The organism is Chelativorans sp. ZYF759, from assembly GCF_012911015.1.
GTDB lineage: Bacteria > Pseudomonadota > Alphaproteobacteria > Rhizobiales > Rhizobiaceae > ZYF759.
Map to the genome: position 1 here is coordinate 1 of NZ_WVVV01000011.1, position 54,201 is coordinate 54,201.

Annotated in this window: 59 protein-coding genes (1 of these 59 only partly in view); 26 read left to right on the forward strand and 33 right to left on the reverse strand. The window is 66.2% G+C overall.

The genetic code is table 11. From position 1 onward, the window contains the following. Positions 1-98 precede the first annotated feature (98 nt). From urtD to urtE, 3 genes are read left to right on the forward strand one after another with little or no spacing between them, the layout of a single operon-like run. Positions 99-845, forward strand: coding sequence for an urea ABC transporter ATP-binding protein UrtD (gene urtD, locus GRZ55_RS16575; RefSeq protein ID WP_169288073.1), 747 nt, complete (start codon positions 99-101; stop codon positions 843-845). 2 nt (positions 846-847) lie between these two features. Further along, positions 848-1,909 carry an alpha/beta fold hydrolase gene (locus GRZ55_RS16580; protein WP_169288074.1) on the forward strand — a complete coding sequence of 354 codons (1,062 nt, stop codon included), beginning with the start codon at positions 848-850 and terminating at the stop codon, positions 1,907-1,909. Then, the gene (gene urtE, locus GRZ55_RS16585; RefSeq protein ID WP_169288075.1) at positions 1,909-2,604 is read left to right on the forward strand and encodes an urea ABC transporter ATP-binding subunit UrtE; all 696 of its coding nucleotides are present in this window, start codon (positions 1,909-1,911) and stop codon (positions 2,602-2,604) included. Before GRZ55_RS16580 ends, urtE begins: the two co-directional genes overlap by 1 nt. A gap of 6 nt (positions 2,605-2,610) precedes the next feature. On the opposite strand, the gene GRZ55_RS16590 is transcribed toward urtE, so the two are convergent. Beyond that, positions 2,611-2,958 (reverse strand): RidA family protein, encoded by a 348-nt coding sequence (locus tag GRZ55_RS16590; RefSeq protein ID WP_169288076.1) that lies wholly within the window; start codon positions 2,956-2,958, stop codon positions 2,611-2,613. An 85-nt stretch (positions 2,959-3,043) separates the two neighbouring features. After that, positions 3,044-4,453, reverse strand: a complete 1,410-nt coding sequence (locus GRZ55_RS16595) for an MFS transporter (RefSeq protein ID WP_169288077.1) — start codon at positions 4,451-4,453, stop codon at positions 3,044-3,046. A 290-nt stretch (positions 4,454-4,743) separates the two neighbouring features. On the opposite strand from GRZ55_RS16595, the gene GRZ55_RS16600 reads away from it, so the two are divergent. Then, on the forward strand, positions 4,744-5,646 hold the full coding sequence (locus GRZ55_RS16600) for an MBL fold metallo-hydrolase (protein WP_246734833.1): 903 nt from the start codon (positions 4,744-4,746) through the stop codon (positions 5,644-5,646). A gap of 12 nt (positions 5,647-5,658) precedes the next feature. On the opposite strand, the gene GRZ55_RS16605 is transcribed toward GRZ55_RS16600, so the two are convergent. Continuing rightward, a complete protein-coding gene (locus tag GRZ55_RS16605; RefSeq protein WP_169288079.1) occupies positions 5,659-5,886 on the reverse strand; it encodes a DUF3329 domain-containing protein in 228 nt (75 codons plus the stop codon). A gap of 67 nt (positions 5,887-5,953) precedes the next feature. Here GRZ55_RS16605 and GRZ55_RS16610 point away from each other — a divergent pair, with 67 nt between their 5' ends. Continuing rightward, on the forward strand, positions 5,954-6,586 hold the full coding sequence (locus GRZ55_RS16610) for a trimeric intracellular cation channel family protein (RefSeq protein WP_169288080.1): 633 nt from the start codon (positions 5,954-5,956) through the stop codon (positions 6,584-6,586). A 3-nt stretch (positions 6,587-6,589) separates the two neighbouring features. Here GRZ55_RS16610 and GRZ55_RS16615 read toward each other — a convergent pair whose 3' ends face one another. Beyond that, a complete protein-coding gene (locus tag GRZ55_RS16615) occupies positions 6,590-7,582 on the reverse strand; it encodes an adenosine kinase (RefSeq protein WP_169288081.1) in 993 nt (330 codons plus the stop codon). Between the two features lie 141 nt (positions 7,583-7,723). Between GRZ55_RS16615 and GRZ55_RS16620 the strand changes: the two genes are divergently transcribed. After that, entirely contained in the window at positions 7,724-8,206 is a 483-nt protein-coding gene (locus GRZ55_RS16620; RefSeq protein WP_169288082.1) for a GNAT family N-acetyltransferase, read from the forward strand. A gap of 36 nt (positions 8,207-8,242) precedes the next feature. On the opposite strand, the gene gyrB is transcribed toward GRZ55_RS16620, so the two are convergent. Next, positions 8,243-10,690 carry a DNA topoisomerase (ATP-hydrolyzing) subunit B gene (gene gyrB / locus GRZ55_RS16625; RefSeq protein WP_169288083.1) on the reverse strand — a complete coding sequence of 816 codons (2,448 nt, stop codon included), beginning with the start codon at positions 10,688-10,690 and terminating at the stop codon, positions 8,243-8,245. 214 nt (positions 10,691-10,904) lie between these two features. On the opposite strand from gyrB, the gene GRZ55_RS16630 reads away from it, so the two are divergent. The 3 genes from GRZ55_RS16630 (at position 10,905) to GRZ55_RS16640 (ending at position 13,456) form a co-directional block, all read left to right on the forward strand. Further along, a complete protein-coding gene (locus GRZ55_RS16630; RefSeq protein WP_169288084.1) occupies positions 10,905-12,278 on the forward strand; it encodes a cytochrome P450 in 1,374 nt (457 codons plus the stop codon). 70 nt (positions 12,279-12,348) lie between these two features. Further along, the gene (locus GRZ55_RS16635; protein ID WP_169288085.1) at positions 12,349-12,726 is read left to right on the forward strand and encodes an MbcA/ParS/Xre antitoxin family protein; all 378 of its coding nucleotides are present in this window, start codon (positions 12,349-12,351) and stop codon (positions 12,724-12,726) included. Beyond that, positions 12,686-13,456, forward strand: a complete 771-nt coding sequence (locus GRZ55_RS16640) for an RES family NAD+ phosphorylase (protein ID WP_169288086.1) — start codon at positions 12,686-12,688, stop codon at positions 13,454-13,456. The genes GRZ55_RS16635 and GRZ55_RS16640 overlap by 41 nt, the downstream gene beginning before the upstream one ends. 9 nt (positions 13,457-13,465) lie before the next feature. Here GRZ55_RS16640 and GRZ55_RS16645 read toward each other — a convergent pair whose 3' ends face one another. The 9 genes from GRZ55_RS16645 to rph form a co-directional block, all read right to left on the reverse strand. After that, on the reverse strand, positions 13,466-14,293 hold the full coding sequence (locus tag GRZ55_RS16645) for a cyclase family protein (RefSeq protein WP_169288087.1): 828 nt from the start codon (positions 14,291-14,293) through the stop codon (positions 13,466-13,468). Between the two features lie 72 nt (positions 14,294-14,365). After that, a complete protein-coding gene (locus GRZ55_RS16650) occupies positions 14,366-14,743 on the reverse strand; it encodes a YraN family protein (protein ID WP_169288088.1) in 378 nt (125 codons plus the stop codon). Continuing rightward, on the reverse strand, positions 14,733-15,626 hold the full coding sequence (rsmI, locus tag GRZ55_RS16655) for a 16S rRNA (cytidine(1402)-2'-O)-methyltransferase (protein ID WP_169288089.1): 894 nt from the start codon (positions 15,624-15,626) through the stop codon (positions 14,733-14,735). Before rsmI ends, GRZ55_RS16650 begins: the two co-directional genes overlap by 11 nt. Beyond that, complete coding sequence (locus GRZ55_RS16660; protein WP_169288090.1) at positions 15,623-16,048, reverse strand: type II toxin-antitoxin system VapC family toxin; 426 nt, start codon at positions 16,046-16,048, stop codon at positions 15,623-15,625. Before GRZ55_RS16660 ends, rsmI begins: the two co-directional genes overlap by 4 nt. Continuing rightward, on the reverse strand, positions 16,045-16,308 hold the full coding sequence (locus GRZ55_RS16665) for a type II toxin-antitoxin system Phd/YefM family antitoxin (RefSeq protein ID WP_169288091.1): 264 nt from the start codon (positions 16,306-16,308) through the stop codon (positions 16,045-16,047). Before GRZ55_RS16665 ends, GRZ55_RS16660 begins: the two co-directional genes overlap by 4 nt. Positions 16,309-16,376: 68 nt before the next feature. After that, a complete protein-coding gene (hemW, locus tag GRZ55_RS16670; RefSeq protein ID WP_169288092.1) occupies positions 16,377-17,534 on the reverse strand; it encodes a radical SAM family heme chaperone HemW in 1,158 nt (385 codons plus the stop codon). Next, positions 17,531-18,166, reverse strand: coding sequence for a non-canonical purine NTP pyrophosphatase (locus GRZ55_RS16675; protein WP_169288093.1), 636 nt, complete (start codon positions 18,164-18,166; stop codon positions 17,531-17,533). Before GRZ55_RS16675 ends, hemW begins: the two co-directional genes overlap by 4 nt. Beyond that, positions 18,166-18,576 carry a VOC family protein gene (locus GRZ55_RS16680; RefSeq protein WP_169288094.1) on the reverse strand — a complete coding sequence of 137 codons (411 nt, stop codon included), beginning with the start codon at positions 18,574-18,576 and terminating at the stop codon, positions 18,166-18,168. The genes GRZ55_RS16675 and GRZ55_RS16680 overlap by 1 nt, the downstream gene beginning before the upstream one ends. Before the next feature lie 6 nt (positions 18,577-18,582). Then, positions 18,583-19,299: a ribonuclease PH gene (gene rph, locus GRZ55_RS16685; protein ID WP_169288095.1), complete on the reverse strand. Its 717-nt coding sequence runs from the start codon at positions 19,297-19,299 to the stop codon at positions 18,583-18,585. A gap of 291 nt (positions 19,300-19,590) precedes the next feature. Between rph and GRZ55_RS16690 the strand changes: the two genes are divergently transcribed. Further along, positions 19,591-19,800: a cold-shock protein gene (locus GRZ55_RS16690; protein WP_169288096.1), complete on the forward strand. Its 210-nt coding sequence runs from the start codon at positions 19,591-19,593 to the stop codon at positions 19,798-19,800. A gap of 115 nt (positions 19,801-19,915) precedes the next feature. After that, complete coding sequence (locus GRZ55_RS16695) at positions 19,916-20,200, forward strand: hypothetical protein (RefSeq protein ID WP_169288097.1); 285 nt, start codon at positions 19,916-19,918, stop codon at positions 20,198-20,200. Between the two features lie 15 nt (positions 20,201-20,215). Here the strand turns inward: GRZ55_RS16695 and GRZ55_RS16700 are convergent, their stop codons facing one another. The 4 genes from GRZ55_RS16700 to GRZ55_RS16715 form a co-directional block, all read right to left on the reverse strand. After that, the gene (locus GRZ55_RS16700) at positions 20,216-20,962 is read right to left on the reverse strand and encodes an amino acid ABC transporter ATP-binding protein (RefSeq protein ID WP_169288098.1); all 747 of its coding nucleotides are present in this window, start codon (positions 20,960-20,962) and stop codon (positions 20,216-20,218) included. Next, positions 20,959-21,834 carry an amino acid ABC transporter permease gene (locus GRZ55_RS16705; RefSeq protein ID WP_169288099.1) on the reverse strand — a complete coding sequence of 292 codons (876 nt, stop codon included), beginning with the start codon at positions 21,832-21,834 and terminating at the stop codon, positions 20,959-20,961. The genes GRZ55_RS16700 and GRZ55_RS16705 overlap by 4 nt, the downstream gene beginning before the upstream one ends. Beyond that, positions 21,831-22,667 (reverse strand): ABC transporter substrate-binding protein, encoded by an 837-nt coding sequence (locus GRZ55_RS16710; protein WP_169288100.1) that lies wholly within the window; start codon positions 22,665-22,667, stop codon positions 21,831-21,833. Before GRZ55_RS16710 ends, GRZ55_RS16705 begins: the two co-directional genes overlap by 4 nt. A gap of 135 nt (positions 22,668-22,802) precedes the next feature. Beyond that, the gene (locus GRZ55_RS16715) at positions 22,803-23,216 is read right to left on the reverse strand and encodes a hypothetical protein (protein WP_169288101.1); all 414 of its coding nucleotides are present in this window, start codon (positions 23,214-23,216) and stop codon (positions 22,803-22,805) included. Positions 23,217-23,344: 128 nt separating this feature from the next. On the opposite strand from GRZ55_RS16715, the gene GRZ55_RS23465 reads away from it, so the two are divergent. Then, positions 23,345-23,692, forward strand: coding sequence for a DUF952 domain-containing protein (locus GRZ55_RS23465; RefSeq protein WP_169288102.1), 348 nt, complete (start codon positions 23,345-23,347; stop codon positions 23,690-23,692). Further along, positions 23,689-24,765, forward strand: a complete 1,077-nt coding sequence (locus tag GRZ55_RS16725) for a quinone-dependent dihydroorotate dehydrogenase (protein ID WP_169288103.1) — start codon at positions 23,689-23,691, stop codon at positions 24,763-24,765. The genes GRZ55_RS23465 and GRZ55_RS16725 overlap by 4 nt, the downstream gene beginning before the upstream one ends. Here GRZ55_RS16725 and GRZ55_RS16730 read toward each other — a convergent pair. Then, positions 24,762-26,027, reverse strand: coding sequence for an MATE family efflux transporter (locus GRZ55_RS16730; protein ID WP_169288191.1), 1,266 nt, complete (start codon positions 26,025-26,027; stop codon positions 24,762-24,764). The genes GRZ55_RS16725 and GRZ55_RS16730 overlap by 4 nt on opposite strands. 215 nt (positions 26,028-26,242) lie before the next feature. On the opposite strand from GRZ55_RS16730, the gene GRZ55_RS16735 reads away from it, so the two are divergent. After that, entirely contained in the window at positions 26,243-27,148 is a 906-nt protein-coding gene (locus tag GRZ55_RS16735) for a histone deacetylase (protein ID WP_169288104.1), read from the forward strand. Here GRZ55_RS16735 and GRZ55_RS16740 read toward each other — a convergent pair. The 3 genes from GRZ55_RS16740 to GRZ55_RS16750 form a co-directional block, all read right to left on the reverse strand. Further along, entirely contained in the window at positions 27,136-27,399 is a 264-nt protein-coding gene (locus GRZ55_RS16740) for a DUF6460 domain-containing protein (protein ID WP_169288105.1), read from the reverse strand. The two genes, GRZ55_RS16735 and GRZ55_RS16740, sit on opposite strands and share 13 nt — an antisense overlap. 56 nt (positions 27,400-27,455) lie before the next feature. Beyond that, positions 27,456-28,382 (reverse strand): sugar kinase, encoded by a 927-nt coding sequence (locus GRZ55_RS16745; RefSeq protein ID WP_169288106.1) that lies wholly within the window; start codon positions 28,380-28,382, stop codon positions 27,456-27,458. An 81-nt stretch (positions 28,383-28,463) separates the two neighbouring features. Beyond that, entirely contained in the window at positions 28,464-31,961 is a 3,498-nt protein-coding gene (locus tag GRZ55_RS16750; protein WP_169288107.1) for a PAS domain-containing hybrid sensor histidine kinase/response regulator, read from the reverse strand. 190 nt (positions 31,962-32,151) lie between these two features. Here GRZ55_RS16750 and mscL point away from each other — a divergent pair, with 190 nt between their 5' ends. The 3 genes from mscL (at position 32,152) to galE (ending at position 35,013) form a co-directional block, all read left to right on the forward strand. Continuing rightward, positions 32,152-32,577 carry a large conductance mechanosensitive channel protein MscL gene (mscL, locus tag GRZ55_RS16755; protein ID WP_169288108.1) on the forward strand — a complete coding sequence of 142 codons (426 nt, stop codon included), beginning with the start codon at positions 32,152-32,154 and terminating at the stop codon, positions 32,575-32,577. Between the two features lie 63 nt (positions 32,578-32,640). Further along, on the forward strand, positions 32,641-33,810 hold the full coding sequence (locus tag GRZ55_RS16760) for a pyridoxal phosphate-dependent aminotransferase (protein ID WP_169288109.1): 1,170 nt from the start codon (positions 32,641-32,643) through the stop codon (positions 33,808-33,810). 183 nt (positions 33,811-33,993) lie between these two features. Next, the gene (gene galE / locus GRZ55_RS16765) at positions 33,994-35,013 is read left to right on the forward strand and encodes a UDP-glucose 4-epimerase GalE (RefSeq protein ID WP_169288110.1); all 1,020 of its coding nucleotides are present in this window, start codon (positions 33,994-33,996) and stop codon (positions 35,011-35,013) included. A gap of 7 nt (positions 35,014-35,020) precedes the next feature. Here galE and GRZ55_RS16770 read toward each other — a convergent pair whose 3' ends face one another. Next, a complete protein-coding gene (locus tag GRZ55_RS16770) occupies positions 35,021-35,548 on the reverse strand; it encodes a MarR family winged helix-turn-helix transcriptional regulator (RefSeq protein WP_246734829.1) in 528 nt (175 codons plus the stop codon). A 92-nt stretch (positions 35,549-35,640) separates the two neighbouring features. On the opposite strand from GRZ55_RS16770, the gene GRZ55_RS16775 reads away from it, so the two are divergent. From GRZ55_RS16775 to GRZ55_RS16785, 3 genes are all read left to right on the forward strand, one after another. Beyond that, positions 35,641-37,416, forward strand: coding sequence for an N-acetylglutaminylglutamine amidotransferase (locus tag GRZ55_RS16775; RefSeq protein WP_169288111.1), 1,776 nt, complete (start codon positions 35,641-35,643; stop codon positions 37,414-37,416). Between the two features lie 97 nt (positions 37,417-37,513). After that, positions 37,514-39,232, forward strand: coding sequence for an N-acetylglutaminylglutamine synthetase (gene ngg / locus GRZ55_RS16780; RefSeq protein WP_246734836.1), 1,719 nt, complete (start codon positions 37,514-37,516; stop codon positions 39,230-39,232). Beyond that, positions 39,229-40,428, forward strand: coding sequence for an osmoprotectant NAGGN system M42 family peptidase (locus GRZ55_RS16785; protein ID WP_169288113.1), 1,200 nt, complete (start codon positions 39,229-39,231; stop codon positions 40,426-40,428). The genes ngg and GRZ55_RS16785 overlap by 4 nt, the downstream gene beginning before the upstream one ends. A gap of 39 nt (positions 40,429-40,467) precedes the next feature. On the opposite strand, the gene GRZ55_RS16790 is transcribed toward GRZ55_RS16785, so the two are convergent. The 4 genes from GRZ55_RS16790 to GRZ55_RS16805 all read right to left on the reverse strand — a co-directional run bounded on the left by GRZ55_RS16790 (position 40,468) and on the right by GRZ55_RS16805 (position 42,944). Next, positions 40,468-40,947, reverse strand: a complete 480-nt coding sequence (locus tag GRZ55_RS16790) for a DoxX family protein (RefSeq protein ID WP_169288114.1) — start codon at positions 40,945-40,947, stop codon at positions 40,468-40,470. Further along, entirely contained in the window at positions 40,944-41,723 is a 780-nt protein-coding gene (locus GRZ55_RS16795) for a DUF2063 domain-containing protein (protein ID WP_169288115.1), read from the reverse strand. The genes GRZ55_RS16790 and GRZ55_RS16795 overlap by 4 nt, the downstream gene beginning before the upstream one ends. Continuing rightward, positions 41,723-42,586, reverse strand: a complete 864-nt coding sequence (locus tag GRZ55_RS16800; RefSeq protein WP_169288116.1) for a DUF692 family multinuclear iron-containing protein — start codon at positions 42,584-42,586, stop codon at positions 41,723-41,725. Before GRZ55_RS16800 ends, GRZ55_RS16795 begins: the two co-directional genes overlap by 1 nt. A 67-nt stretch (positions 42,587-42,653) precedes the next feature. Then, positions 42,654-42,944 (reverse strand): DUF2282 domain-containing protein, encoded by a 291-nt coding sequence (locus GRZ55_RS16805; RefSeq protein ID WP_169288117.1) that lies wholly within the window; start codon positions 42,942-42,944, stop codon positions 42,654-42,656. 191 nt (positions 42,945-43,135) lie between these two features. Here GRZ55_RS16805 and GRZ55_RS16810 point away from each other — a divergent pair, with 191 nt between their 5' ends. The 6 genes from GRZ55_RS16810 to GRZ55_RS16835 all read left to right on the forward strand — a co-directional run bounded on the left by GRZ55_RS16810 (position 43,136) and on the right by GRZ55_RS16835 (position 48,411). Beyond that, a complete protein-coding gene (locus tag GRZ55_RS16810; protein WP_169288118.1) occupies positions 43,136-43,681 on the forward strand; it encodes a sigma-70 family RNA polymerase sigma factor in 546 nt (181 codons plus the stop codon). Further along, complete coding sequence (locus GRZ55_RS16815; protein ID WP_169288119.1) at positions 43,678-44,310, forward strand: NrsF family protein; 633 nt, start codon at positions 43,678-43,680, stop codon at positions 44,308-44,310. The genes GRZ55_RS16810 and GRZ55_RS16815 overlap by 4 nt, the downstream gene beginning before the upstream one ends. A 129-nt stretch (positions 44,311-44,439) precedes the next feature. Then, the gene (locus tag GRZ55_RS16820) at positions 44,440-44,964 is read left to right on the forward strand and encodes a Spy/CpxP family protein refolding chaperone (protein ID WP_169288120.1); all 525 of its coding nucleotides are present in this window, start codon (positions 44,440-44,442) and stop codon (positions 44,962-44,964) included. A gap of 23 nt (positions 44,965-44,987) precedes the next feature. After that, positions 44,988-45,686 carry a response regulator gene (locus GRZ55_RS16825; protein ID WP_169288121.1) on the forward strand — a complete coding sequence of 233 codons (699 nt, stop codon included), beginning with the start codon at positions 44,988-44,990 and terminating at the stop codon, positions 45,684-45,686. A 10-nt stretch (positions 45,687-45,696) separates the two neighbouring features. After that, complete coding sequence (locus tag GRZ55_RS16830; RefSeq protein ID WP_368856635.1) at positions 45,697-46,941, forward strand: sensor histidine kinase; 1,245 nt, start codon at positions 45,697-45,699, stop codon at positions 46,939-46,941. Positions 46,942-47,034: 93 nt separating this feature from the next. Next, positions 47,035-48,411, forward strand: a complete 1,377-nt coding sequence (locus GRZ55_RS16835) for an MFS transporter (protein ID WP_169288123.1) — start codon at positions 47,035-47,037, stop codon at positions 48,409-48,411. 117 nt (positions 48,412-48,528) lie between these two features. Here the strand turns inward: GRZ55_RS16835 and GRZ55_RS16840 are convergent, their stop codons facing one another. The 6 genes from GRZ55_RS16840 to GRZ55_RS16865 all read right to left on the reverse strand — a co-directional run. Continuing rightward, positions 48,529-49,443, reverse strand: coding sequence for an SRPBCC family protein (locus GRZ55_RS16840; RefSeq protein ID WP_169288124.1), 915 nt, complete (start codon positions 49,441-49,443; stop codon positions 48,529-48,531). Between the two features lie 22 nt (positions 49,444-49,465). Then, positions 49,466-50,341: a phosphoenolpyruvate hydrolase family protein gene (locus GRZ55_RS16845; protein WP_169288125.1), complete on the reverse strand. Its 876-nt coding sequence runs from the start codon at positions 50,339-50,341 to the stop codon at positions 49,466-49,468. Beyond that, positions 50,338-51,534: a Tm-1-like ATP-binding domain-containing protein gene (locus tag GRZ55_RS16850; protein WP_169288126.1), complete on the reverse strand. Its 1,197-nt coding sequence runs from the start codon at positions 51,532-51,534 to the stop codon at positions 50,338-50,340. The genes GRZ55_RS16845 and GRZ55_RS16850 overlap by 4 nt, the downstream gene beginning before the upstream one ends. A gap of 17 nt (positions 51,535-51,551) precedes the next feature. Beyond that, positions 51,552-52,262, reverse strand: coding sequence for an ABC transporter ATP-binding protein (locus tag GRZ55_RS16855; RefSeq protein WP_169288127.1), 711 nt, complete (start codon positions 52,260-52,262; stop codon positions 51,552-51,554). Continuing rightward, complete coding sequence (locus GRZ55_RS16860) at positions 52,262-53,050, reverse strand: ABC transporter ATP-binding protein (protein WP_169288128.1); 789 nt, start codon at positions 53,048-53,050, stop codon at positions 52,262-52,264. The genes GRZ55_RS16855 and GRZ55_RS16860 overlap by 1 nt, the downstream gene beginning before the upstream one ends. A gap of 92 nt (positions 53,051-53,142) precedes the next feature. After that, on the reverse strand, positions 53,143-54,201 hold the 3' portion of the coding sequence (locus GRZ55_RS16865; protein ID WP_169288129.1) for an ABC transporter substrate-binding protein. It continues 213 nt past the right edge of the window; 1,059 of the gene's 1,272 nt are visible here — the last part of the coding sequence; its start codon lies beyond the right edge, outside the window; it ends in the stop codon at positions 53,143-53,145.

Genomic DNA, 54,201 nt, shown 5'->3' on the forward strand with positions numbered 1-54,201 from the left:
CCGGCGCCCAGAGCCGCCCGCGAACCGGCCGAGCCGGTCGCAGGCCGCCCCGGCCCGCGCCGCTCCGGCCCCGAACCGCAACCGGCGGAGTAAGAGACATGCCACGCAAGGACACGCTCCTCTATCTCGACGGCGTCTCGGTCTCCTTCGACGGTTTCCGTGCCATCAACAACCTCTCGCTGGTGCTGCTGAAAGGCGAGATGCGCGCCATCATCGGGCCGAACGGCGCCGGCAAGACGACCATGATGGACATCATCACCGGCAAGACGCGGCCCGACACGGGCGAGGTCTATTTCGACGGTACGATCGATCTCACCCAGCATGACGAGGCCGACATCGCCATCATGGGCATCGGGCGCAAGTTCCAGAAGCCGACCGTGTTCGAAAGCCACACGGTCGAAGACAACATCCTGATGTCGCTGAAGGGCCCGCGCACCATCCTGCCGAACCTCTTTTGGAAGGAGACGACGGAGGCGCGGAGACGCATCGACGAGGTGCTGCAGCGCATCCGGCTCGCCCACCGCCGCGCCGACCTCGCCGCCAATCTCAGCCACGGCCAGAAGCAGTGGCTGGAGATCGGCATGCTGCTCGCCCAGGACCCGAAGCTGCTCCTGGTCGACGAACCGGTGGCCGGCATGACCGATGCCGAGACCGAGGAAACGGCGATCCTGCTCAAGGACATCGCACGCACGCACTCCGTCATCGTCGTCGAGCACGACATGCATTTCGTGCGCGAGCTCGGCGTCAAGGTCACCTGCCTGCACGAAGGTTCGGTCCTGTCGGAAGGCTCGCTCGACCATGTCTCGAGCGACCAGCGCGTGATCGAAGTCTATCTGGGGAGATGAGCTTGCGCAGCGTCAAGGCATCCGATCCCGATATCGGCCAGACTGCCTCGGAGAGCGGACTGTACCGGGTTGTGGAGAATGATGTGCCGACAAGACGCAGCGTGCTGCTTGGACTTGGCGCGGCAGGCGGCGCGGTCGCGCTCGGCGCCGGCGGCGTCGCCAGCGCCTACTGGAACGACATCTCGCAGATCCGCCAGACCCTTGCCGCAAAGCCGAGCACGGTCATCGAGACACGCCACGGCGCGCTGGAATATGCGCAAGCCGGCGAGGGGCCGCCGGTCCTCATGATCCACGGCACTGGCGGCGGTTTCGACCAGGGGCTGCTGTTTGCCCACCGGCTGGTGGATGCCGGCTACCGCGTCATCGCGCCGTCGCGCTTCGGCTATCTGCGCTCGGCCTTTCCCGACGATCCTTCTTCCGAGAACCAGGCGGATGCGCTGGTGGACCTGCTCGATCATCTGGGCATCGAGCGGATTGCAATTGCCGGCGGGTCGGCAGGCGCGCTGCCGGCGATGGCCTTCGCCATCCGCCACCCCCACCGCACGTCCGCGCTGATCCCCATCGTGCCGGCGGCTTACGCGCCGGGTCGGCCGCCGGCCCGCCCGTGGAGCGCGACGCAGACATGGGTCGCGGAAAACGTTTTGGCGTCCGACTTCCTGTTCTGGGCCGGCGTCACGGCCATGCGCGACACGATGATCCGCACGCTGCTTGCCACCGATCCGGCGCTGGTCGCCGCCGCCTCGCCCGCCGAACGGGACCGTGTTTCGGAAATCCTGCGCGGCATCCTGCCCGTCAGCGCGCGGGCGCGCGGGCTCCTGAACGACGCAAGGCTGGCCGGTAATCCCGCACCCATGGACCTTGCCGCCATTACGGCGCCGACACTCGCCATCTCGCTCGAGGATGACGCCTTTCTCACCGCCGACGCGGCCCGCCACATCGCCGAGACCGTGCCCGGATCGCGGCTGATCGTCTATCCGGATGGCGGCCATGTCTGGGCCGGGCGCGACGCACAGATGTTTTCCGCCATCGACACTTTCCTGCAAGAGATCGGGTATTCGCGCTGATGCTGACCATCGACAATGTGCGACTTCACTACGGTGCCGCCGAGGCGCTTCGCGGCGTCTCGATGACGGCCGCTTCGGGCAAGATCACCTGCGTGCTGGGGCGCAACGGCGTCGGCAAGACCAGCCTGATGCGGGCCATAGTCGGCCACCACAAGCTTTCATCCGGTTCGATTTCCTTAGAGGGGAAAACGCTCGACCGTAGCGCGCCGTCAGAGCGCGCGCGGTCGGGCATCGCTTTTGTGCCGCAGGGGCGCGAGATCTTTCCGCTGCTCACCGTGCGCGAGAACCTGGAAACCGGCTATGCCGGCCTCAAGCGCGCCGATCGCAACGTGCCCGACCATGTCTTCGAGCTCTTTCCGGTGCTCAAGGACATGCTGGGCAGGCGCGGCGGCGATCTGTCGGGCGGCCAGCAGCAGCAACTCGCCATCGGCCGGGCGCTGGTCATGCGGCCGAAGCTGCTGGTCCTCGACGAGCCGACGGAAGGCATCCAGCCTTCCATCATCAAGGATATCGGCCGCGCCATCCGCTTCCTGCGCGACCAGGCCGGCATCGCCGTGTTGCTTGTCGAACAATATCTCGATTTCTGCCGGGAACTCGCCGACGAGGTGCATATCATGGAGCGCGGCCGCATCGTGCATTCCGGGCCGGCCGAAAGCCTCGACCGGCCGGAAGTCAGGGCGCACCTGACCGTGTGAGGGCGCTCAGCGCGCCGCCGTCACCATGATCTCGACCAGGATCTTCGGATCGGCGAGCTTGGCCTCGACGGTGGCCCGCACCGGCAGGTTGTCCTTGTCGGACCATTCCGACCAGGCCGCGTTGAAGGCGGAAAAGTCGTTGATGTCCTTGAGCCAGACATTGGCGGTCAGAAGCTTCGACTTGTCGGTGCCGGCCTTGGCCAGATAGCTGTCGATCTCGGCCAGGATCTGGCGCGTCTGGCCCCCAACGTCGGCCGAGAGGTCGCTGGCGACATAGCCTGCCGTGTAGGCGGTGGTGTCGGTGACGACCAGCTTGGAGAAATTGGGCCCCTGGTCGAAGCGCTGAATGCTCATCTGTCTTTCCTTCTGACTGTTCCGTTCCCGTTGCCGGGCGCGCGCCACGCTATTGGCTGCGCCGTCGGGTGGCAATGCGGCGACCTCATTTGACCGATGGCGGGTCCTCGGGACGTGGGCGCACCACATGGCCCGAAACGCCCTGGCCGGCCGTCGCCGCAAGCGCGAGGAAAGGCACCACGGAAATGGCTGTGATGAAGCCGACGGTGAAGAACGCCCAGGAAAAGGCCGAAAGCCCCAACGTCTCGCCCGTGAAGACGCCATGCGCCTCGAGCAGAAGGCCCGCCACGGCGACACCGATGGCCACCGAAATCTGCTGCGTGACCGCCGACAGGGCCGTCGTCTGGCTGGCGTCGCGATGATCGATCTCGGCGAAGACAAGCGCATTGGCGGAGGTGAAGAAGAGCGAGCGCATGAGGCCCGAGCCCACCAGCACGACGAGGATCACCGCATAGGGCGTGTCAGGCGCGAAGAAGCCGTGGAACCCGATGAGCAGCGCCGACATCAGCGTGGTGACCACGAGCACGCTGCGGAAGCCGGCAAGGCGCAAGGTACGCTGCGCCAGGAACTTCATCCCGATGGCGCCGAAAGCGCTGACGAAGGTGAGCATGCCCGACTGGAAGGGGGACAGACCGAACCCGATCTGGAACATCAGCGGCAAAAGGAAGGGCACCGCGCCCGAGCCGATGCGAAACAGCGCATTGCCAAGGATCGCGACCTTCAGCACCGGATTGGCCAGCAGCCTGAGATCGAGCAGCGGGGCAGCGGCCCGGCGGGCATGGCGCAGATAGGCGATTGCCGCCACGATGCCGATCAGGAGCGTCGCCCCGCCGACTGCCGGCGGCAGCGCGGGCATCGACACGACGGAGAGGCCGAACACCACGCCCGATGCCGCAAGCGCGGCCAGCACGAAACCCTTGCTATCGATGCGCCCGGGTGGCGGGCTTTCGATCTCGGGCAGCACCCTTCCGGCCAGCCAGATGCCTGCAAGCCCGATCGGCACGTTGATGAGGAAGATCCAGTGCCAGGAGATGAAGGTGGTGATGAAGCCGCCGACGGGCGGGCCGACGAGCGGTCCGATCAGCGCAGGCACGGTCAGCCAGGCCATGGCGCCGACAAGATCGTTCTTGGCTGTTGCCCTGACCAGCACGAGGCGCGCGACCGGCACCATCATCGCCCCGCCCATGCCCTGCACGAAGCGCGACAGCACGAATTCCAGCAGGCTGTTCGACATGGCGCAGAAGATCGAGCCGACCACGAACACGCCCAGCGCGAAGCGGAACACGCGCTTGGCGCCGAAGCGGTCGGCCATCCAGCCCGAGACGGGGATGAAGATGGCCAGCGCCACGAAATAGGTGGTCAGCGCCAGCTTGAGCGTGATCGGGCTCGTGCCGATATCCGCCGCGATCGCCGGTAGCGCGGTCGAGATGACGGTCGCGTCCATGTTCTCCATGAACAGCGCCACCGCCAGGATGAGCGGCATGGTGCGGTTCAAGGGACGTGTCGGTTCGTGTCGGAGAGGCGGAACATTCGGGAGGCTGACATGGGCGCCCAACTAGCATGCTGCTTCAACCGGCTCAATCTGCCACGCGCGGCTAAGCTTCCCTCGCCTTGCGTCACCTTCGCGTGAAGGCCTTGCCGCGGGCGGCGGTCGCGCCAGTTGGGGTTGCACGGGAATTCACACCTCGTCAGAAGGGAGACTTGCAGATGGGCCTCACGACGAGCCGCCGCACGGCGCTGAAACTGGGAGCCGCCTCGCTGGCGGCAATGGGAGTACCGCAGATCATGACACGTGCCGCCCATGCCGAGACAGCCGACGCGGCCGATCTTTACGCGGGCATCCGCACCTTCCGGGTCGGCCAGTTCGAGGTGACTGCCATTCGCGATGGCGGGCGCGCCATGGAAGGCCCGCATCCGATCTTCGGCGAAAACCAGGATGCCGAGGCGGTGGCCGAACTGCTGGAGGAGAACTTCCTGCCGGCGGATCGTTTCGTCAACGGCTTCACCCCGGTTCTTGTCAATACCGGCAGCGAGCGCGTGCTTTTCGATACGGGGCTGGGCGCCGGCGCGCGGCAGGGCGGTCTCGGCCAGTTGCGCGCGCGGCTGGAGGCGGCAGGCCACGCCCCCGACGCGATCGACGTCGTCGTGCTCACCCATTTCCACGGCGATCATATTGGCGGGCTGATGGAAGAAGGCGGGCCGGCCTTCCCGAACGCGCGCTATGTGGCCGGCCAGGCTGAATACGATTTCTGGACCCATGAGGACCGCCTGTCGGGTCCAACGGAGAATTCGGCCCGCGCCGTCCAGGCCAATGTGGTGCCTTTTGCCGACAACATGATGTTCCTGGCCGAGGGCGACGAGGCGGTGGCGGGCATCACCGCCTTGGAGGCTTTCGGCCATTCGCCGGGCCACATGATCTATCACCTCGAATCGGAAGGCGAACGGCTGCTTCTGACGGCCGACACGGCCAACCACTACATCGCCTCGCTGCGCCGCCCCGACTGGCATGTGCGCTTCGACATGGACAAGGAAGCGGCGGCTGCCACGCGTCGCCGCGTCTTCGACATGGTGGCCGCCGAGCGCATCCCCTTCCTCGGCTACCACATGCCTTTTCCCGGCGTCGGCTTCATCGAGACGCTAGACGAGGGCTATCGCTACGTGCCGGCGAGCTACCAGTTCGAACTGTAGCCGCCGGGCAGGCTATCGCTCGCCGCCGCCAGTGTCGTCCGGCCGATCGGCCTCGCCCTGCCGCCCCGGGGCGAGGAAGAAGCTCCAGAACGCATAGCCCGCCATGACGAGGAAGATCACGGCCCAGACATGCTGCTCGTTGATCCACTCGAAGACGCCCCACCCGCCCGCGACCACGACAATGAGCACGCGCACCCAGAGCGGGCGCAGCCAGTCATGGTTCATGTCGAAGAGTTTCATCGCGTCCCTTTCCCTCACTGGCCAACCGACCTCGCCATGCGATAGTGGAAGCCGGGAGGGGCCGCAAATGGAACAGCTCGTATTTCTCGATTATGCCGGCGTGGCCGTGTTCGCCGCGACCGGCGCGCTGGCGGCCTCGCGCAAGCAGCTCGACGCCATCGGATTCGCGTTCATGGCGGGAATCACCGGGATCGGAGGCGGGACACTGCGCGACCTGATCCTCGGCGTGCCGGTCTTCTGGATCGAGAACCACGACTATATCCTGGTCTGTGCCGGCGTCGCGCTGCTGGTCTACTTCACCGCGCATCTGGTCGAGTCCCGCTACAGGCTGCTGCTGTGGCTCGATGCGACGGGGCTCGCCGCCTATTCGGCCTTCGGCGCCTATAAGGGCCTGCTTGTGACCGGCTCGCCCCTGGTCGCGATGGTGACCGGAATCCTGACCGCGACCTTCGGCGGCATCCTGCGCGACGTGCTCTCTGGCGAGCCCTCCGTGCTGCTGCGGCCGGAAATCTACGTGACCGCCGCGCTGGCAGGCGCAGCGGCCTTCACGGCGGCCGATCTCGCCGGCCTGCCGCTTCTGGCCGCCGCGGCTATCGCCTTTGCCAGCGCCTTCGCGGTCAGGGCCGGTGCGCTGCGTTTCGGGTGGCGGCTGCCGCGTTACCGCAGCCGCCCCGGACGCCGGCCCGACGAGATCGACTGAGGTTCAGCCGAGCCCGTGCTGCTGCGCCTTCTCCTTGAGGCTGTGCTGCGGGCGGGGACCGATCTGCTGGATGATCAGCCCGGCCGCCAGGCTGCCGAGCGCGCCGCAATCGGCCAGCGGCCGCCCCTTGGTATAGCCGTGCAGGAAACCCGCGGCATAGAGATCGCCGGCACCCGTCGTGTCGACCAGCTCGCCAATCTCCAGCGGCTCGATCTGGATGGTCTCCTGCCCGCGAACCAGGACGGAGCCCTTCTCGGACCGCGTCACGATGCCGAGGCGGCAATCCTTGCGGAACGCGTCGAGCCCGGCCTCGAAGGAGGCGGTCTGGTAGAGCGACTTCATCTCGCTCTCGTTGGAAAAGACGATGTCGACGGTGCGCGAGCGCATCAGTTCGAGAAATTCCTCGCGGTAGCGGTCGACGCAGAAGGGGTCAGACAGCGTCATCGCCACCTCGCGATCCGCGGCATGGGCCTGATCGGCCGCGATGCGGATCGCCTCCTTGGCGCGCGGGGGATCCCACAGATAGCCCTCGAAATAGGTGACGCGGGCGCCCTTGGTCTTGTCTTCCTCGACATCCTCCGGGCCGAGTTCCACGCAGGCGCCGAGATAGGTGTTCATCGAGCGCTCGCCGTCCGGGGTCACGAAGATCATCGAGCGCGCGGTCGGCGGATCCTGGGTGAGGGGCTTCGTGTCGAAGGCCACGCCCTGGGCGCGGATGTCATGGGCGTAGATGTCGCCGAGACTGTCATTTGCGACCTTGCCGAAGAATGCCGCCTTGCCGCCGAAGCTGGCGACGCCCGCCGCCGTGTTGCCCGCGCTGCCGCCGGAGGTCTCGATGGCCGGCCCCATGCGGTCATAGAGCAGCTTTGCGCGATCGGCGTCGATCAGGTTCATCGCTCCCTTGATGATGTGGTTGTCGACGAGGAAGTCGTCGTCACAGCGGGCGATGATGTCGACGATGGCATTGCCGACGCACAGAACGTCGTAATCGGTCATGGTTTTCTCCAATTGGGCCCGACCGGACGGCCGGGCTTTCTGGGTGCGGGCATGGTTTATCGCCTGGGCCGGGAGATTGAAAGGGTGGGGCGCGAGACGCCGGCCATTGCATGAAGGGGACGGCCAAGGCAGAACACGCTCATGCTTATCCGCCCTGTCCAAGCCGGCGACCACGACGCCATTTGGTCCATTATCGGTCCGACCATCCGGGCCGGGGAGACCTATACGCTCGATCGCGACCTGTCGCGCGATGCGGCGCTCTCCTATTGGCTGGGATCGGACAAGGAGACCTTCGTTGCCGAAGTGGAAGGGCGCATTCTGGGCACCTACTATCTGCGCGCCAATCAGGGCGGCGGCGGCCGGCATGTGTGCAATTGCGGCTACATGACCGCGCCGGAAGCCGCCGGCCGCGGGGTGGCCCGCGCCATGCACGACCACTCGCTGGCGCGCGCGCGCCAGCGCGGTTTCCGCGCCATGCAGTTCAATTTCGTCGTGTCGACGAATGAACGCGCGGTCAGGCTCTGGCAGTCGCTCGGCTTTGAGACCGTGGGCCGGCTGCCGCGCGCCTTCGACCATCCCGTCGAAGGCATGGTCGACGCGCTGGTGATGTATCGGGATCTCTAGACGTGCCGGACGGCGGGGCCGGCCGGCACGTGCGCGTCACACGTCCAGATTGGCCACGCTGAGCGCGTTTTCCTGGATGAACTCGCGCCGCGGTTCCACTTCGTCGCCCATCAGGCGCGAGAACAGGGAATCGGCGTCCGTCGCGTCATTGACCTTGACCTGCAGCAGCGAGCGGGCGTTCGGGTCGAGCGTGGTTTCCCACAATTGCTCTGAATTCATCTCGCCCAGCCCCTTGTAGCGCTGCAGCGAGAGCCCCTTGCGGCCGGTGGCGAAGACCGCATCCAGAAGCGCCATGGGACCCGAGATGTTCTCGCTCTTGTCATTGCGGCGCAGGACGGGCGACTTGTAGTAGATTTCCTGAAGTCGCTCGGTGTAGCGGTCGATGGCGCGGGCGTCGGCCGAACCGATCAGCGCGGCATCGAGCACGACGGTCTCCTTCACGCCCCTGACGGTGCGTTCGAAAACATAGCCGCCGGTGCCGTCATTGGCGGTATTGAGACGCCCTTCCCAACCGCGCTCGGTCTCGTCGGCGATCGTGTCCAGCCGCTCGGCCACATAGGTGGCGGCCGTCATGGCCTTGGCCGTGTCGGCAAGGACGGCGGCATTCATCGCGCCGGCGATGGCCGCCTGCTCGACAACGGCGCGGTCGAAGCGCGTGTGCAGGCCGTTGATGAGCGCCCGAAGCCCCAGCGCATCGTCGATCAGCGCGCGCAGATCGTTGCCCGAGCGCACCTCGCCATTGGAGAGCTCCAGTGATGCTTCTTCCAGGCCCGAACTGATGAGGAAGTTCTCGAAGGCCGGCTCGTCCTTGATGTACTGCACCGACTTGCCGCGCGTGACTTTGTAGAGCGGCGGCTGGGCGATGTAGAGATGCCCATGCTCGATCAGTTCCGGCATCTGGCGGAAGAAGAAGGTGAGCAGCAGCGTTCGGATATGGGCGCCATCGACGTCGGCGTCCGTCATGATGATGATCTTGTGGTAGCGCAGCTTGGCGAGGTTGAACTCGTCCTTGCCGATGCCGGCGCCGAGCGCGGTGATCAGCGTGCCGATCATGTCGGAGCCGAGCATGCGGTCGAAGCGGGCCCGCTCGACATTCAGGATCTTGCCGCGGAGCGGCAGGATGGCCTGGTTCTGGCGCGAGCGCCCCGACTTGGCCGAGCCGCCGGCCGAGTCACCCTCGACAATGAAGATTTCGGACTTGGCCGGATCGCGTTCCTGGCAGTCGGCGAGCTTGCCGGGCAGCGAGGTGATGTCCAGCACGCCCTTGCGCCGTGTCAGCTCGCGCGCGCGCCGCGCCGCTTCGCGGGCGGCCGCTGCTTCCGCTACCTTGGCAACCAGTGTCTTGGCTTCGGCCGGATGTTCTTCCAGCCAGGTGGCAAGCGCCTCGTTGACCAGGCCTTCCACGACCGGCCGCACCTCGGAGGAGACCAGCTTGTCCTTGGTCTGCGAGGAGAATTTCGGGTCCGGCACCTTGACCGACAGCACCGCCGTCAGGCCCTCGCGGCTGTCGTCGCCGGTGATCGACACCTTCTCCTTCTTGGCGATGCCGGAGGCCTCGGCATAGCTCGTGATCTGGCGCGTGAGCGCCCCGCGGAAGCCGGCCAGATGGGTGCCGCCGTCGCGCTGGGGAATGGTGTTGGTGAAGGCCAGCACGTTCTCGTGGTAGCTGTCGTTCCACCACATCGCGACCTCGACGGAAATCCCGTCTCGTTCGGCCGAAATGGCGATCGGCGCATCGATCAGCGGCTTCTTGGCGCGATCGAGATAGCGCACGAAGGCTTCCAGCCCGCCCTCGTAATAAAGCTCGGCCACCTTCACATCGGCATGCCTTGCATCGGTGAGCACGATGCGCACGCCGGAATTCAGGAAGGCGAGTTCGCGCAGCCTGTGCTCGAGCGTGTTGTAGTCGAAATTCACCATGGTGAAGGTTTCGGCCGAGGGCTGGAACGTGATCTCCGTGCCCGTCTCGCCGCCGGCATCGCCCGTGACGGCCAGCGGCCCGTCGGCGACGCCATGGGTGAAGCTCATCTCATGGATCTGGCCCTTGCGGCGGATCTTCATCTTCAGCCACACGGACAGCGCGTTGACGACCGAGACGCCGACGCCGTGCAGGCCGCCAGAGACCTTGTAGGAATTCTGGTCGAATTTACCGCCGGCATGGAGCTGGGTCATGATGACCTCGGCCGCCGAGACGCCTTCGCCCGTGTGCATGTCGGTGGGAATGCCGCGCCCATTGTCGGTCACGGTGACCGAGCCGTCCGGATTGAGCGTCACGGTGACCTTGTCGGCATGGCCGGCCAGCGCCTCGTCGATGGCGTTGTCGACCACCTCATAGACCATGTGATGCAGGCCCGAGCCGTCATCGGTGTCGCCGATATACATGCCGGGGCGCTTGCGCACCGCATCCAGGCCCTTGAGAACCTTGATGGAATCCGCGCCGTATTCGGCGTTGCCGCCATTCTGCGTTTCGGGTGTATCGGTCATGCGTGCTTTTTCGTCCTGACGGGGTGGAAAGGGATGCCACCAGAGGGACCGCGAATCAGCGGATTAAGACAGGACAGATATAGGCATTTCAGCCTGAAATTCCAAGGTTTCCGGCGGTTTTTGGACAGGTTTGGAGCCCGAAACGGGATCGTGGTGCCCGCCATGGCGCATTGTTCATTTGCCGCCGGCACTGGGGGTCCCTATCTCAATCCTCATGGACACAAAACCCGCGCCCTTCGTGCCGCCCGCGCCCCGGCCCAGGCAGAAGCCGCCCTCGACGCTGCAGATGCTGCGCATCGTCAACAAGAACCCGCTCGAACTGTGGGGCGAGCCGTCCTACAACAAGCCCTGGATCTCGATCTCGACCGGCATCGGCGGACCGCTGGTGATCGCCAACGATCCCGGCCTGATCCGCCACGTGCTGGTCGACAACGCCAAGAACTACAAGATGGCGAAGGTGCGCCAGAAGATCCTGCGCCCGATCCTGCGCGACGGGCTCCTGACCGCCGAGGGCCAGGTCTGGCGCCGTTCGCGCAAGGCCATGGCACCGGTCTTCACGCCGCGCAGCATCCACGGCTTCGCGCCCGCCATGCTCAGATGCACGGAGGCTTTCGCCGCGCGCTACGAGAATGCCGCCGGCCCGGTCGACGTGTCGCGCGACATGACGATGCTGACATTCGACATCCTCGCCGAGACGCTGTTTTCCGGCGAGATCGCCGGCGAGGCGGGCAGCTTTGCCCATCAGGTCGACCGGCTCTTCGAGACCATGGGCCGCGTCGACCCGCTCGACATCATCGGCGCGCCCGACTGGCTGCCGCGCATCACCCGCATCAGGGGGCGCGCATCGCTGGCCTTCTTCCGCCGCATCGTGGCCGAGACGATGGAGATGCGAAGGGGCAAGATGGAGGCCGATCCCCAATCCGTGCCGGAAGATTTCCTCACCCTGCTTCTCCGCGCAGAAGGCCCGGAAGGGCTGACGCGCGGCGAGGTCGAGGACAACATCATCACCTTCATCGGCGCCGGTCACGAGACCACGGCACGCGCGCTGGGCTGGGCGATCTACTGCCTCTCGCAGGCGCCCTGGGAACGCGAGCGGATCGAGGAGGAGATCGACCGGGTGCTGCCAACCACCCCCGACCCGACCGATTGGCTTGACGCCATGCCGTTCACCCGCTCGGCCTTCGAGGAGGCGATGCGGCTTTATCCGCCGGCCCCCTCGATCAACCGCGAGGCGATCGAGCCCGACCGCTACGAGGATCTGGAGATCCGCAAGGGCGCGCAGATCCTGGTCATGCCCTGGACGGTCCACCGCCACCGTGCGCTCTGGGACCGGCCGGACGCCTTCATGCCCGAACGCTTCCATCCCGGAAACCGCGAGAAGCTGGATCGCTACCAGTACCTGCCCTTCGGCGCCGGCCCGCGCATCTGCATCGGCGCGCAATTCGCCATGCAGGAGGCGGTGATCGCTCTTGCCGTGCTGATGTCGCGCTTCCGGTTCGAAAGCCTGCCGGAGACCAAGCCGTGGCCGGTGCAGAAGCTCACCACCCAGCCGCAGGGCGGGCTTCCGATGAAGGTGGTGCGGCGCTAGATGTCCGGACATTGATTTCCGTAGCAATCTGACATATCTTTGATTGCACATGAAATTGACAGGCGCAGCGATGTCTCTTGCCGAAGCCCGACAGCCGCAGACCGAACTCGTGATCGCCAAGGCGTTGCTGCGTGCTGCCGATCTGCTCGGCGTGACGGCGAAGGAACTGTCGCGCATCGTCGGCGTCTCCGAAGCGACTCTCTCCCGCCTCAAGCGAAACCCGTCCGACGCCGGCCGCCTCATCGGCAAGCCGCAGGAACTCGCACTGCTCTTCATCAGGCTCTACCGATCGCTGGATGCTATCCTGGGCGGCGACGATTCCGCCGCGCGCCGCTGGATGCGGGCCGACAACGCCGCCCTTGGGGCCCCGCCTCTCCAGCGTATACGCACCGTCGACGGACTGGCCCATGTCCTTGCCTATCTGGACGCCCGCCGCGCTCCGCTCTGAAGCACGTGCCCGGTCGGGCTCGTGCTGGCGTCTGGTCGAGGCCCAGCACCGCGTCTCGACAATGAAACTTGTCGACACGCTGGACGAGCAGGCCTTGCTCGAGGCCGAACTCGAGCGCACGAAGCCGCCTGTGCCGCCCGAGTGCCGGCACCTTCATTATCTCCTGGCCTCGCCCTTTCGCTACGGGCGCTACCCAGGCAATTCGCGCTTCCGGCGCGAGGGCTATACGCCCGGCGTCTTCTATGCCGGGGAAAAGGTCGAGACGGCGGTCGCGGAAACGGCCTTCTACCGGCTGCTCTTTTTCGCGGAGAGTCCGGACACCCCATGGCCAGCCAATCCGCTTGAGTTCACGGCCTTTTCGACACGCTTCGAAGCGGCTTTCGCCATTGACCTTACGGCTGAACCTCTGGCTGCCGACGCATCGGCCTGGACGCATCCGACCAGCTATGAGGCCTGCCTGACGCTCGCCGATGCGGCACGGGAGGCCGGCATCGAAGCGATCCGATACCGTTCGGTTCGTGATCCTCATGGCGGGGCCAATCTGGCTTTGCTGACCTGCCGTGCGTTCGCCGCAGGGCGGCCGTCGCAATACGCCACCTGGCGACTATCGCTGTCGGCGGCCGGGGTGGCGGCGCTCAGTGACCGGCCGGCCCAAGGACTGCAGTTCACGCTCGACGGTTTCGCCGCCGACGCGCGCCTGTCCGTGCTCGCCAGCCGAAGGAAAGGCTGAGTTCCCGCCTCATACCATCGCAAAGACCCGTGCCAAGCCACCGGTGCCGTTCCTGACTTTCGGCGCGCCGACAACAAGCGTGGCGCCGGATGCCGGCAGTTCGCCCAGATTGGCGACGCATTCGATGCCGTAGCGCCCGCTCGGCAGCCAGGAATAGTGGACCGCGAAATCGGCCGAGGGGCCGTGGTCGAGCGACAGCGTGTCGACCGCGATGACGCGGGCGCCCGTTTCCGCCATCAGCATGTCGGTGGCTTCCGGATGAAAGCCCGGGAAATGCATGCCCCCATCGGCATCGGCATTGCGGAACATGTCGGTGTCGACATGGCGGTCCCAGCCAGACAGCATGGCGATGCAGGCGCCCTCCGGGATGTCGCCATGCTCGGCGACCCAGGCGGCGATGTCGTCGGGTGTCACCTGCGCGTCCGGGTCGGCTTCGGCACGCTCGCGGATGTCGATGATGGCGAGCGGGCAGACCAGTTGCTCCACGGGAAGCTCGGCCACCGAAGCGCCGTCCTCGGAAAAGTGCAGCGGCGCGTCGATATGGGTGCCGACATGCTCTTCCATCGTCCAGATGTTGAGATTGTAGCCGTCCGACCCGATCTCGTATTTGGGTTCCATGAAGAACTGCTGCTCGCCGGCAAAGGTCGGAAAGGCCTCGTGCAGCTCGTGCGTCAGGTCGATGGCCCGCATGGGGCTCGCCGCCTGCGCGAAGAGCGGCCGCGGCGCGGCAGTGGCGGCAAGGGCGGCGGCGCCCGCAGCCACCGCGCTGCCCCGGAAGAAGTCACGCCGGCTCAGCATCCGCGACTTCACGCTCTCGACGACACAATGATGGCACATGGTCCGCTCCTGGCTGGTTGTTGAAAAGCCAGAGTGATCCTCAAGTGCCGCTACGTAAAGCAGAAAATCGCCTCAGCGCCCGCCTTGGAAGATGTTCTCGACATGCACGGGCCAGCGCCGCGGAAGCACCGCGACCAGATCGTAGCGGATCGAAAGCCTGCCATGGTCGGGCTGGCGCGAAAGCCACAGATCGCCGGCCGCCTCGATGCGCCGCTGCGCCATGGGCGTGACGGCATCCATCGCTTGCGTGAGCGTCGGCCGCGCCTTGACCTCGACGATGGCGATCACGTCGCCGCGCCTGGCGATCAGGTCGATCTCGCCGAGCTTCGTGCGGAAGCGGCGCGCCAGGATGCGGTAGCCCTTGATGGAGAGCGCGAGCGCGGCCAGCCACTCGCCGCGATGGCCCCTGCCATGGGCGCGCCGGCGCCTGTGGGCGGCATCAGCCGGCATCGCCCTTGAGTTCCATCAGCCGGCGATAGAGATCGGCCTTCTTCGTGCCCGTCATGCGCGCCGCCTCTCCGGCAGCCCTCGAGGCCCCCATCTCGGCGGAAAGCGCCAGAAGCAGCCGGTCGGTGTCTTCCGCCGAGGCCGGCTCCTCCGCCAGTGGCGGACCGACGCAGACCACGATCTCGCCCTTCGGCGTGTCGGCCTCGGCGTAATGCGCGGCAAGGGCGGCGAGAGTGCCGCGCCGCGCTTCCTCGAAGGTCTTGGTCAGCTCCCGGCACACCGCGGCCGGCCTGTCGCCCAGCACCTCCGCCATGGAGCGCAGCGACGCCGCCAGCCGGCGCGGGGATTCGAAGAATACCAGCGTCCCGGGCACGGCCTTCAATTCATCGAGCCGCGTCCGGCGCTGGCCGTCCTTGGCAGACAGGAAGCCGGCGAAGAAGAAGGCGTCGCTCGGCAGGCCGGAAACGGCAAGCGCCGCCAGCACCGCTGAGGCTCCCGGAATCGGCACCACCCTGATGCCCGCCTCGATGGCGGCCTCGACCAGCCTGTGGCCGGGATCGGAGACGAGCGGCGTGCCGGCATCGGAGGCCAGCGCCACCGAGCGGCCGGCCGCAAGCTCGGCGATCAGTTTCGGCCCCGCGCTGTCTGCATTGTGCTCGTGATAGGCGCTGGCGCGGCGGCGGATGCCGTAGCGCTCCAGAAGCACCCGCGTGACGCGCGTGTCCTCGCAGGCCATCACGTCGGCGGCCGCCAGCACCTGCAGCGCACGGATGGTGATGTCGGAAAGATTGCCGATCGGCGTCGCCACCAGATAAAGCGCCGGCTCGAGCGGCGGGGCCGTGAACGCGCTCTGCCCGATGAGGAAGGTGGCGGGGCCGGCACTCATGGCGTGCTCCAGGGATTGAGTGTTTCAAGCCCAAGGGAAGCGAAGTCGCGGAGGTTCCGCGTGACGAGATGCAGATCATGAACCATCGCCGTGGCGGCCAGGAAGGCGTCCATGATGCTGAGTGCGTTCCCCTTGCGCTGGGAGTCGGCGACGATATCGCCCCATTGCAGCGAAATCGGCTGGTCGACCGAAAGGATGCGTCCCGAAAACCTGGCGGGAAGCTGGTGGGCAAGCCAGGTGGCCAAGGCCTCGCGGCGCCTGCTTTCGGGGAGCAGCCGCACGCCCTTGCGGATTTCCGCCAGCGAAATGACGCTAATGAAGGTCCGGTCCTCATCGACCTCGTGCAGCCAGCGCAGCACCTGGTGATCGGGCTCGGGTCGGCGAACCTCCGACAGGACATTGGTATCGAGGAGGAAGCTCACAGCTTCACGTCGCGGGGCATCTCGCGCGATCGCTCGATTTCGATCTCGGATCCGCGCAAGGGAGAGGCCAGCAGAAATTCGGCCAGCGATCCCTTTCGGTCCGTCTTGCGGCCCCACTCCTCGGGGGAGACCAGCACAGCGGCGGGCTTGCCGTTGCGCGTGATCATCTGGGGCTCGCTTCCGGCGCGCTCCACCACTTCTGAAAAGCGCGCCTTGGCGTCGGCGATGCTCCAGGACGTCGGTTTCCCGTCTGCGCTCATCGTGCCGCCACCTCCAAGAATGACCATCTTGACTATAAATGGTCGCGGCCCACCCGAAAAGCCATGTGTCAGCTCGCCAGATCGGCCACCACGGCGTCGAGCACGATCATGCCGGCGGGCGTGGCACGCAGGGCGTGGTTGCCAACGGGGGCGACCAGCTCCTCGTCCTGCAGCGCGGCGATGCGCCTGTTGGACAGTGGCCGGCCCGACAGCGCCTCGTAGCGCGCCAGGTCGATGCCCTCGACGAGCCTCAGCCCCATCAGGAGATATTCGTCCGCCTCTTCCGAGCGCGTCAGCACTTCGCCGCCGGTGATGCCGTTGCCGCGCGCCTCCACCAGATTGGCCCAGGTCTCCGGCATTCTCTCGGTGAAGGTCACGACGCGCCGCCCATCCTCGATGAAGCGGCCATGGGCGCCCGGTCCGACGCCGACATATTCGCCATAGCGCCAGTAGACCAGATTGTGCTGGCTCTCGGCTCCAGGCCTGGCGTGGTTGGAGATCTCGTAGGCCGGCAGGCCATGGGCGGCGCTAACCTCCTGCGTCAGCCGGTAAAGCTCGGCCGCGTGATCGGGGTCGGGGATGGGGATCTTGCCGGCCGCATGCAGCGCGTGGAAGGGCGTGCCTTCCTCGATGGTGAGTTGATAGAGCGACAGATGGTCGGCGGCATGGCCGATCGCCGCTTCGAGTTCCGCCTGCCAGGCTTCGAGCGTCTGTCCCGGCCTCGCATAGATCAGGTCGAAGGAAAGGCGCGGGAAGGTCTCGCGCGCCAGCCGGATCGCGTGCAGTGCCTGTTCGACCGAATGCAGCCGGCCGAGGAAGCGCAGATCCGTATCGTTGAGGGCCTGGACGCCCAGCGAGACGCGGTTGACGCCGGCGTCGCGGTAGCCCGCGAAGCGCTCCGCCTCCACGGAAGAGGGATTGGCTTCGAGCGTCACCTCGATGCCGGCCGGCACCGTCCAGTTGGCGGCAACGGCCTCGAGCACCGCGCCCACCGTTTCGGGCTTCATCAGCGACGGTGTTCCGCCGCCCAGAAAGATCGAGGTAACGGTACGCGGGCCGGTGCGTTGCCGCATCGACGCCATTTCGCGCGCGAAAGCGGCGGCGAAGCGTTCCTGGTCGACGGCGCCGTGGCGCACATGGGAATTGAAGTCGCAATAGGGGCACTTGGCCGCGCAGAACGGCCAGTGGATGTAAACGCCGAAACCCGGATCTCGCGACGCGTTCATGCCTGTTCCAGCACCGCGTCCGAAAACAGCGCGAAGGAGCGGGCGCGGTGCGACAGCGGCTTGGTCAACCCGTGCTTTTCGGACGGCTCCATCTCGCCGAAGCTACGCTCATGCCCGTCGGGCTGGAAGACCGGATCGTACCCGAATCCCTTTTCGCCGCGCGGCGGCCAGACCAGCGTACCGTCGACCTCGCCGCGGAAATATTCCGCGTGCCCGTCGGGCCAGGCCAGGCAGAGCACGGAGACGAACCGGCCGGTTCGCTGTGAGGGATCAGTTGCTCCGACAGCCTGCAGCTTCTCTTCGGTCAGCGCCATGGCGTGGCCGAAATCGCGGCTGCCATCGGGCATCGTGGCCCAGTCGGCCGTGTAGACGCCGGGCGCGCCATCGAGCGCGTCGACGGCCAGCCCCGAATCGTCGGCAAGCGCGGGCAGGCCGGTGGCGGCGGCCGCGGCGAAGGCCTTTAGATAGGCGTTTTCCTCGAAGGTCGTGCCGGTCTCGTCGGGCTCCGGCAGGCCGTATTCGGCGGCCGAGCGCGCCTCCAGGCCGTAAGGCGCGATCATTTCGGCGATCTCGACGAGCTTGCCCTTGTTGTGGCTGGCCACGACCAGCTTCCTGCCTTCGAGCTTGCGCATCACAGTCCCCAGATCTTCGGATTGGCGAATTCGATCGAATTGCCCGACGGGTCACGGAAATAGATCGAGCGCCCGCCCTTGGGCCATTCGAACTCGGATTCGATTGCCACGCCGTGCTCGGCGAGATGCTGCTTCCAGCGGTCGATCTCTTCCTCGGTGGCGCGAAAACAGACATGCCCTTCGCCGCGCATGCCATGGGGCGGCACGGGCAGTTTCGCGTCGGGTGCCGGCGGCGTGGCGGTCTCGGCCGGATTGAAGATCAGCAGGACGCCGTCTCCGCAGCGGAAGAAGACGTGGCGATCGCCGACCCGGCTCAGGCGCTCGAGGCCGAGCACGTCGTGGTAGAAGGCCTCCGCCGCATCCAGGTCTTCGGCGTAGAGCGCGGTTTCGAGGATGCCGGTCGGCGTCATGATCGCCTAGCCGATTGCCATTTTCTGCAGGTCGACAAGCCGGGCGATGCCGTCCTTGGCGAGCTTGAGCAGGGCCGAAAACTCTTCCTCGGAGAAGGGTGCGCCTTCCGCCGTGCCCTGGATTTCCACGATGCCGCCCGTGCCCGTCATGACGAAATTGGCGTCGGTCTCGGCCGTGGAATCCTCGTCGTAGTCGAGGTCGATCACTGGCTGGCCCTGGTGGATGCCGCAGGAGATCGCCGCGACATGGTCCTTCACGACGCGCGAGACCGAGGCCATCTGCCGGGCCTCCATCCACGAGAGGCAATCATGCAGCGCGATGAAGCCGCCGGTGATCGCCGCCGTGCGCGTGCCGCCATCGGCCTGGATGACGTCGCAATCGACCGTGATCTGCTTTTCGCCCAGCGCCTGAAGGTCGCAGACGGCGCGCAGCGAGCGCCCGATCAGCCGCTGGATTTCCAGCGTGCGCCCGCCCTGCTTGCCGCTTGAGGCTTCGCGACGCATGCGCTCGCCGGTGGCGCGCGGCAACATGCCGTACTCGGCCGTCACCCAGCCCTTGCCGGAATTGCGCAGCCATGGCGGCACCCGTTCTTCGAGGCTTGCCGTGCAGAGCACATGGGTATGGCCGAACTTGACCAGGCAGGAACCTTCGGCATGGCGCGATACGCCGCGTTCGAAGGACACGGCCCGCATTTCGTCGGGCTGGCGTTTGGATGGGCGCATATGTGCTCGCTCTGGCTCTGAATCGCGTATGGCTGCGCTTCTAACGCTCCTGTCGGCGGGTGGCAAAGGGAAATGGGCAGGAGGGATCGTCCGGCGCTCCCGCGGCTTATTTTGCAGCCGGCCTTGTTTCGGACACGAGAAACAACTATGTTCCAGTCATCGATCTTGCTTGACGAACTTTGTTACCGCGCTTCGGCGCCCGACGATCTTCCTAACAATATCGATCTGAACCGTTTGCCGGTCGAAATCGACCGGTGGACATTTTCGTTTGTCGATTGAAAGGATATCGTCATGACTACTGGTACCGTGAAGTTCTTCAATTCCACCAAGGGTTACGGCTTCATTCAGCCCGACGATGGCGCAACGGACGTTTTCGTCCACATCTCCGCCGTCGAACGCGCTGGCATGCACAGCCTGACCGAAGGTCAGAAGGTCAGCTTCGAAATCGTCCAGGACAAGCGTTCTGGCAAGAATGCCGCGGAGAATCTCCAGGCTGCATGAATGCTCATCTTCGATGTGTGACCACGGATGTACTGGCACCATCTAGAGGATGAACCGGAGAGGTCGGGCGCAGGCCCGGCCTTTTTTCGTTTCTGCCTGATTGAAAGGAGCCGTCATGAGCGCCATCATCACCAAGGATAATCTGTTCCGTCCGTCGCGGTCGAAGGCCGAGACCAAGGCGCAGGTGACCGACAACGCCGCGCGCGCCATCATCGATGCAGAGGTCGACAGCCGCGAGGCCAAGACCGAACGGCTGAGACAAGCCCGCATGAAGATGGAGGCCGAGCAGGCCGCCAACGAGGAAGCCGCACCGGCCAAGAAGACGCGCGCCAAGGCCAAGCCGGCCGCGACCAAGGCAAAATCGACCGCCAAGGCCAAGCCCGCGGCAAAGAAGGCCTGATCTGGCGGGCCGGCCCTAAAGCCGGCCAGCCTCGATGATGCGCTGCAGAAACTGCTGTGTGCGCGGGTCTTCGGGGCGCGAGAGGAGCTTCGCCGGCGGACCTTCCTCCAGAATTCGTCCGCCCTCCAGGAAGCAGACGCGATCGCCGACATCGCGCGCGAACCCCATCTCATGTGTGACGATGACCATCGTCATGCCCTCATCCTTCAGACCCTTGATGATCCTCAGCACCTCGCCGATCAGTTCGGGGTCCAGCGCCGCCGTCACCTCGTCGAGAAGCAGGACGTCGGGCCGCGAAGCCAGAGACCGCACGATCGCCACGCGCTGCTGCTGGCCGCCGGACAATTGCTCCGGATAGCTGGCGGCGAAATCCTCCATGCCGAACAGCGCCAGCAGGTGGCGCGCCCTCTCTTCCGCCTCCGCGCGCTTTATCCCGTGCACCCTGCGCGGGGCGAGCGTGATGTTGTCGAGCACCGTCATGGTGGGAAAAAGATTGTAGGACTGGAAGACGATGCCGATGCGCTTCTGCAAGCCCGTCGCGCCGAAGCTCTGATCCTCGATCGAAACCCCGTCCAGCCGGATTTCGCCGTGGTCGAAATCGACCAGCCGGTTGATGCAGCGCAGCAGCGTCGACTTGCCCGACCCCGATGCGCCGATCAGGCAGACCACCTCGTGGCGCGAGACCGCGAGGCTGACATCGTCGAGCACAAGGCGGTCACCGTAATATTTGGTGACCGCGTCGATGTCGATTTTTGGGGTCATCCGGCCCTCTGCAGGCGGCGTTCGCGGTCTTTGCGGGTCACGTAGTCGGCGAGCCGTGCCATTGGGATCGTGGCGAGCAGGAACAGCCCGGCCGCCACCACCAGCGAGGAATAGTTGAAGGTCGTGGCGGTGTAGATCTGCGCCTCGCGCACCGCGTCGCGCACGCCCAGCACCGACAGGAGCGCAACATCCTTCTGCAGCGCGACCACGATGTTCATCAGCGCCGGCAGCACGTTGCGCAAGGCTTGCGGCAGGACCGCATAGATCATGGTCTGCGCTTCCGTGAGCCCCAGCGACTTGGCCGCTGCCCACTGCCCTTCATGCACCGCGTCGATCCCGGAACGGTAGATTTCCGCGACATAGGCCGAATAGGACAGGATCATCGCCACCGAACCCCAGAACAGCGCGCTGTTGGGCAGGCCCGGCAGGTTCAGCGCGGGGATGCCGAAACCGAAAAGCAGCACCAGGAGCAGCACGGGAATGCCGCGAAAGATGTCGATATAGACGACGACCATCAACCGGAAGGGCGCGAACCAGGGTGCGCGCAGCGAGCGCACGAGTGCCAGCACCAGGGCCCACAGCGCGATGCAGAACAGCGCCGTCAGCCAGATGCGCATCGAAATCCAGAAGCCCGACAGGACGCGCGGAAATGCTTCCGCCATCGCGTTCACATTGAAGAACTGCAACTGCACGCGCGGCCATTGCGCGGCGGAGGTGATCCACCAGCCGAGCGCGCCGAAGACGATGACGATGCTGAGAATGCTGATGACGGTCGGGCGCACCGCCTTGCGCCAGTCGTCGCGACGGCGAGGGGGCAGGGGGCGGCGAACCGCCACCCCGTCGACGGGCGCGTCCGCAGGCGGCAGGCTCATTCGGTGATCATCTGCAGATCGGGATCGGCCACGAGATACTGGCTCTGGAGGTCCGCGACGACCCCTCTTTCGATGACCGATGACAGCGCGTCATCGACCCATTCGACCAGCGGATTGCCATATTCGAACAAGAGGCCGTGGCCGCGATCGTTCTCGTCGGCCGGCAGCATGGCGACGATGCCGGCTTCGGGAATCTGCACCGCGGTGGCAAACAGCGCGGTCGGCAGGGCCGCCAGCGTCGCGTCGATCTGGCCGGCCTGCATCGCCTGGAAGACGCCGATCTGGTCGTCATAGACGGCGGCTTCCTGCACATCCAGAATGTTCTCCAGATAGGCAAGGTCGGTGGTGCCGATCACCGCGCCCCAGCGGGCGTTCCGCAGGTCGTCGAAGCTTGTCGCGCCTTCAACCGGGCTGCCGGGAAGCGCGATCACCGCCTTCTCGGGCTGGAAATAGACCTGGCTGAAGGTGACGACCTCCGCGCGCGCCTCGGTCACGGAGATCTGCTGGATGGCGAAGTCGAAATCCTTCGGACCGGGCGCGATGGTCTGATCGAAGGTATTGCCGACCCAGACGACATCCTCCCGGGCGAAGCCCATTTCCTCGGCCAAGGCGTAGATGAGGCCGTTCTCGAAGCCCTCGCCGCCCGCGGGATCGTTGTTCAGCATCCAGGGCGGATAGACCGGATCGCCGGTACCGACAGTCAGCTTGCCGGGCGTGACGAGGCGCGGATCGTTCGTCGTGCGCTCGTCGGCCATGACGGCCGCGCCTGCCAGCGTGAGCGAAAACAGTGCCGCGGCGCCGATCTTGCCCAACTTCACAATGGACTCATTCATACCCGTCTCCCTCACCCTCAGGTCGCAGCCAGTGTCAGTGCCGATGAAATTTCGCGCAGCATAGCGCCAGCGCCAAAAGTGGCGCAAGCCAAAGCTGGCCGCTTCCCACAGCATGCGGGGAAGGAGGGGGCGGTGTCAGGTGCGGTCCGGTGCCGGTTCCTCGTCGAACTCGCGCACCAGCCCGAGAAACCGTCGGAAGAACCGCTCCATGTGATTGAGCGTCTGCTCGAAATCCTGCTCGGAGGGCACGGAGGATTGTGGCTGCGAGCCCGGACGCTCCAGTTCAGCCACCCGCTCTTCCAACCGTTCGAGACGTGTTTCCAGATCGCCGATCTCGCGGTGGTAGGCTTCGCGTTCGTCGACGGCCGCCCGGCAGACGAGTTCGACGCCGCGCTCGCGGCAGACCGACATCTGGCCGGTGGCAAGGTCCATGCGCACGAAGCCGTCTTCCGAGCGTTCCATGCGATAGCGCTCGGCGTCCTGGGCAGAAGCGGGTGCGGCCGCGACGAGGGCGCTGGCAAGGACAAGGATCACGGGTCTTGCAGTCATGATGATGCCTCCTTCTGAAAGGCTGGACGAAGATGGCCACCCCAATGTGCCCGAATTGCGGTGAACTCGCACAGCCAGTCCACCTTGCCGCTTTGCACCCGGCGACAATTCCACTATAGCGCGGCCTCATGGCCGAACAGATCTACAAGATATGCCCCCGCGAAGCCTGGCAGGAAGCCGAGCGGAAGGGGCGTTTCGAAGGCGCGGCGATCGATCTCGCCGACGGCTACATCCATTTCTCGACAGCCGATCAGGCGCGCGAGACGGCGGCCAAGCACTTCGCCGGCCAGGACGATCTCCTGCTGGTTGCCGTCGAAACTGCCGCGCTGGGCGATGCCTTGCGCTGGGAGGTCTCGCGTGGCGGCGCGCTCTTTCCGCATCTGTACGGGCCGCTGGACATGTCGGCCGTGAGCTGGGTCCGCCCGCTGCCGCTCGGCGCCGATGGCAGCCACCGCTTCCCGGAGATGAAGCCGTGACGGTTTTCGACGCGATCGGCCGCAGGCTGCTCTTCACGCTGGAGCCGGAACGCGCGCATGAACTCTCCATTCAGGGGCTGCGCTCGGGCGTGCCGCTTTGCCGGCGGCCGGCGGCCGACCCGCGGCTGCGGGTCATGGTGGCCGGCATCGGTTTTGAAAACCCGATCGGGATGGCGGCCGGCTTCGACAAGAATGCCGAGGTGCCCGACGCGCTGCTGGGACTGGGTTTCGGATTCGCGGAGGTCGGCACGATCACGCCCCGCCCGCAGCCTGGCAATCCGCGTCCGCGCGTGTTCCGGCTGGAGCGTGACCGGGCCGTCATCAACCGGCTCGGTTTCAACAATGAAGGCCATGCCGCCGCGCTCGCCCGGCTTTCCGCGCGTGCCCGCAAGGGCGGGGTCGTCGGCGTCAATGTCGGCGCCAACAAGGAATCCGAGGACCGCGTCGCCGATTATGTCGCCGGCGTGCGCGCCTTCGCGCCCCATGCCTCCTACCTGACGGTCAACATCTCCTCGCCCAACACGCCGGGCCTGCGTGACCTCCAGGAACGCGAGAGCCTGTCGGTCCTGCTCGAAGCCGTCATCGCCGCGCGCAACGCGAGCGGCTGCAAGGTGCCGCTATTCCTGAAGATCGCGCCCGATCTCTCGCCGGAGCAGATGGAAGACATCGCCGCCGTGGTGATCGAAAAGGGTGTCGAGGGGCTGATCGTCTCCAACACCACGCTCGGGCGCAAGGGGCTGAAGAGTTCGAAGGCGCGGGAGGCGGGCGGCCTTTCCGGACGTCCGCTCTTCAACCGTTCCACCATCGTGCTCGCGCGGATGCGCAAGCTGGTCGGACACAAGCTGCCGATCATCGGCGTGGGTGGCGTCGATTCCGACGAGACCGCGGCCGAAAAGATCCGTGCCGGCGCCGATCTCGTCCAGCTCTATACCGGCCTGATTTTCGGCGGGCCTTCTCTTCCGGGGCAGATCGTGCGCGGCCTGTCGCGCATTCTCGACCGCGAAAAGCTCGAGCGTCTGGCCGATCTGCGCGACAGCCGCGTCGACGAATGGGCGGCCCGGCCGCTCGACTAGGTCGGAAACGTCCTTGCGGCGCGCAATGGCAGGATGGCGAGCAGGCTGATCCCCCGCGCCAGCAGGAACACGTGGAGCGCCGCCCACAGGCCGTGATTGCCGAAGGCCGGCCCCAGCGTGAATATCGCCGCCAGATAGAGCGCGAAGGACAGGAGCATCATGTTGCGCATGTCGCGCGACCAGGTGGCGCCGATGAAGATCCCGTCCATCTGGAAGGCCAGCACGCCGGCAACGGCCGTCAGCGCGGCCCAGGGCAGATAGCGCATCGCCTCCGCGCGCACGTCCGGCGCCGTCGTCACGAGCGCGACGAGATGGCTCCCGAAGGCGAGAATCAGGATGGCGATCAGGCCCGAGAAGCCGAACCCCCAGATCGCCGTCAGCTTGACCGCGCGGTCGAAGGCCGGCCGGTAGCGCGCGCCCACCGCGCGCCCCGCGATCTGCTCGGCGGCAGTCGCGAAGCCGTCGAGAAGATAGCCCGCCAGCAGGAAGAAGTTCATCAGCACCGCGTTGGCCGCCAGCGTCAGCGTGCCCATCTGCGCGCCCTGGCGGGCCAGCAGCGCGAAGGCGGCGAGCAGCACGAAGGACCGGATCATGATGTCCCGGTTGAGCACGAACATGGCCCTGTGCGCGGCCATGTCGGTAACCGCGCCACGCCGCATGGGAGGCATCCTGCGGAAGCGGCGGATGACGAAGGTAAGGCCGATCACCATCGCCAGCGCCTCGCCGCCCACCGTGCCCCATGCAACGCCTTCGAGCCCCCAGCCGAGCCAGAGGCCGAGAAAGATCGAAAGGCCGATATTGCAGAGGTTGAGGATGAGCTGCAGTAAGAGGCCGAGGCCGCCTTCCCCGCGCCCCAGCACGTAGCCGAGGATCGCATAATTCACCAGCGCGAAGGGCGCGGAAATGAGGCGGATATAGACATAGGCGGACAGGGCCTCCGACACGCGCGGTTCGGCGGCGATGAACCAGACACCGCCCGCCACGACCAGCGGCCCCGCCACCAGCAGCGCGAGACCGGACACGATCGCGATCAGAAAGGCCCGCCAGAAGATCGCCTGTTCCTCGCGCGTGTCCTCGCGGCCGAAGGCCTGCGAGACCAGTCCCGTCGTGCCCGAGCGCAGGAAGCTGAAGGAGGCGAAGACGACGTCGAAGACGATCGCGCCGGCCGCCAGTCCGCCGAGCAGCGCCGCATCGCCCAACTGCCCGACCACGGCCGTGTCGACGATGCCGAGCAGCGGCGTGGTCAGATAGGCAAGCGTCATCGGCAGGGCGATGGCGAAGACCAGCCCGTGTGTGACCTGAAAGGGATGGACCTTGCCCTGACTGGCGGTCTGCGTGCTCACGTGAGGAATCTCGGTAACGATGCGGGCCGCCTTCCATCGCAGGCCCGGTCCTCCGACGCAACGTGCCAGCCCTGACCTGGAATTGACCGCGACCGCCTTTGCCTTTCGGGCCTGCCCGCCGCATATCTGTCGCCATGCACCTGCCGATCGTCCACCACCCCGATTACGACGCCCGTTTCGCCAGCGACCATCGTTTCCCGATGGGCAAGTATGGCCGGCTGATCGAGGTCCTTGCGCAAGACGGGCTGGTGGGCCGCACCAATGTGCATCGCCCCGCACCCGCCGACGCCGAGCTTCTCGCGCTGGCGCATACGCCGGCCTATGTGGAGCAGGTCATCGCCTGCGAGGTGCCGCTTGCGGTCGAGCGCGAGATCGGCTTTCCGGTCGACGAGCGCGTCTCGCGCCGTGCCCGGCTGGCGACCGCCGGCACGCTGCTGGCTGCCGAACTGGCCCTCGAATACGGGATCGCCTGCAACGGCGCCGGTGGCAGCCATCACGCACGCCGCACCGGCGGCGCCGGTTTCTGCACCTTCAACGATGTTGCCGTGGCCGCGCTCGCGCTCCTGGAGCGCAGACAGGTCGGCCGCATCCTCGTCGTCGATCTCGACGTGCATCAGGGCGATGGCACCGCGGATATCCTGATGGGCGAGGACCGCGTCACGACCTTCTCCATGCATGCCGAGAAGAACTACCCCGTGCGCAAGATTCCTTCCGGACTCGACGTGGGGCTGGAGGACGCGCTGGGCGACGAGCCCTACCTGACGCGGCTTGCCGATGTCCTCGACGCCCTGGCGCGGGAAGCCCGCCCGGATCTCGTTTTCTACAATGCCGGGGTCGATCCGCATGCCGACGACAGACTCGGCCGCCTGGCGCTGACGGACGAGGGGCTGCGGCGGCGCGACAGGATGGTGATCGGCCATTTTCGCGAACGCGCGATCCCGGTCTGCGGTGTGATCGGCGGCGGCTATTCGCGCGACGTCGACGCGCTGGCGCGCCGCCATGCGATCCTCTTTTCGCAGGCCCGGGCCTATTTGCGGTAGCTGGCGATCCGCAGGATGAGGAAAAGCGGGATCACGACCGCCGCGCCGAGCAGGAAATAGGCCCAGAAGCGGTGCAGCGATTCAAAGCCGAGGTTCCACAGACCGGCGAAGAAATCGCTGGCGGCGGCCAGCAGGCCCCAGGGCGTCAGCCCGAGCGAAGCCATGACGACGCCGACGATGAAGGAGATGACGATCAGCTTGATCGCCACGCGCAGCGGCGTATCGCCGAGAAAGCGGTTGAGTGCCGACATGCGTTTGCGTCTCCTGAAGCTCTGTCAGCCGCAGATACGTTCTCCGACGCTCCGCTTCAAGCTGCGGCCTGCGCGAGAAAGGCTTCGACTTCCCGCCTGCGCGGCATGGGTGCCACCGCGCCATGGCCCTGCGTGGCCAGCGCCGCCGCGGCATTGGCGAAGCGTGCCGCGGCGAAAGGATCGCCGATCCTCAGATACTCGGCCAGGAAATTGCCGTCGAACGTGTCGCCGGCCCCGGTCGCGTCGACGGCCTGCACCGGCAGTCCCGCCACCAGGCGCCGTTCGTCGGGCGTCGCGACCAGACAGCCCTTGCTGCCCAGCGTCAGCGCCACCACCCTGGCGCCGAGCCTCAGACAATGATCGGCGATGCGGTCGGGATCGGACAATCCGAGAAGCTGCTCGGCATCCTCCAGTCCCGGCAGCGCGATGTCGGTCATGGCCACCGCCGCCTCGATCATCGCGCGCGCCCGGGCCAGCGGCCAGAGCCTGAGCCTGAGATTGGTATCGAAGGAGACGAGCACGCCGGCCTCCCGTGCCATCGCCATCGCCTCGAAGACGGCGTCGCAGGCCGTTGCGCTGATCGCCAGGCTGATGCCCGAGGCATGCAGGATGCGCGCGCTGCAGATATAGTCGCGCGGCACGTCCGCAGGCGCGATCCGGCTCGCCGCCGAGCCCGCACGCAGATAGGAGAAGCTGTGGCCGGCCTCGCCGTGATGGACGAAATAGACGCCCGTATGCGCCTCTGCGCTGCGGATCACCTGCGCCGCATCGACGCCGTTCTCGGTCCAGAGCTGCATCAGGCTGTCGCCGAACTCGTCCCGGCCCACCCCGGTGAACATGCCAGCCGACGCGCCGGCCCTTGCGGCTGCAATCGCGCAATTCGAGGTGTCGCCGCCATGGCCGCGCAGATACTGGCCCTCGCGGCCGGTCTGGTTGAACTCGATCATGGGCTCGCCCATGCAGACGATCTCAGCTTGCGCCATCGGACCAGGGTTCCCTCGGAGACTGTGCTGCCCGGCTGATAGCGGGATCGCCGCTCCAAGTCCACGTCGATGGGCGGGCGATCATTCCGCGGCGGCGGGAACCTTGCGGTAGCGCGACAGCATGGTGCGCAGCGCGGCCGGCTTGATCGGCTTGTTGATCACCGGCACGTCGAGCTGGCGGGCCGCAGCGCGCAGTTCGGTCGTGCGGTCGGCGGTGACGAGCGCGGCCGGCAGGTCCTGCCCGAAGGTCGCCCGCAACTTGCCAATGACCTCGATCCCGTTCTCGTCGTCGAGATGGTAGTCGACAAGGGCGAGGTCGGGCCGGAAGCCGGTCTCGACCAGCGCATCCAGTGTTCCGCTGCCGGGCGCGATGCGCACGTCGCAGCCCCAGCCTTCCAGCAGGGACTGCATGCCTTCTAGGATGCGCGGATCGTTGTCGATGCACAGCACCGCGACGCCCTCCGGCCGCACCGCCACCGGCAGGTCGCGGGGGTACTCGCCGGGCAGCGGCGTCTCGCGCGCATCGCTCAGCGGCAGGAGAACCGAGAAGCAGGAGCCGTGTGCCTTGACCGATCGGATGCGCAGTTCGAGCCGCAGGACGCGGGCGATACGGTCCACGATCGACAGGCCCAGCCCCAGCCCCTGCGCCTCGCGCATGCCCTCCTTGAGCCGCAGGAACTCGCGGAACACCGAATTGAGCTTGTCGGGCTCGATGCCGATACCGGTATCGTGAACCTGGATCTCGACCAGATCGCCGCGGCGACGGGCGCCGATCAGGATGCGTCCGGTGCGGGTGTATTTCACCGCATTGGACACGAGGTTCTGCACCAGCCGGCGGAACAGATTGCGGTCGGTTTTCACCACCAGCGATGAGGGGATGACGCGCAGTTCCAGTTTCTTGGCCACCGCCTGGGGCTTGAAGTCGTTCTCCACCTGCCGCAGCAGCCCGTCGAGCCGGAAAACCGTCTCCGTCGGCGTCAGCGCGCCGGTGTCCAGTCGCGAGATGTCGAGGACGGCGCCCAGGATGGTCTCGACCGATTCCAGGGAGGATTCGATATTGCCGGCGGCGGTCTTCGTGTCCCCGTCGCCCGCGCGTTCCTGCAGCGAGGAACAATAGAGGCGCGCCGCGTTGAGCGGTTGCAGGATGTCGTGCCCGGCTGCCGCCAGGAATCGTGTCTTGCCGAGATTGGCTTCTTCGGCCAGCATCTGGGCCTGTGCGAGTTCTTCGTTGACGCGCAGGAGTTCGGCCGTGCGGCTCACGACGCGCTGCTCCAGCGTCTCGTTGGCCCGCTTCAGCGCCAGATCCGCTTCCACCCGTGCCGTGATGTCGGTGTAGGTCGCCACGATCCCGCCGCCCGGCATCGGGTTCGCGCGCACCTCGATGATCCGCCCGGTGCTCTTCAGCTCCAGGCTCCACACCTCGCCGAACCATGTCATGCGGTTGAGCATCTCGGCTTCCGCCCCCTGCGGCAGGTCGCCCCGCTCGGCCAGGAAGGTGAAGACATGATGCAGCGAGATGCCGACCTGGCCCATCTCGTCGGGCAGGTCGAAGAGGGTGCGGAACTGACGGTTCCAGCAGGTCAGCCGGAAGTCGCGGTCAAAGACCGTGACGCCTTCCTCCATCTGGTCGAGCGCCGTCTGGAGGAGGTCCCGGTTCTGCTGCAACGCTTCCGAGGCGTCGTCGAGAAGCCGGTAGGCTTCGCGCGACGAGGTGTCGTGGCGCTGGAAGAGCAGCGACAGGATCAGCCGCGCCGACGAGGTGCCGACCGCGCTGGCCAGCAGCTGTTCGGAAAACCGGATCACCGAGGCGTTGGCCTGTTCATTGCCGATCAGCGCGCGCCCCTCGCGGCGCGCGTAGCTCTCGAACGAGCGTTCCGTGCGCTGGACACCGAGATAGCGCGAGATCGTGTCCTTGATCTCGTTGACGGTGACCGCCGTGCGGAAGCGCCGGAGATTGGGCATCGGGTTGGCTTCGCGCGGCACGAACAGCGCCGCCTGGATGCGTTCCAGCGGAACGGAGGAACGTGACAGCGAGCCGAAGACGAAAAGAAGCGTGTTGACGCCGAGGCTCCACAGCACGCCGTGATTGAGCGGTTCGGCCTCGGTGCCGAAGAGCGATTGAGGCCTCAGCGCTTCCAGCCCGAAAAGGCCGTTGACCAGGACCGTGTGATCCTCCGGCGCGATGGAGGGGAAGAACAAGGTGTAGAACCAGACCAGGATCCCCGAGGACAGGCCCAGCACCGCGCCGCGGCTGTTGGCCCCCCGCCAGATGAGGCCGCCCAGAAACGCCGGGGCGAATTGCGCGATGGCGGCAAACGAGATGAGGCCGATCGAGGCCAGCCGCGCGTTCCCCGTCGTGCCGCGATAATAGAGAAAGGCCGCCAACAGCACGAGGAAGATGGCCGCCCGGCGCACATTGAGGATCACCTGGCCCCAGTCCTCGCGGTTGCGCGGTTCCGGCTGGCGCAGGCGGCGGCGCACCAGCAGGGGCATGACGAGATCGTTGGAGATCATGATCGACAGCGCCACGCTGGCCACGATCACCATGGCGGTCGCCGCGGACAGGCCGCCGATGAAGGCGAACATGGCCAGGAAGTCGTGGCCGTGGAGCAGGGGCAGGGACAGCACGTAGAGATCGGCATGGGTCTCGTCGCCGACCAGCAGAATGCCCGCATAGGCGACCGGTATGACGAACAGGTTGATGGCCACCAGATAGAGCGGGAAGAGCCAGGTCGCGGTCCGCAGTTCGTGCTCGGAGCGGTTTTCCACGATGGTCACGTGGAACTGGCGCGGCAGCATGATGATGGCGATGCCGCTCAGCATCGTCAGCACGATCCACGTGCCGAGGCTGGTCGGATGGCTGAAGGCGGCCATGACCTGCTCGTTGGCCGCCGCCGCCGAGATCAGGTCGCGCGGCCCGCCGAAATAGATGTAGGTGACGGCGAAGCCCACCGCGAGGAAGGCCAGCAGCTTCACGATCGATTCCACCGCGACCGCCAGAATCAGGCCGTCCTGGTGTTCGGTGGCGTCGGCGTGGCGCGTCCCGAACAGGATCGCGAAAAGCGCCAGCAGAAGCGCGACGAGCAGCGAGATGTCGCTGACGAAGAAGTCGATCGACGGGGCATAACCGTTGTAGTTCTCGACCATCAGGCTGACGGTGCCCGAGATCGCCTTCAGCTGCAGCGCGATGTAGGGGATGTAGCCGATGGTCGCGATCAGGGTGGCGATCGCGGCCACGGCGAAACTCTTGCCGTAGCGCGCGGCCAGGAAGTCGGCGCTCGAGGTGATGTTCTCCGATTTGGCCAGCCGCATGATCCTGCTGAGCAGCGGATAGCCGAACAGGAAGACCACGATCGGGCCGATATAGATGGCCAGGAACTCGAAGCCGCGCTCGGCCGCGAAGCCCACCGAACCGAAGAAGGTCCACGACGTGCAGTAGATCGCCAGGCTGAGGGCGTAGATATAGGGGCGCGAGCGGCTCGAACCGTGCTTCTCGGTGCGCCTGTCGCCGATGCGTGCGACCGCGAACAGCAGCGTCACATAGGCGATCGCGACAATGACGATGACCCAGCCCTGCACGGCCCGATTCCCTCCTCCGCTTCGGATCGTTTCCGATCCTCCTCGCACAGAGGCAATCACAGGCCCGCCGAACTGTCCATTTGTTCTTTCGTCGGCGAGATTTTCGGCTTCTGAAACCCGCAATTCTGCTATTCTGCGTCCAACAAGCCGGCGGCGGGGTGCGGCCGGCAAGGCTCGGGGAGAGGGCATCGTGATAAAGGAATTTCAGGAGTTCATTGCCAAGGGCAATGTGATCGATCTGGCGGTCGGCATCATCATCGGCGGCGCCTTCGCGCTCATCGTCTCCTCGCTGGTCGAGGACATGATCATGCCCATCGTGGGCGCGATCTTCGGCGGGTTCGATTTCTCGAACTACTTCATCGCCCTTTCGCCGGAGGTCACCGCGACCTCCCTGGAAGCCGCGCGCGAACAGGGCGCCGTCTTCGCCTATGGCAATTTCATCACCGTCCTGATCAATTTCCTGATCCTGGCCTGGATCATCTTCCTGATGGTCAAGGCGGTGAACAATCTGCGCCGCCGGCTGGCTGCGGAGGAAAAGGTCGCCGACGTGCCGGCCGCGCCGCCGGCCGACGTGCTGCTCCTGACCGAAATACGCGACCTGCTTGCCAGGAAATAGTCGGCAGGGCTAAGGACGGGGTCGCGCCGGAATTTCCCGGCCGACCCTTTGTCTGGACTTTGCATGAACCTCATTCAATCGTTGCGACCCGAGGCGCGCCAGGCGCCCGAAAGCGGCATCGTCGCCGTTGCCAATCATGGCCGCGGCAAGCCGGGTCTCATTCCGCTCTGGGCGGGCGAGAGCGACCTGACGACGCCCGATTTCATTTCGCAGAAGACCATTGCCGCGCTGCAGGCCGGCGAGACATTCTACACTTGGCAGCGCGGCATCCCCGAATTGCGCCAGGCTCTGGCCGACTACCACGCCCGGCATTTCGGCGGGTCGTTCCGGCCGGACGAATTCATCGTCACCGGGTCGGGCATGCAGTCGATCCAGATGGCGCTCGACGCCGTCGCCGGGCATGGCGACGAGGTGATCTATCTCAGCCCCGCCTGGCCGAATTTTCCGGCCGCCGTCGGCATCGCGGGCGCCACCGGTGTGGCGGTGCCGCTGGAACGCACGACGCAGGGGGGCTGGGTCTGCGATCCCGGCGCGATCGAGGCGGCCATCACGCCCCGAACGCGTGCGCTGTTCGTCAATACGCCGTCAAACCCGACCGGCTGGACCGCCGACCGCGAAACGCTGGCCGCGATTCTCGCAATCGCGCGGCGACACGACCTGTGGATCGTGGCCGACGAGATCTACGCCCTGTTCTGCTACGGCGCGAACCGCGCGCCGTCCTTCCTCGACGTCGCCGATCCCGAGGATCGGATCATCTACGTCAACACATTCTCCAAGAACTGGGCGATGACCGGCTGGCGCATGGGTTGGCTGAAGATCCACCCGTCGCTGCAGCAGGTCTTCGAAAACCTCGTCCAGTACTCCACCTCGGGCGTGCCGCAATTCCTGCAGCGCGGCGGGGTGGCTGCTCTTGAGGAAGGAGATGATTTCCTCGCCGGCCAGGTGGAGCAGGCGGGACGCTGTCGCGACGCGCTGGTCGACCGGCTGGTGGCCACGGGACGCGTCAGGGCCGTGCCGCCGCAAGGCGCCTTCTACCTCTTCTTCGAGATCGAGGGCGTGACGGACACGAGGGCGGCCGCGATTTCGATCGTCGACGAGGCGAATGTCGGACTTGCGCCGGGCACCGCGTTCGGTCCGGGGGGCGAAGGCTTCTTCCGTGCCTGTTTCCATCGTCGCCTCGACCTGATCGAGGAGGCGGCCGACCGGCTCGCCGGATGGATATCCGCCCGCTAGCCTGCGATGCGCGGCATTTGAGACATCTTGTCAACGGCCCCTGAACCATGGCCGTTGAAAGCCCCGGCGGCGCGGCCCGCCGCGCAGAAATTCTTAGGCTTTCAAGCCCAGCATCCTTCACGGGAGCGACCCGGACCGGCCCACGAGAGGCCAGGCGGATCGCAGGTGTGAACGGAGACTGGCATGGCGATTCTGGTAACCGGCGGCGCCGGCTATATCGGCAGCCACATGGTGTGGGACCTGCTCGATGCGGGTGAAGAGGTCGTGGTGCTCGACCGGCTATCCACCGGCCATGCCTGGGCGGTGGCGCCCGGCGCGAGGCTGGTCGTTGGCGATATCGGCGACACGCGGCTGGTCGGCAGGCTGATCCGGGACGCGGGCATCGAGTCGATCTTCCATTTCGCCGGCTCCGTCGTCGTGCCGGATTCGATCGCCGACCCGCTCGGCTATTATCTAAACAACACCAGCAACACGCGCACGCTGGTGGAGGAGGCCGTGGCCGGCGGCGTACGCCGCTTCATCTTCTCCTCGACGGCTGCCGTCTACGGCGCGCCGCCGGCGGAAGCGCCGGTCAGCGAGGCGGTCGTGCCCGCGCCGGTCACGCCCTATGGCAAGTCGAAACTGATGAGCGAATGGATGCTGGCGGACACGGCCGCCGCGCACGATTTGTCCTACGCGATCCTGCGTTATTTCAACGTGGCAGGATGCGATCCTCAAGGGCGCACCGGGCAGTCGACGCCGGGCGCGACCCATCTGCTCAAGGTCGCCTGCGAGGCGGCCATCGGCAAGCGCCCCTATGTCCAGGTCTTCGGCACCGACTACGCGACGCCGGACGGTTCCGGCATCCGCGACTTCATCCATGTGAGCGATCTGGTGGCCGCCCACCGGCTGGCGTTGATGGCGCTGCGCGAGCAGGGCGGCGGCATGACGATCAATTGCGGCTACGGCCACGGCTATTCCGTGCTCGAGGTCCTCGACAGCGTCCAGCGCGTGTCGGGGCGCAAGCTGGATATCCGCATGGCGCCGCGTCGCGACGGCGATCTCGCCTCGGTCATCGCCGACACGAGCCTGATCCGCCGCAAGCTCGCATTCTCTCCCTCGCTGGACGATCTCGACACGATCGTGGCCACGTCGCTCGAATGGGAGGCGCATCTCAAACGCATGGACAACGCGGCGCCCGAGCCGCTGCGCGCCATCGCCTGAAGCCGCGTCAGCGGGGGATTTTCGGTGCGGCGCCGAGGCCGGCCACCGGCTGTCCGGGCTCGCTCATCGCCGCCGGAGACAGCAGATCGGCAAAGGTCGACAGGGCCCCGACCAGTTCCAGCCTGCGCGCCTCGTCCAGTCCTGAGAAGCGGTCGGCAAAACTCTGGCCGAGGGGCAGCGGCGCTCTTACGACCATTTGGGCGCCCATCTCGGTCAGCCGGGTATGTACGACCCGCCTGTCCTGCCCCGAACGGTAGCGCTGGATGATGCCGCGCTCTTCCAGATTGTCGAGCACGGTCACCACGGTCGGAAGCGAGATGTCTGCATAGGCCGACAGGGCGGTGCTGGTCACCTCGCCGAGTTCGGCGATACCGCGCAGGATGATGAGCTGGGCTGCCGTCAGCCCGGTGGATTTGACCAGTGCCTTGGAATGGAGGTCGTGCGCGCGCACGATGCGGCGCAGCGCTTTCTCAAGCGCCTTCAGCTCACTTTTTCGGAACCTTCCCATGATTGTCGCGTTCGCTCGGTCTGGCATGAATGCAATGTCATTGATTTGACATCTAATGGTTAGACATATAAGTATCAGGCTTCAATTGCAAACTGACAACGGAGGGTTGATCCGAAACCGTGTGTGGAATCTGCGGAGAAGTTAGGTTCGATGGCGCACAGCCGTCGCCAATAGCCATTTCAAAAATGATGGATGCGATCGCACCTCGGGGGCCGGATGGCGCCGGGCTGGAGATGCATAACAGCGTGGCGCTTGCCCATCGCCGCCTGAGCATCATCGATCTCTCGGTCAAGGCGCGCCAGCCGATGGTCGACCCGGCACTCGGGCTGACGATCGTATTTAATGGCTGCATCTACAACTATCCCGAATTGCGGGCCGAACTCGAGGCGAAGGGCTACAATTTCTTCTCGACCGGCGACACCGAAGTGGTGGTCAAGGCGTATCACGCCTGGGGCCGCGACTGCGTCGACCGCTTCAAGGGCATGTTCGCCTTCGTCATCCACGAGCGCGATTCGGGCCGCGTCGTCATGGCGCGCGACCGCTTCGGCATCAAGCCGCTCTATCTGGCAGAAACACCCAGCTCCATCCGGTTCGCCTCGACGCTGCCCGCATTGCTGCAGGCTGGCGACGTCGACACCACGATCGACCGTCATGCGCTGCACAATTACCTGTCCTTCCATGCCGTCGTGCCGCCGCCGCGCACCATCATCAAGGGCGTGCGTAAGCTGCCGCCGGCGACGATCCGCGTGATCGAGCCGAATGGCGAGCGCAAGGACCATGTCTACTGGAATCCGCCCTACCGCCGCGATCCCGAATATTCGGGCCTGTCGACGAATGAATGGCGCGACCTCGTGCTCGATTCGCTGCGCACCGCCGTTAAACGGCGCATGGTCGCCGACGTGCCGGTCGGCGTGCTTTTGTCGGGCGGCGTCGATTCCTCGATCATCGTCGGCCTGCTCGCCGAACAGGGCCAGCACGGGCTGATGACCTTCTCCGTCGGTTTCGAGGAGGCCAATGGCGAGAAGGGCGACGAGTTCCAGTATTCCGACCTCATCGCCGAGCGTTTCGGAACCAACCACCACAAGATCTTCGTGCCGTCCGAAAAGCTGATGGAATCGTTGCCCGGTACCTTCGCGGCCATGTCGGAGCCGATGGTTTCCTACGACAATGTCGGCTTCTACCTCCTGTCGCAGGAGGTCTCCAAGCACATCAAGGTCGTCCAGTCCGGCCAGGGTGCCGACGAGGTGTTCGGCGGCTATCACTGGTACCCGCCGCTCGCCGATTCCAACAATGTCGTCGACGATTATGCGCGCGTCTTCTTCGACCGCTCGCACGCCAAGATGGCCGAGCATGTGAACCGCGAATGGCTGGTCGACGAGGATTTCAGTCGCGAACTGGTGGCCGAGCGGCTGATGCGGGCAGGCGCCGACACGCCGGTCGGCGCCGCGCTGAGGCTCGACAGCCAGGTCATGCTGGTCGACGACCCGGTCAAGCGCGTCGACAACATGACCATGGCCTGGGGGCTCGAGGCGCGCGTGCCTTTCCTGGACCACGACCTGGTTGAACTCGCCGCGAAGATCCCGCCGGAGATGCAGCTCGCCCAGAACGGCAAGAACATCCTGAAGGAGGCCGCCCGCCTGGTGGTCCCGCACGAGGTGATCGACCGCAAGAAGGGGTACTTCCCCGTGCCGCAGCTCAAATATGTCGACGGGCCCTATCTGGACATGGTGCGCGACGCCTTGTCCTCGCAGGCCGCGCGCGAGCGCAACATCTTCCGTCAGGACTATCTGGACACGCTTTTTGCGAACCCGTCGGACCACATCACCCCCTTGCAGGGATCGGAGCTGTGGCAGGTCGGTCTTCTGGAAATGTGGCTGCAGACACACGGGATCTGAGGGCATGGCTAAACGTTCCGCGGGCGACGACAAGAACGTTCGTGGCCGCACCGACAAGGCGCTGGGGCACAGGCTCCGGCGCCTGCGCAACGAATCGATGAAGCCGCGCATCGACATGCACGAGACCGGCGTGGAGCCGCAATCCACCGATGTCGCCGTCGATTGCGGCTGGGGACGATTGCTGTTTTCCCAGACCTACGAGACCAACCAGAAGCTGGTCGAGGCGCTGCGCCAGGAAGGCCCGGAACGCCGCGACATCGCCTTCTACGTGCGCGACCCGCATGTACTGCTGGCGCTCGCCCAGCAGGAGCTCTTTCTCGACCCCTCCCATACGTTCCGGCTCGAGCTGTCCACCTATCGGGCCGGGCGGCGCCAGCCTAAGGGCTATTTCATCCGCAGGCTGTCTTCGGAAGCCGATGCCCAGGGCGTCAACACCATCTACGCTTCGCGCGGCATGGTCACGGTGCGTCCCGACATCTTCTGGTCGAACAGGGACAACCGCGCGATCACCTATTTCGTGGCCGAAGACATCGCCAGCGGCGAGATCATCGGCACTGTCACCGGCATCGACCACAGCCGCGCCTTCCAGGATCCCGAGCACGGCTCCTCGCTGTGGTGCCTGGCGGTCGACCCGCAGGCCCGCCATCCCGGCATCGGCGAAATGCTCGTGCGCCGGCTAGCCGAGCATTTCCAGGCCCGCGGCGCCGCCTTCATGGACCTGTCGGTCATGCATGACAACGGACAGGCGATCGCGCTCTACGAGAAGCTCGGCTTCCGCCGCGTCCCGGTCTTCGCGGTCAAGCGCAAGAACCCGATCAACGAGAAGCTCTTCGCCAGCCCCATCGAAGGTTATGACGGCCTCAATCCCTATGCCCGCCTGATCGTCGACGAGGCGCGCCGGCGCGGCGTCCATGTCGAGGTGACGGATGCCGAGGGCGGCTTCTTCCGCCTCTCTTATGGCGGCCGCTCCGTCCATTGCCGCGAGAGCCTGTCTGAACTGACGTCGGCCGTCGCCATGTCGATCTGCGACGACAAGGCGGTCACGCGCCGCGCCATGGAACGCGCCGGCCTGTCCGTTCCCGAACAAATGGAAGCGGTCGATGACCGGTCGGCCCTGGAGGCATTCCTGAATAAGCACGGCAAGGTGGTCGTCAAGCCGGCCCGCGGCGAACAGGGCAGGGGCGTGGCCGTTGGGCTCGACACCGTCGAATCCACCGAGAAAGCCATCGAGGTGGCCCGCGAAATATGCGACCGCGTGCTGGTCGAGTCCTGTTTCGAGGGCGAGGATTTGCGCCTCATCGTGATCGATCACCGCCTCGTCGCGGCGGCCGTCCGGCGGCCGCCCCATGTGGTGGGCGACGGTCAGAAGACGATCCGCGACCTGATCGAGGCACAGTCGCGCAGGCGGGCCGCGGCCACCGGCGGCGAGAGCCACATTCCCATCGACGGCGAGACCGAACGCTGCGTCGCTGGCGCCGGCTTCGGCCTCGACGACGTGCTGGAATCCGGGCGCGAACTGATGGTGCGCAAGGCCGCGAACCTGCACACGGGCGGCTCGATCCATGACGTCACCGCGGAAGTGCATCCCAGGCTGGTGGAAGCCGCCTGCAAGGCCTCGCGGGCCATCGACATTCCCGTTGTGGGGATAGATTTCATCGTGCGGTCGCCAAGCCTGCCCGATTATGTTTTCATCGAAGCCAATGAACGTCCGGGGCTGGCCAATCACGAGCCGCAGCCCACGGCGGAGCGCTTCGTCGATCTGCTATTCCCGCTTTCGGGTCAGAAATCGGCGGAAAGGGCGCTGTCGAAGCGATGACACGGGGAAAGTCGCGCAAATTGAAGATTGATCAGGACTATCTGCTCGCGCAGCTGAAGGCGCTGCTGGAGATCGGCAGCCCCACGGGCTACACCGACAAGGTGGTGCGCCACTGCACCGAGGAACTCGAACGTCTGGGCATGACCGCCGAATTGACGCGGCGTGGCGCCATCCGTGCCATCCGCCAGGGCAGCCGGCGCCGTGGTGCGCGCGCGGTCATCGGGCATCTCGACACGCTGGGCGCGCAGGTCAAGCGCATCAAGGAGAACGGACGGCTCGAGCTCGTTCCCATCGGCCATTGGTCGGCCCGCTTCGCCGAGGGCGCGCGTGTGACGATCTACACCGAATTCGGCGCCTATCGCGGTTCGATCCTGCCGCTCAAGGCCTCGGGCCACACCTTCAACGACGAGATCGATTCCCAGCCCATCGGCTGGCGCCATGTCGAGTTGCGCATCGACGCGGCCACGCTGTCGCGCGAGGAGACCTACGCGCTCGGCATCGATGTGGGTGATTTCGTCGCCGTCGACGCGCAGCCCGAATTCCTCGAAAACGGCTTCATCGTCTCGCGCCATCTCGACGACAAGGCGGGCGTGGCGATCATGCTGGCGGCACTGAAGGCGCTCGAAGACAGCGGCGCGCGCATGCCGGTCGACGTCCACTGGCTCTTCACCATCGCCGAGGAAGTGGGGGTGGGAGCCGCCTCCGTGCTGATGCCGGAGGTCGCCTCCATGGTGACGATCGACAACGGCACCACCGCGCCCGGCCAGAATTCGGCCGAGTTCGGCGCCACCATCGCCATGGCCGATCAGGCCGGTCCGTTCGACTACCATCTCACCCGCAAGCTGGTGGAACTCTGCCGCGAGAACGATATCCCCTACCAGAAGGACATCTTCCGCTACTACCGCTCCGATTCGGCGTCGGCCATCGAGGCCGGTCACGATGTGCGTACCGCCCTCGTCGCCTTCGGCATCGACGCCTCGCATGGCTACGAGCGCATCCACGTCCATGCGCTGACATCGATCGCCGAGCTGATCACCGAATATGTGGTCAGCCCGCTGGAGATCGAGCGCGACGTGCGCGACATGACGCCGGGCATCAAGGGTTTCCCCGAACAGCCGACCGAGCAGGCCGACCAGACGGATTTCGACCCGGAAGCGCTGATCCAGGAACACGAGCCCCCGCGGCGAGAGAACTGAGCCACGTCGCGGGCGCGGCGCTGGCCGGGCTTCGCGCCCTCAGCGCCGCGGTGCCGAAAGCAGCCAGCCGTCCACCGCGAGCCGTCCCCCGCCATAGACCACGAGCGCCAGCGCCATGGCCCCCCAGGGCAGATGGAAATTCGCCCATGCGGCGGGAATGGTCAGCTGGATGATGATCGTCATGAAGAGAAGCCCCAGCGCGGACAGCCGCGTGAACAGGCCGATCACCAGCAGGATCGGCAGGATGATCTCTCCGATCGAGGCTCCCCAGGCCATCAGCAGCGGGAACGGATAGGCATAGGCCTGCCCGAAAATATGCAGCTTGAACTCGTTGGCGAAGAGGAACTGCGTTCCCGGCGAGACGCTGAGGAAGCCGTCCCATTTGGTCAGCCCGGACCGGAAGAAGGGGATCGCCAGCGCGATCCTGAGGGCCAGGAGCGCAAGCGAGGCGGGGATTGCCGCGAGCAGCCCGTCGGTTCTGTGGATGAGATGTACGGTTTCCCGGGTGATGGCGTTCATGTCGGGTTCTCCTCCGAATGCGCGGGCAAGCGCTGGAATGCGCCGAGCGCCAGCAACCCGGTCAGCGCGCGGGCCAGGTCGAAGGCGCCGTCGCATTGGAGCGCATGCGTGCCGGCCTCGCCGATGCTGGCCCCGTCGAGGAGGCGCTGAACGAAAGGCGTGTCGACCGTGGGCAGCACCGTTGCGTGCAACTCGGCATGCGGTCGGGTCAGGAGCACGCTTTCGGGATGCCCGATGGACATGCGCGTGACATTGTCTTCTTGATGCGCGGACCAGATGGAGCCGATCGCGAATGCCGATTCGACCAGCCGCGTGGCCGGATGCGGCACCAGCCGTCGCTCGAGCAGTGCGTCCGGTGCAAGATTGCCCAGATCCCGGGCGCCGAGGGGCGGGGCTTCTGCCGCGTGATAGGCCTGCAGCCAGGCATATTCGAGCCGCGTGAGATCGGGCAGATAGGCGAGCCCGGCGGCGGGCGGAAAGCCGGCGACGAAATCCGCAAGGCTTTCTCCATACCGGCTCAGCACGGGACTGTCCGGCTTGTGGTCGGCCACATAGGCGCGCGCCATGGCACGAAAGAACCCCTCGCCCACGACACGCCGGGTGACCGGAAACGTCTTCGCCAACGCCTCGACCAGGCTGACATGCACATTGTTGCGGTAGACGGCGAAGCGCAGCCGGTCGGCCTCCCCGCGCGCGCTGGTCAGGCCGGCGGGGACCGGGCGGGCGGGATCGGCCAGCGCTTCGGCGAAACGGTTCTCGACAGCCTGCGCATCCATCACGCCACCCTCCGCTGGCCGGGGCGCAGATGCGCGAGCGCGGCTTCGACACGATCGGCCTCCGCCTTCAGCGTCGCGAAGTCCGGGACATCATTGTCCCATTCGACCAGCGTCGCGACGGGTCCCGTGCGAGCGATCGTGAACTGGTAGAGATCGAAGACGTCCGGCCGCACGGCGCTGGCATGCGCGTCGATGGCAAGCCGCTCGCCGGCTTCGTCATGGGTCTCGTCATAGCCGGCCAGGTGGATTTCGCCGACCTTCCCGACCGGAAAACGCCTTATGTAGTCATGCGGATCGAGCCGGTGGTTGATCGCCGAGACCATGACATTGTTGACGTCGAGCAGAAGGCCGCAACCGGTGCGATCCGAAATGGCGGCCAGGTAGTCGATCTCGTCGATCGTGCTGTCCTCGAAGAGCAGATAGGTGGACGGGTTTTCGAGAAGCATGCGTATGCCGAGCGCATCCTGCACCTCGGCCACATGCGCGCAGACGCAGTCGAGTGTCCCGGGCGTGTAAGGCAGCGGCAGCAGATCGTTGAAATAGGCACTTTCGTGCGTGGACCAGGCCAGATGTTCCGATAAGGAAGCGGGGCGGTAGCGCTCCACGAGACGCCTGAGGCGGGCGAGATGATCCCTGCTGATCGGCCCGCTTCCGCCGATCGAAAGGCCGACCCCGTGCAGCGAGAGCGGATAGTGCTCGGCGATCGCCGACAGGTAGCGGTGCGGCGGGCCGCCATCGCCCATGTAATTTTCCGCATGAACCTCGAAAAAGCCGATCGCCGGCATGCTGGAAAGGATCTCGCCATAATGCTCCGGCTTCAGGCCGAGGCCGGCGCTGGCGGGCAGGGTGGGGGCGGTCGACATGGGCTCCTCCTTCGAATGCGCGAAAAAGGCCGGGGCATCCGTGAGGACGCCCCGGCAGTCCTGGAGGTCAGGACGGAAGATCGCGATCGAGTTCCTTGAGGCTGCCCATGCGGTCGCCCGGGAGCTCCATCTCTTCGCAGGTGCCCGCCGGGACGAGTGTCCAGGCATTGCCCTGATAGTCGACGGTCGACGTGCCCGAGCAGGTGGTGCCGGGGCCGGCCGCGCAGTCGTTCTGCCCGGCGAGCGACACCCCGTAGCACTTCTCCATGTCCTGGGCGGTGGCCTGGTCCGAGGCAGCTACCCCGAAACCGGCGGCAAGCGAGGTGGCAAGCGCGAGCGAAAGGACTTGACGATTCATGACGGGACTTCCTCCATGTTGACAGAAGCCGGATATCGGCTCCTGGGTTGGAATTCGAAGGAAGCGTGCGTTTGTTACAGCGCGCGCAGTCGTACACGCTCTTGTGATCGCGTCGTGAATGCGAAGCAGTCGCGAGGGAGCCACTCCCTTCTGTAACGATCGACCCTCGCACGACGAATGGGAGATGGGACTTGTTGCCGGAAACCGACGCAAGGCTTGCGGGACTGCTGCGCCAGGCGTTGCGCGGTGACGAGCCGGCCTATGCCCGCTTCCTGCAGGAGGTGGCGGCGATCGTGCGTGCCGTGGCGCGCAGCCGGCTGGGCCAGCTCCCCGGGAGCGATCCGGAGGACATCGTACAGGAGACTTTGTTGGCCATTCACCTGAAGCGACATACATGGCGGGAGGATGCCCCGGTGGGCCCGTGGGTCCACGCCATCGCGCGCTACAAGATGGTCGATGCCTTTCGACGCCAGGGTCGCGTCGTCACGGTCGACATCGAGGATTTCGCCGAGAGCCTCGCTGGCGAAGAAGCGCCCGTGATGCACGCGCGCGACCTCGAGCGGGCGCTTGGCTGCCTGACCGACGGTCAGCGCCAGGTCGTCTCGGCGATCAGTCTCGAAGGCCATTCGGTGGCCGAAGCGGCGAGCCGGCTCGGCATGAAGGAAAATGCGGTTCGCGTCGCGCTGCACAGGGGACTGGCGGCGATCGCGCGTGCAATCGGAAAGACGGGCACATGAAGACCGAAGAACTCATCAGGGCGATTTCCGCCGGCGCGGGCAGGCCGCCCGTGTCGATGCCGCGCGTCTGGCTGGCCGCCCTGACGGGAGCGGTGCTCGCGGCGGGCGCCATCTTCTTCGCCGTCCTGGGACCGAGGCCCGACATCGGGCAGGCGCTCGAAACAACCCGCTTCCTGTTCAAATTCGTCGTCACCGCCGTCCTCTTCGCCTCGGCGGTGCCGGTCCTGCGCGCACTGGCCCGTCCGGGCAAGCGTCCGGCCTGGCCGATCATGCTGGCGGCGCCAGCCCTCGTTCTCGTCGCGATCGTGCTGGAACTGGTCGCCCTGTCGTCGGGACAATGGATATCGTCTCTGGTCGGCACCAACGCCATTTATTGCCTGGCGCTGATCCCGCTGCTCGGCATCTTGCCGCTGGCCGCCATGCTGGCCGCCCTTAACGCCGGCGCTCCGACCCGGCCCGTTCTGGCGGGGGCCGTGGCCGGCATCTGCGCAGGGGGACTGGCCGCCATCTTCTACGCCGCCTACTGCCCCGACGATTCGCCGCTCTTCGTGGCGACCTGGTACAGCCTGGCCATCCTGCTGCTGGCCCTGCTCGGCGCGCTTGGCGGCCGGTTCGTTCTGCGCTGGTAGGCGGCCCCGACCAGCGAGGCGTGAAGGCAACTTCACACAACTTTACATTCGCCGCGAAGCGCTGAAACGCGCGTCACCTAATCTGCTCCCATGACGGTCACTGGACCGCCGGAACACGGAGCAGGACAGATGAACGAATTCGATCAGGACAACGCCAACAAGGCCCCCCGCGGCGCCTCCCCATGGCGGCGTGTGGCCATTGCCGGCGCGATTGCCGTGGTGGCCATGGGCGTCGGTGCGGCCGCGGCGACCAACGGTGCCTCGACCTTCTATGGACCGGCCATGCATGTGGCCATGGGCTCGGGCGGAATGGGATTTGCAGAACGGAGGTTTGACCGGATGATGACCGAGATCGAGGCGAGCGACGAGCAGGCTGACCGGCTGCGCGACATCTTCGAGGCCGCGCGCGACGATCTGATGCCGGCCAAAGCCGACTTCCACGCTTTCCGCGACGAGCTGGCATCCCTCATCTCCCAGCCCCGGATCGACCGCGCCGCCGCCGAACGCATGCGTTCAGAGCGTGTCGAGGCGATCGACGAGGCCTCGCGGCGCATGACGGAAGCCTTCATCGAGGCCGCCGAAGTGCTGACCCCCGAACAGCGGGTTGCGCTTGTCGAGAAATTCGAGGAGCGTCGCTGGCACGGTCGCCGCTAGGCGATGATGTCGGAGGGCAGGGCATGGCAGGCAGGGTGCTGATCATCGACGACGACACCCGCCTGTCCGCCATGCTTGTCGACTATCTTGCCGGCGCCGGTTTCTCGGCGCGCGCGGCGGGCGATGGCGCCTCGGGCCTCGCCGATCTCGCCGCCGTGGGAGCCGATGCCGTCATTCTAGACATCATGCTGCCAGATCTCGACGGCTTCGAGATCTGCCGCAGGATCCGCGCCACGTCCGACGTGCCGGTCCTCATGCTGACGGCCCGGGGCGACGAGACCGACCGCATCGTCGGGCTGGAAATCGGCGCCGACGACTATCTGCCGAAACCCTTCAGCCCGCGCGAGCTTCAGGCCCGCCTCAAGGCCATCCTCAGGCGCGGCCGCCGCCGCGAGGAGCCGGCCGCCGACATCCTGCGTTTCGGCCGGCTGGAGATCGACCGCGGCTCGCGCGCCGTCAGGCTCGACGGCGAAGAGCGCCCGCTCACCAGCCACCAGTTCGATCTCCTGGTCGCGCTGGCCGAAAATGCCGGCCGCGTGCTGAGCCGCGACCGTCTCATGGACCTCGTGCGCGGCGAGGAACTGGCGGCCTTCGACCGCTCGATCGATGTCCACGTCTCGCGCATCCGCTCCGCCATCGAGGCCGACCCGAAAAGCCCCAGGCGGCTGATCACCGTGCGCGGGGCCGGCTATGTATTCGCCCGCAACCAGGATGGGGCATGAACCCGTGCGCGTGAGCCTCTTCTGGAAGGTCTATCTCACCATCCTCGGCAGCCTCGCCGCGGTGGCCATCACCGTTGCCCTGGCCGCCTATGTCGGCACCAGCCCGGACGCAGATTGGGGCGCCTGGCGCGACCGCGTCCTCGTGACCATGTTTCCCGCCGAAGACGGGCCGCAGGAACTCGCCGCGACGATCGAGCGGCTGCAGGCCGGCACGGCCGCCGACATCGCCATCTTCGCCGCCGACGGGACGATGATCGCAGCGGCGGGCGCCCCCATCGACGCCGAGGGTCTCGAAAGGCGGGGCTGGGGCCGCGGCGAAGGCGGCAGGCTTCATCTGTTCGACCTGCCGGGCGATCGGGTGCTGGCCGCCAGGTTCGACCAGCCCTTCCAGCCGCAGCGAACGCGCTTCCTTGTTCTTCTTGCCCTGGTCGCCACCGCCATCGGCATCGCCGCCTGGCCGATCGTGCGCCATCTGACCGGCCGACTGGAGCGGCTGCGCCGCGGCGTCGAGGCTTTCGGCACGGGTGCGCTCATCACCCGCGTGCAGGTCGAGGGCCGGGATGAGATTGCCGCCGTGGCATCCAGTTTCAATCAGGCGGCCGAGGAGATCGAGCGCCTGGTCGCCTCCCACCGCGCGCTTCTCGCCAATGCCAGCCACGAATTGCGCTCCCCGCTGGCGCGGCTTCGCATGGCGGTCGATCTTCTGCCCGAAAATGCCGATGCCGTGCGCCGGGCCGAGATTGTCCGCAGCCTGGGCGAACTCGACGCGCTGGTGGAGGAAATCCTGCTCGCCAGCCGTCTGGATCATATCCGCGATCTCGATGAGACCGAGACGCTGGACCTGCTTGCACTCGTGGCGGAGGAGGCAGCCCTGCACGGCCTTGCGGTCGAGGGAAAAAGCGTCTGGGTCGAGGGCGACCCGAGGCTGCTCGCTCGGCTGGTGCGTAACCTCGTCCTCAATGCCGAGCGCCACGGGGCGCCCCCGGTCACGATCGAGGTCGAGGCAGTCGCGTCGCGCGCCAGGCTGAGTGTGCGCGATCACGGCCCGGGCGTGCCCGAAAACGAACGCGACCGCGTTTTCGAGGCATTCTATCGCCCTTCCGGCAGGTCCGAGAGCGCTGGCGGCTGGGGGCTGGGCCTCGCGCTGGTGCGTCAGATCGCCGAGCGCCACGGCGGCACGGCGTCCTGCGAGGCGGGCCCGGGGAGAGGTGCCCTGTTCGTGGTCGATCTGCCGGCCGTGCCTTCCCGATCCTGACCGAGAATCCCGCGCCCAAGAGGGTGGGCCGCTTCCGTCTCGACTTTGTCATCAAACTGGCGGATGGTGCCGCACGGTAACCGGAAGGCGCGAATGGCCGCAGCAGAAAAGAGCCGGCAGATATGGGGCTGGTGGTGGTTCGACTGGGCCAACCAGCCTTACAATACCTTGCTTCTGACCTTCATCTTCGCTCCCTATTTTGCGTCTGCGGTCGCGCCCGATCCGGTGACCGGCCAGGCCATGTTCGGCTGGATGATGTCGATATCGGGCGTCATGATCGCGCTTGCGGCGCCGGTCCTGGGCGGCATCGCCGACAGTGCGGGGCGCAAGCGGCCGTGGATACTGTTCTGGTCGCTGCTCTATGTCGCGGGCAGCTTCGCCCTGTGGTGGGCCGTGCCGGATGCGTCGACGTCGACCATCCTGTTTGTGCTCGTCGCCTTCGCCATCGGCATTGTGGGGCTTGAGTTCGGGATCGTCTTCACGAATTCCATCCTGCCCTCGCTTGGCAATCGCGAGGAGATCGGGCGCATCTCGGGCTCCGGCTGGGCCTTTGGTTATGTCGGTGGCCTCGTGGCGCTGGTCATCATGCTGCTTCTGTTGGCCGAAAACGAGACCGGGGTCACGCTGATCGGCATCGAGCCGATCTTCGGCCTCGATCCGGCCATGCGCGAGGGCACGCGTGCCGTCGGCCCGTTCACCGCGCTGTGGTATGCCATCTTCGTCATTCCCTTCTTCCTGTGGGTGCCGGAGACCGGCGTGCCCCGCAGCACCCAGGCGAAGGGCGCCATCGCCAAGGGCCTGCGCGATCTGGGCCGGACGTTGCGCGGTCTGCCCCGACATCCGAGCCTGCTGGCCTATCTCGGCTCGTCCATGTTCTACCGCGACGCGCTCAACGGCATTTACACATTCGGCGGCATCTACGCGGCCGGCGTGCTCGGTTGGTCGATCGTGCAGATCGGCATCTTCGGCATCCTCGCGGCGCTGGTGGGCGCCATCGGCTGCTGGATCGGCGGCCGTGCCGACCGCCGTTTCGGCCCCAAGCCCGTCATCGTGACCTGCATCCTGGCGCTCATCGCGGTCTGTACGGCCATCGTCACCACCGACCGCACCATGGTCTTCCTGGTGCCGGTCGCCGCCGCTTCGTCCCTGCCCGACATCGTTTTCTACATCTGCGGCGCGGCGATCGGCGCCAGCGGCGGTGCGCTGCAGGCGGCCTCGCGCACCATGATGGTCCGCCAGGCCAATCCCGACCGCATGACGGAGGCATTCGGCCTCTATGCGCTGTCGGGCAAGGTCACGTCCTTCCTGGCGCCCGGTCTCATCGCGCTGGCGACCACGATCACCGCCGACCAGCGGCTGGGCGTGACCCCGCTGATCCTGCTTTTCCTGGTCGGGCTGGCGCTCCTCTTGTGGGTCAAGCCGGAAGGCGAGGACGAGGCCTACTGGACCCAGCGCGCCGCACCCGCCTGATGCCCCTTGCGGGGAGGATCGAGTGAGGAAGCCCGCCGCACGAAATCGGCCCAGGCGCGGGAAACGACGCCTCGTCGCTGGGAAGATCGGTGGCCGCCGGCATCCCGGCTACGGGGATCAGCCTCCGAAGAAACGCTGGTCGAGCGTGTCGAAGGCCTTCTGGAAGACGTTGTCGTGCACGTTTGGAATGAGCTCCAGATCGTCCTGCGGCGAGGCCGTCCAGTCCGCCGTCCAGACAGCGAAGCTGCGATTGGTGTCCGTCACCGGATAGAGCCTGGCGCCGGCATGGTAGTTGAGCCAGGGCATCGGGCTTTTCAGGATCCGGTAGCGGAAGGCGTGCTCGCTGTCGGAGAGATAGGTCAGCTGCTCCCACAGCGCGCCGTCGCCGAACAGGAAATCGCGCACGCCCGACACCTTGTCGGAGCGCACGCCGTCGATCATGTGCATCTTGGTGATGTCGTCGTGCCAGCCGCCCATGCCGGCAAAGTCGCGCATCTTCGCCCAGACCTTGTCCACCGGTCCGCCGATCACGCTGGAGGTGAAGACCTTGGCCGGTCGCAGTCCCTGCCAGCGCTGGGCGCCGTCAGGTGCCGCCTGTCCCTTCACCTTGCCGGCCAGCGTCTCGAGCCCCGCGGCAAAGACCGCGTTGGAAACAATGTCGACATACTTGCCCTTGTCCTCGGGCTTTTCGTCGAAATCCGCCCACCATTGCACGAAGGTCTGGTCGGTGCTGGTGACCGGGATCAGTTCCATGCCGGCCACATAGTTCTCCACCGGGAAGGCCGGCGTCTCGAAATTGTAGGTGAAGGCGTATCGGCTGTCGTCGAGCGACAGGAGCCGCTCGCGCACATGGGCACCGTCGCCCAGATGGAAGCTGCGCACGCAGCCGACCACGTCGGCCGAAAGCCCGTCCTCGATCGTGCTGTCGACGATGCCCAGGTTCCATTTCGGCAGCGCGTTGAAATCGCGCACCATGTCCCACACCGCCTCGACCGGCGCCTCGATGATCCTGCTGGCGTAAGCCCGTACCATGTTCGTCCTCCCGGCAAATTGGTCAGAAGCTGAGCGACTTGAAACGCCGCGTCTGTTCGGCGAGCGCGATCTCCGTGGGCAGCCGCTCCATCGAGGAGGCGCCGTAGAAGCCGTTGCAGAGCTCGGTATTGCGAAGCACGTATTCGGCATCCTCTGGATTGGCGATCGGCCCCCCGTGGCACAGCACCAGGATGTCCTTGCGCACGCGGCGCGCCGCTTCCGCCCAGGCGTCGACGTCGCGCACGCAATCATCGAGCGTGCGGGCGGTCTCCGCCCCGATCGAGCCGCCCGTGGTCAGGCCCATATGGGGCACCAATATGTCGGCGCCGGCTTCCGCCATCGCCACCGCCTCGTCGGCCGAAAAGACGTAAGGCGTCGTCAGCATGTCCTTTTCATGCGCCATCTGGATCATGTCGATCTCGTGCCCGAAGCCCATGCCGGTCTCTTCCAGGTTCTGCCGGAAGACGCCGTCGATCAGGCCCACTGTGGGGAAGTTCTGCACCCCGGCAAAGCCCAGCGCCTTCAGCTTGTCGAGATGGTGGTCCATGATGACGAAGGGATCGGTGCCGTTGACACCGGCAAGCACCGGCGTGTGATCGACCACCGGCAGCACCTCGCGCGCCATGTCGATGACGATCTCGTTGGCATTGCCATAGGCCAGCAGGCCTGCCAGCGACCCCCGGCCGGCCATGCGGTAGCGGCCCGAATTGTAGATCACGATGAGGTCGATGCCCCCGGCCTCCTCGCATTTGGCCGACAGCCCCGTGCCCGCGCCGCCGCCGATGATGGGAATGCGCTTTGCGGCCATCTCCTGGAAGCGCTCGAGAAGCTGGCTGCGCTCCGGGCGGCGGCTACGCCGGCCGGCGGCGCGCGGCTTGGAGGGGGATTGCTCGTTCATTTGACTATCTCGCGAAACTGTTGGGCCAGGAGCTCGGCGAAGGCCGCGTCGTTGATGTTGTGGGGAACTTCGATGAGCCGGCGCCTGTCGGTCTGCCGGAACGTGGCACGGATGGCGGCAAAAAGCGCTGCGTCGGCGTCCGGATCGTGGAACGGCATGCCCGGCGCGTCGATGGCCGAGACGCCGCCGAGCGGCAGCAGGAAGCGGATATCGCCTTCGCACTGGTTGAGCCGGCTGGCGATCCATTCGCCGATCGCCTTGTTCTCTTCCGCCGTGGTGCGCATCAGCGTCACCTGCGGGTTGTGGACATAGAGGTTCCGGCCTCGGTATTTCTCCGGCACCGTTTCTTTCGCGCCGAAATTCACCATGTCGACGGCCCCGACCGAACCGACATAAGGCAGCCGCGTCCGCGCCACCGCGCCGAAGCGGTCCTCCGTGCAGGCGAAGACGCCGCCCATCAGCATGTCGGCGACTTCCGTTGTGGTGACGTCGATCATGCCGTCGACGAGGCCCGAATCGGCGAGCTTTTCCATCGACTGGCCGCCCGTGCCGGTGGCGTGAAAAACATAGGTCTCGTAATCGGCGTCGAGCAGCCTGCGCAGCTGCGTCACGCAGTCGGTCGTCACGCCGAACATCGTGATCCCGATGCCGGGCTTGTCGCTGGTGGCGGCCGGAACCGCCCATTTGGCCATCCCGGCCGCGGCATGCGCTGCGTTGCCGATCACCTTGCGGCTGATCGCGTTGAGGCCGGCGACGTCCGTCACCGAATACATCATCGCGATGTCGTTGGGGCCGACATAGGGCGCGACATTGCCCGACGCGACCGTCGAGACCATGAGCTTCGGCACGCCGACGGGCAGCGCGCGCATCGCTTCGGTGACGAGTGCCGTGTTGCCCGACCCGCCGAGCCCCAGCACCGCGCCGATATCGCCCCGCTCCGCGAGCCAGATTGCAAGCGCCCTGGCCATGGCGCCGACCGCCGCGCCGCGATCGTTTCCGCCGAGGACGGCATCCCGCCCCTGGGGATGCCTCGAGGCTATGTCCCCGGCGGAGATATCGGCCCCCGCGCCCGTCCCCCGCGTGCCGACATCGACCAGCACCGCTTCCACCCCGGCCTTCACGATCAGGTCCCGGGCGTAGGAGAGCTCCTCCATCTTCGTGTCGCAGGTACCGATCACATAGACCTTGGACAATGTCGTTCCTCCCCTTCTCAATGCCCGTGGCTGACGCCGAGATAGCGCCGCTGCGCCTCAGCGTCGTCCATGAGCGCCTGCGACGCCATCGTCGTGGCGATGCGGCCCGTCACCATCACCGCAACGGTATCCGAGACGGCCGTCGCCACGCGCATGTTCTGCTCCACCAGGAAGACCCCCATGCCTTCCGCAGCGATCTGTTTCAGCGTCTCGACCAGGTGGTCGACGATGACCGGGGCGAGGCCCTCGGAAGGCTCGTCCATGATGACGATGCGCGGGTTCATCAGCAGCGCCCGGCTGATGGCGAGCATCTGCTGCTCGCCGCCCGACAGCTGGTTGCCGCCGTTCCGGCGCCGTTCCGCCAGGCGGGGAAACGTCTCGTAGACGCGCTCGATCGTCCACGGCACGTCGCCCTTCCGCGCCACCAGCGTCAAATGCTCGTGCACGCTGAGCGAGGGGAACATGCGCCGGCCCTGCGGCACCAGCGCGATCCCCTTGCGCGCCACCCTGTTCGGGTTCAGCCCGACAAGGTCCTGGTCGTCGAGCCGGATCTGGCCCGAATGGGTGCCCACCATGCCCATGATCGCGTGGCAGAGCGTGGATTTGCCCATCCCGTTGCGCCCGACCAGCGAGAGCGGCTTGTTGCCGAGCGTGAGCGATACGCCTTGCAGGATGTGCGCCCGCCCGAAGCGGACGTGAAGGTCGTCGATTTCCAGCCGTCCGGACATCAATGCGCGCCCCCCAGATAGATCGCCTGGACGACCGGGTCGTCGGCGATGCGGTCGGGCGTGTTCTCCACCACCACCTCGCCATCCTTCATGACGGTCACGATATCGGAATTGGGCAGCGCGACCTCCATGTCGTGCTCGATGAGAATGAGGGTGAGGTCGCGCGGCAGGTCCTGGATAAGCTTGACGAGTTCGGGCCGTTCGCCGGCCGAAAGGCCCGCGGCTGGCTCGTCGAGCATCAGGAGTTTCGGATCGGAGGCGAGCGCCATTCCGACCTCGACCTGCCGACGCTGCCCGTGCGAGATGGTGTCGATCTTCTCTGCCGCGATGTTGGAGACGCGCACCCGCTCGGCGAGATCCCGCGCTTTGGCGAGCGCCGCGTCGCCGGCGCCGGGCTTGAGCAGCGACAGCCGGTTCGGCATCGCCCCACGCACTGCGAGAAACAGGTTCTCCAACACCGTCAGCCCGGTAAAGAGCAGGGAGGTCTGATAGGTCCGCCCGATCCCTTGCCTTGCGCGAAGGTGCGGTTTCAGCCGCGAGATGTCCTCGCCGAAGAGCAGGATGCGGCCCTCGGTCGGCGGGAAGTCGCCGCAGATCGTGTTGAAGAGTGTGGTCTTGCCGGCGCCGTTCGGGCCGATGATGCCGCGCCGCTCGCCCCTGGCGATGTCGAAGGTCACATTGCGGACGGCCTGCAGCGCGCCGAAGCGTCTTCCCACCTGCTCGAGGCGCAATGCGGGCACGGCCGCATCGGGGGCAGGGGGCGGATTGGACTGTTGGCTGGCCGTCATGATCTCGTTCGTTGAATGCTTCTGCTTCCGGATCCCCTTCCCGGCCGGGGCCGGGAAGGGGTTCGCTATCGGCTTGCGCCTTGGCGCTTCAATCACGACCCGGGAGGGCAGTCCGGATTGTCGCGCGAGGGCGAGCCGAGGGCGAGGAACTCTTCCTCGTCCATGCCCATCGACTGGGTGACGCCTTCGGTGGTGCCGAAGGCTTCGGTCCGCATCGTGCCGCCATCATTGACCACGCGGGTCAGGAAGATGTCGGAGATGGCCTGGCGGTTGTGGTCGAGCCGGACATTCGCGCCCATCGGGTTCTGGAACTCGACATTGGCCAGCGCCTCCTGGAAAGCCGCCTGGTTGTCGGAGAGATCGCCGTCGACCTCTTCGAGCGCGAGCAGCACGGCCTTCGTGTTGGTGTAGTAGTTGAAGGCATGGATCGACGGGCTGTCGAAACCGTCCGGGAAACGCTCGCGATAGGCTTCCACCCATTCGATCCACATCGGATCGTCGTTGAGGTCGGCGATCGGACCCGCCGCCACCATGCCTTCCATCAGCCTCTGATGCGGGCCGCGGGCCGACAGCAGCGTCTGGTCGGCGGTGATGGACCCACCGATGATCGGCCGGTCGCCGCCGGTTTCGGCATACTGGGTCAGGAAGGCGAGTGCGTCGGTGCCGCCCTGGATCAGCACGATCGCGCCGGCATCCTCAGGGATGTTGGCGATGATCGAGCCGAAATCGGTCGTGTTCAAGGGCGACCACAGCTTGGTCACAGCCCCGCCGGCCGCGCAGTATTCGAGCATGAAGCCCATCACCTGCGCATAGGGGAAGGCGTAGTCGGCCGCCACGAGCGCGACATGGTCGACGCCGAGTTCGTCGTAGACGTAGTTGCCGAGGCCGGCCGTCCACTGCGTGCCTTCGGTGTTGAACCGGAAGAAGTTCGGCGAAGGGTCGCGCAGCGTGGTGTCGGCTGCACCCGACGAGCCGTTGACGATGGTCTTGCCTTCCAGCGTGCGCGAATAGTCGCGCAGCGCGATGCCCTCGGCGCCCGAGAGCGGTCCGATGATGATGTCGACATCATCCTGCTCGATCAGCTTGCGGGCGCGCGCCAGCGCCACGTCTGCCTGGGCGTCGGAGGATTCGCGGATCCACTCGATGCGTTT

What these genes read in the sequence shown, in the direction of transcription:
- GRZ55_RS16615 (WP_169288081.1), bottom strand. Translation starts at nt 7,582, where the DNA reads ATGACCGATTACGACGTTCTGTGCGTCGGCAATGCCATCGTCGACATC.
- GRZ55_RS16845 (WP_169288125.1), bottom strand. Translation starts at nt 50,341, where the DNA reads ATGAACGAGCAATCCCCCTCCAAGCCGCGCGCCGCCGGCCGGCGTAGC.
- GRZ55_RS16650 (WP_169288088.1), bottom strand. Translation starts at nt 14,743, where the DNA reads ATGCCGGCTGATGCCGCCCACAGGCGCCGGCGCGCCCATGGCAGGGGC.
- rsmI (WP_169288089.1), bottom strand. Translation starts at nt 15,626, where the DNA reads ATGAGTGCCGGCCCCGCCACCTTCCTCATCGGGCAGAGCGCGTTCACG.
- GRZ55_RS16730 (WP_169288191.1), bottom strand. Translation starts at nt 26,027, where the DNA reads ATGACGCTTGCCTATCTGACCACGCCGCTGCTCGGCATCGTCGACACG.
- ngg (WP_246734836.1), top strand. Translation starts at nt 37,514, where the DNA reads ATGAAGCCGCGCATCGACATGCACGAGACCGGCGTGGAGCCGCAATCC.
- GRZ55_RS16855 (WP_169288127.1), bottom strand. Translation starts at nt 52,262, where the DNA reads ATGTCCGGACGGCTGGAAATCGACGACCTTCACGTCCGCTTCGGGCGG.
- GRZ55_RS23465 (WP_169288102.1), top strand. Translation starts at nt 23,345, where the DNA reads ATGGCCGAACAGATCTACAAGATATGCCCCCGCGAAGCCTGGCAGGAA.
- GRZ55_RS16710 (WP_169288100.1), bottom strand. Translation starts at nt 22,667, where the DNA reads ATGAATGAGTCCATTGTGAAGTTGGGCAAGATCGGCGCCGCGGCACTG.
- GRZ55_RS16635 (WP_169288085.1), top strand. Translation starts at nt 12,349, where the DNA reads ATGTCTCTTGCCGAAGCCCGACAGCCGCAGACCGAACTCGTGATCGCC.
- GRZ55_RS16745 (WP_169288106.1), bottom strand. Translation starts at nt 28,382, where the DNA reads ATGGCGCAAGCTGAGATCGTCTGCATGGGCGAGCCCATGATCGAGTTC.
- GRZ55_RS16740 (WP_169288105.1), bottom strand. Translation starts at nt 27,399, where the DNA reads ATGTCGGCACTCAACCGCTTTCTCGGCGATACGCCGCTGCGCGTGGCG.
- GRZ55_RS16630 (WP_169288084.1), top strand. Translation starts at nt 10,905, where the DNA reads ATGGACACAAAACCCGCGCCCTTCGTGCCGCCCGCGCCCCGGCCCAGG.
- hemW (WP_169288092.1), bottom strand. Translation starts at nt 17,534, where the DNA reads ATGAACGCGTCGCGAGATCCGGGTTTCGGCGTTTACATCCACTGGCCG.
- GRZ55_RS16620 (WP_169288082.1), top strand. Translation starts at nt 7,724, where the DNA reads ATGCTTATCCGCCCTGTCCAAGCCGGCGACCACGACGCCATTTGGTCC.
- GRZ55_RS16675 (WP_169288093.1), bottom strand. Translation starts at nt 18,166, where the DNA reads ATGCGCAAGCTCGAAGGCAGGAAGCTGGTCGTGGCCAGCCACAACAAG.
- GRZ55_RS16590 (WP_169288076.1), bottom strand. Translation starts at nt 2,958, where the DNA reads ATGAGCATTCAGCGCTTCGACCAGGGGCCCAATTTCTCCAAGCTGGTC.
- GRZ55_RS16760 (WP_169288109.1), top strand. Translation starts at nt 32,641, where the DNA reads ATGAACCTCATTCAATCGTTGCGACCCGAGGCGCGCCAGGCGCCCGAA.
- GRZ55_RS16705 (WP_169288099.1), bottom strand. Translation starts at nt 21,834, where the DNA reads ATGAGCCTGCCGCCTGCGGACGCGCCCGTCGACGGGGTGGCGGTTCGC.
- GRZ55_RS16690 (WP_169288096.1), top strand. Translation starts at nt 19,591, where the DNA reads ATGACTACTGGTACCGTGAAGTTCTTCAATTCCACCAAGGGTTACGGC.
- GRZ55_RS16770 (WP_246734829.1), bottom strand. Translation starts at nt 35,548, where the DNA reads ATGCCAGACCGAGCGAACGCGACAATCATGGGAAGGTTCCGAAAAAGT.
- GRZ55_RS16715 (WP_169288101.1), bottom strand. Translation starts at nt 23,216, where the DNA reads ATGACTGCAAGACCCGTGATCCTTGTCCTTGCCAGCGCCCTCGTCGCG.
- GRZ55_RS16700 (WP_169288098.1), bottom strand. Translation starts at nt 20,962, where the DNA reads ATGACCCCAAAAATCGACATCGACGCGGTCACCAAATATTACGGTGAC.
- urtE (WP_169288075.1), top strand. Translation starts at nt 1,909, where the DNA reads ATGCTGACCATCGACAATGTGCGACTTCACTACGGTGCCGCCGAGGCG.
- GRZ55_RS16860 (WP_169288128.1), bottom strand. Translation starts at nt 53,050, where the DNA reads ATGACGGCCAGCCAACAGTCCAATCCGCCCCCTGCCCCCGATGCGGCC.
- GRZ55_RS16665 (WP_169288091.1), bottom strand. Translation starts at nt 16,308, where the DNA reads ATGAGCGCAGACGGGAAACCGACGTCCTGGAGCATCGCCGACGCCAAG.
- urtD (WP_169288073.1), top strand. Translation starts at nt 99, where the DNA reads ATGCCACGCAAGGACACGCTCCTCTATCTCGACGGCGTCTCGGTCTCC.
- GRZ55_RS16805 (WP_169288117.1), bottom strand. Translation starts at nt 42,944, where the DNA reads ATGAATCGTCAAGTCCTTTCGCTCGCGCTTGCCACCTCGCTTGCCGCC.
- GRZ55_RS16785 (WP_169288113.1), top strand. Translation starts at nt 39,229, where the DNA reads ATGACACGGGGAAAGTCGCGCAAATTGAAGATTGATCAGGACTATCTG.
- GRZ55_RS16835 (WP_169288123.1), top strand. Translation starts at nt 47,035, where the DNA reads ATGGCCGCAGCAGAAAAGAGCCGGCAGATATGGGGCTGGTGGTGGTTC.
- GRZ55_RS16840 (WP_169288124.1), bottom strand. Translation starts at nt 49,443, where the DNA reads ATGGTACGGGCTTACGCCAGCAGGATCATCGAGGCGCCGGTCGAGGCG.
- GRZ55_RS16820 (WP_169288120.1), top strand. Translation starts at nt 44,440, where the DNA reads ATGAACGAATTCGATCAGGACAACGCCAACAAGGCCCCCCGCGGCGCC.
- gyrB (WP_169288083.1), bottom strand. Translation starts at nt 10,690, where the DNA reads ATGACCGATACACCCGAAACGCAGAATGGCGGCAACGCCGAATACGGC.
- GRZ55_RS16695 (WP_169288097.1), top strand. Translation starts at nt 19,916, where the DNA reads ATGAGCGCCATCATCACCAAGGATAATCTGTTCCGTCCGTCGCGGTCG.
- GRZ55_RS16825 (WP_169288121.1), top strand. Translation starts at nt 44,988, where the DNA reads ATGGCAGGCAGGGTGCTGATCATCGACGACGACACCCGCCTGTCCGCC.
- GRZ55_RS16640 (WP_169288086.1), top strand. Translation starts at nt 12,686, where the DNA reads ATGTCCTTGCCTATCTGGACGCCCGCCGCGCTCCGCTCTGAAGCACGT.
- GRZ55_RS16815 (WP_169288119.1), top strand. Translation starts at nt 43,678, where the DNA reads ATGAAGACCGAAGAACTCATCAGGGCGATTTCCGCCGGCGCGGGCAGG.
- GRZ55_RS16795 (WP_169288115.1), bottom strand. Translation starts at nt 41,723, where the DNA reads ATGGATGCGCAGGCTGTCGAGAACCGTTTCGCCGAAGCGCTGGCCGAT.
- galE (WP_169288110.1), top strand. Translation starts at nt 33,994, where the DNA reads ATGGCGATTCTGGTAACCGGCGGCGCCGGCTATATCGGCAGCCACATG.
- GRZ55_RS16645 (WP_169288087.1), bottom strand. Translation starts at nt 14,293, where the DNA reads ATGTGCCATCATTGTGTCGTCGAGAGCGTGAAGTCGCGGATGCTGAGC.
- GRZ55_RS16790 (WP_169288114.1), bottom strand. Translation starts at nt 40,947, where the DNA reads ATGAACGCCATCACCCGGGAAACCGTACATCTCATCCACAGAACCGAC.
- GRZ55_RS16610 (WP_169288080.1), top strand. Translation starts at nt 5,954, where the DNA reads ATGGAACAGCTCGTATTTCTCGATTATGCCGGCGTGGCCGTGTTCGCC.
- GRZ55_RS16800 (WP_169288116.1), bottom strand. Translation starts at nt 42,586, where the DNA reads ATGTCGACCGCCCCCACCCTGCCCGCCAGCGCCGGCCTCGGCCTGAAG.
- GRZ55_RS16605 (WP_169288079.1), bottom strand. Translation starts at nt 5,886, where the DNA reads ATGAAACTCTTCGACATGAACCATGACTGGCTGCGCCCGCTCTGGGTG.
- GRZ55_RS16735 (WP_169288104.1), top strand. Translation starts at nt 26,243, where the DNA reads ATGCACCTGCCGATCGTCCACCACCCCGATTACGACGCCCGTTTCGCC.
- rph (WP_169288095.1), bottom strand. Translation starts at nt 19,299, where the DNA reads ATGCGCCCATCCAAACGCCAGCCCGACGAAATGCGGGCCGTGTCCTTC.
- GRZ55_RS16600 (WP_246734833.1), top strand. Translation starts at nt 4,744, where the DNA reads ATGACACGTGCCGCCCATGCCGAGACAGCCGACGCGGCCGATCTTTAC.
- GRZ55_RS16680 (WP_169288094.1), bottom strand. Translation starts at nt 18,576, where the DNA reads ATGACGCCGACCGGCATCCTCGAAACCGCGCTCTACGCCGAAGACCTG.